Here is a 57,671-nt window from a genome sequence, read left to right on the forward strand (position 1 = left end):
GCCAAGTGGTATATCGAAGAGTATTACAATACAGTAAGACGTCATGGGACACTCGGTGGAGTCAGCCCCATGGCATTTGAAAAACAATAGTTTGCAACCCGTGTCTACTTTATTGGGGGCAGATCAGATTATCTGCCAGTTGTCAACGGATTAGCTTGTTATCGTCCCTTGTTACTCGTTACTTGTTACTTGTCACCTGTCCCTTGCTACCTGCCACTGCTCACTCCTCACCGGACATACGTCCGCGGCATGCGCTGATTGATGCGGGTCAGCAGTTCGTAGCCTATGGTATTGGCCGACGCAGCTACCTCTGAGACCAGAATATTTTCGCCCCAGATTTCCACTGTATCGCCAATGCGCACCTGTGGCAGGTGCGTTACCTCCACGGCCAGCATATCCATTGACACTGCGCCGACCACTCTTGCCCGTTGGCCATGCAGAAACACCTCGGTGCTGCTGTTGATCAGCCTGGGGTACCCGTCCGCATAGCCGATGGCCAGGGTGGCGATCAGGCTCTGGCCTTCCGCCTGCCAGTACGCCCCATAACCTACTGTTTCCCCTTTTTGCAGGGTATGCAGAGCCATCACCTGACTGGTTACTGTCATGGCCGGTTTAAGACCCAGTTCAGAGGGGGATTTGCCGGGCACGGATGAGCAGCCGTACAGCATGATACCGGGCCGGTTCCAACCATTGACGGCATCAGGCAGGCCAAGGAGGGCGGCGCTGTTGGCCAGGCTGAACTCACACCCGGTCCCGGCGACCAAATCCAGCAGTTGTTGTTGTTGCAGGAGGTTCATCTGTGACTGCTCCTGCTCGGCGCAGGCGAAATGGCTGCAGACAACGGGCTTTCCCCGCACCTGGGACATGGCGCTCAGCCTGGGCAACCAGGACTGCAACTGCTGCTGATCGAGTCCCAGCCTGTGCATGCCGGTGTCCAGTTTCAGCCAGCAGTTTACCGGCTTGTTCAGGCTGACCTTTTCCAGCATGCGTAATTGATGCTCAGAGTGAAACATCAGCCAGAAATTATGCTCTGCCGCCAAGGCCAACTCCCCGGGCTGAAAAATCCCTTCCAGCAACAAAATGGGCTTGCTTATGCCCTGCTCCCGCAGGGCAAGGGCCTCATCCATAAAGGCCACCGCAAAGGCAGGCACGTGGGGCTCGAGATAGCGCGCCACGTCCACTGCGCCATGGCCATAGGCATTCGCCTTGAGCACCGCCATGGCCTGCCCGTTGGGCGCAAGTTGCATAACCCGTTGATAATTATGCAGGATAGCCGGCAAATCGATTCGGGCGGACGTGGGACGATAATGCATGTTGCGCAAACCTTAGAGGAATTTCTTAACCTGACATCAAAGGAATATTAATTTACTAACAAAAACAAATTAAGCAATATTTTATTCCTATGCGGGAATGTTCTATTATCAGGCTAATCGAGCTTTGGGTTAAAGAGGTAATACTGATGAATCGCTGGAAATGCCGTTTTCTGGCCGCTCTGCTACTGACGGGCAGCCAGTCGCTTTTTGCCCAGTCTGAGGACTGGCAATTGCCTGGGGATGTCGAACAACTGGTAGTGGTGACCACGCCTGACTGGCAGGCCATCCAGGGACAGTTACGTACCTTTGAACGCACGGAAGCCGGCTGGCAGCAGGCCGGCATTCAGTCTCCGGTGACCATAGGCCGTACCGGCCTGGCCTGGGGATTAGGTCTGCACCCCATCCAGGAAGGCAGGCAGAAGCAGGAAGGTGACGGTAAGGCGCCAGCGGGCGTCTTTGCACTGACCCAGGCCTTCGGCTATGAGGCGCTGAAGGGCCTGGATATGCCCTATCAACAGATGCAGGCCAGTCATTATTGCATGGACGTCAAAGGCTCACCCTATTACAACCAGATAGTGGATGCCGACAAAGTCGGCAAAGAGGCGGTAGAAGGTTCATCAGAAGGCATGCGCCGGGATATCCACTACGGTGACAGCCTGTACAAGCAGGGGGTGGTGGTGGCCCACAACCCAGCCAATGTATCCGGCGCCGGCAGTTGCATTTTCTTGCACCACTGGCGCGGGCCGGATAAACCCACTGCCGGCTGTACCGCCATGCCTGAAGACATTATGACCCAACTGCTGAACTGGCTGGTCAGCGAAGAAGCACCCGCCATGGTCATTCTTCCACAGGATGAATATAAAAGATTGCAGGACCACTGGCGGTTACCGGCGCTGTAAGAGCGCCGGCAATATTGTTACTTCTCAGAACTGATCTGGCGGCTTCGTTGCAGCGCCAGGATCAGCAGGTCCACCAGATAAGACAGGTTGATGGCCTGGGGGGGCAGCAACAGTTGCGGTACGTGGTTGTCCACCAGCATCTGCAGGGTGATATCGCACAGGCTGGGCAGTTTAGTATCGCCGTACTTGCAGATGCCGATCACCTTATTGCGATGGCTGCGGTTCAGCCGAACCAGCTCCTGCAGATGTTCGTCGCATTCCTCCAGACTGATAATGACCAGCACTTTGCCTGGCTGGACCTGATCCGCCAGCAATAAGTCCAGGCGCGAGTCTGTCACGTGCTGGACCTGTTTTTTCATCTGGCACAGCCCCTGCGCCAGCCGGGTGGCCGGATAACGTCCCTCGCCCCGCCCCTGTACCTGTATCCACCTTGCTTCATTCAGTACGCTGACCGCATGTACAAAGGTGTCAGAGGCTTCCACCTCGGCCAGATAATCGATGGTCTTAAGGGATTCCTGGCGAATAAAGTCGGTAATGGATTCCTGCTGCTGTGAATTGTCGAACAGACTGGTGTGATTCTGCAGGCCGATGCCGCGGGCCAGGCTCTCATTGACCGCCAGTTTCAGGTCCGGGTAACCCCGGTAGCCCATTTTCTGGCTGAATTTAACCACACTGGACTGACTGACGCCCACGGCGTTGGCCAACTGCTGCGAAGAGTAATCCCGCAGCAGGTGGGTGTTATCCAGAATAAAGTCTGCCAGCTTCTTTTCGCTGGAGGACATATTGTCGCGCATGGCTTGCATCTTCAATAAACAGGTCAAAGTGACTCCCTACTAGCGCTGTTCTCGCTTCTGCCATTGTTATTGTTATGCCCCTTTTTGACGTTCAAAAGGGGGTAACTGCCTAGCATAACGCTTTTTCAATTCTGGTCACCCCACAAATTGCACTCTCCGGCGATTTTCCTTTGACAAAAGTGGAAGAAAAAATATCCAGTGTCGCCTTTTGCCTGACAGACGCAATCGCGCACAAACTGCGGGCTGTCTGACTTATTCATGCAGTACTGCCTCGTAGACCAGGCTGACAATACTGCCGTATCGACCCAATTCGTACTCATCACCGGCAAAAACCAGGTTTTTGTCTTCTTTCTCTGTAATGTGGCTGTGCTTGCGGTTGGTCAGCAACACAATGGCCAGGTCATAAGCCGGATCGACTACCGTCACCGTGCCGGTCCAGCCTGTGTGGCCGATGGCCTGGGGGCTGGCATAGGGGCCGAAATGCCAGCGCCGTTCACCATTGCCGGCCCGGCGCCAGCCGAGTCCCAGAGTGATATCGGCATCGGAGGCCTTGCTGAACTGGTCAAGCACAGAAGGGGAGAACAGTTGCGTGTCACCATAGCCGCCGCGATTGAGCAGCACCTGCATCAGCACGCCCATATCGCCGGCTCGGGAAAACAAACCCGCATGCCCCGATACGCCACCCATTGAGTAATAGGCTTTTTCGTCGTGGACCTCGCCCTGCAGTACATAGTTGCGCACATTGTCGAACTGCAACCGGCCGCCGCGGGTATTGCCCTGAATCTCAGTGGCGGCAAACTGGCCTTTCACAAAGCCCTTTTTGAGGGGATTGAACAGGGTATGACTGAGCCCCAACGGCTGATAGAGCTGGGTTTCCACATATTTATCCAGTGCCATGCCGGTAATGCGTTCAATCAGTATGCCCAGAATCATGTAATCCGTATCGCTGTAGACGGGTCGGATGTCCCTGCCCGTCTCGAACGGTACCCGGGTCAGTAACAGCTTTTCGGTGTGGCTCTTGGCCTGGGAGAAAAACGTTTCTCCCAGTTCATTGTCGCGGGTAAAGAATCTGACCTCCGGGCCGTAGCCGGCCGTATGGGTCAGCAGGTCTTTGACCTGCCTGGCGCCCCGGCCGCCGCCGGTATACTCGCCGATATAGGTGGAAATGGGCTGGTTAAGATCCAGCTTACCTTCGGTGACCAGTTTCATCAGGGCGAAGTTGGTGGCATACATCTTGGTATTGGAGGCCATGTCGAACAGGGTATCGACACGCATGGGCAGCGGGTTGGCAAGGCGCACTCCGCTTTGGTCAAAAAGTTGCTGATAGCCGTAGGCCGACTCCTTAACTATCTTGCCGTCTTTGACCACCAGCAACACGGCGCCTGGGAACCCCTGGGCAATCTCATCCCGGATCAGGTCATCCACGGCGGAAAAGTCGTAGGGTTTGCCGGATAGGGGCTCGAGTCGGGGATAGGGAATACGGATACGCAAACTGGCGCCCTCAGGCTGGACATTCTCCACCCTGAGGGTATTAAAACCTTCGCGGGTCCGCCTGGCCAGGGAATACTGGTATTGTTGGTTGAGGTCAAAGGGCTGGGTGATATTCAGCTTTTCGCCGTTGATATAAATGTCCGCCTGGGTGGCCTCCAGGCTGTCGATAATTATCTCCCCCCGGCCGGCATAGGCCTTAAAAAGGCGTCTGTCATTAACCCACTTTCGCTCACTTGGCTGCGGCTCAGGGAAAATCTCATCCACCTGGCCGAGCATGACCTGAGGGACTTTCTCGTCTGCGGGCACCAGCTCAAGCTCATAGCGGGCCATCAGGGCTGCCAGTTTATCCGGGAAATACTTGTCCAACAGGGCAAACAAAGTGGCGGCGGTTTTATCTGTGGCCTCCCCTGTCACATGCCAGGGCAGAAAATGCATCTGGAAGGCGGACAGGGTATCGATAGTCTGCCTGTCGATGCGGCCGGTTTCGCTGATGCCGTAGCCATAGCTGCGCAGGGCCCGTTGCATCAGGCCCAGGGAGGGCGGCGCCAGGCTGAATATCTGCCAGTAATGGTTAACGGTGTCGTTGTCATACCAGGCGCCGATGCCTTCTTTGTAGAGCTGGTACCAGGGAAAGCGTGGACCCGGGTCGTTTTTGCGGCTGGGGGTGATATCCGAATGGCCTATGACCTGGGTGGGGCCGATGTCCGGATGCCTGGCCAGGATCTCTTTGGACAGTTTGACCAAAAGCTTGATTTGTTCCGGATCGTAATCGGGGAAGAGACACAGGCGCCCATCGCCGTGCTCGGCGCTGGCTGCCGGATCCATAAAATGATGGCCCATGGGCCGCTCACAACGGGGCACATTGACGATTTCGATGCCGATGGACTGGTCGTTCAGATCCTGACGGCCCTGCCAGTAACTGCTGCCGGCGTGCCAGGCCCGGTCCTGTTCATCCACCAGTTGAAACACTTTAAGTTCATCGTGGGGATAGCTGGCATCGAAGCGCTCTGGAATCAGGTAGTGGGAGCTCACATGCCGGCCCTCCACCAGCGCCCCTACTGACGCTTGATAATCAATAGCGGTGAAGTGCATGACCAGAAATTGCACCCTGTGGTTGTAACTCTGCGAGGGCAACTGGGTGACATCGAAACTGGCACAACCTCCCAGCAGCACAAGGAACCCCACCACTACACTTCTGATCCGAACCACTCGCATTTGCCTCTCTCATACCTTTGACTGACGCTGGCAAGGGTCAGTCTATAACAAACTCTTGCAGCAGGGCTCAGCAGCCTCACTGCGGTGCAGAGTCGCCGGTGAATGCTCCCTGCAACACCGGCATACCATCCCTCCCTGGATACAAAAATCCCCGCCGGGGCGAGGATTCAGATTAAAGGGTTGGCAAAACCTCCCTGTTCTGCCTCAGGACACCCGGTTAGAACTCCACACCGACTGACAATTGCAGTCTGCGTGGGTTGTAGTAGCTGCGCGGCGTACCGAAAGTGTCATCGAAGAAATAAGGATCGATGTTGTAGCCGGTCTGGCGATCAAACACATTGAACAGGTCTGCACGAAACTTCATTGTGAAAGTATCGTTCAGCACCCAATCCTGGGTATAGTTCAGATCCAACTGCCAGTGGCTGGCGCTACGACGGCTACCGGCCGGTTCACCGAATCGGCTGGTGGCAGAGACGGTCTCAGCGTAACCATAATAGGTCGGATCCCACTTCTCCCATGGTTGACCTGATTGATACAGCAGGTACGCGCCGATATTGGCATTCCAGTCAGTGGTGTAATAGCCATAAACCTTAAGAATATGGGGCTTGTCACCGCTGAGTGTGCCGTATTTGTTATCCCAGGAATAACGCCCATTGCCATCGTTATACCAGCTTGAACCGATAAAGGTGTTGGCATCGTTGGTAGCGGTGGTGTTGTCCTGGTCGAAGTTACCGTAGTAATGGCTCCACACATAAGACGCATTCAGGTAGGTACGGTCACCATTCCATTCGGCTTCCAGGCTCAGCTCATAGTACTTGGTCTGGCCATCATCCACCTCGGCGATAACGTAGCTTGAACCGCCTATTTCAGCACGGATGTCAGCAAGATTCTCAACATAGAGACCTTTTTCGGCAATATGTGCCGGTACTGAGCCATTGCCATAGGTGCCGGACAGGCGGGCCGTATTGGGAACGTCCTCCCAGAAATGTGAGCCTTCACGATATCTGGCATGGGCACGCAGGAACCATTCGTTGGTCAACTGCTTGGTGGTACCTATGGTAAATTCCTCAACCTGGCGGGGCTTCATATCTTCCTGAAACGCCTTACCGGATGAGCCCTCACGTGGCGTGGCTTCAATGTATTCACCAGCTTCATTAAACCAGACTTCCATCTGCGGACGGGCGTTACGGTCCCAGGACGCTGCCCGGGGAATTGAGCTGGCCTCTGGATTATAAGCGGCATAATTGGCAAACACTGTGTCTTCGCCGTTGTAACGCCACTCCACACCCAAACGCGGCTGGATCATGTCCTGCCAGTCGACCGTGTACATCTTGTATTTATGACCCGGTGCCACTTCGTACCCGGATACGGTGCCGGCTTTTTCACGCAGGCCTTGGCCGTAGTAGATATCTTCACTGATCAGCACACCGATATTGTAGGTAAAGTCACCATGCTCGATGCTGTCGTTGATTTCTATGTTGTAGGACTCGGACGACGAAACAATCGCCGGCACTGAAGTCTCTACCCCTTCGAAGCCAACCTGGTAGGTGTAGGCACGATAATAGATAGGCGTGTCGTCGCTTGCAGCTTCCAGCCCACCGATATAGGAGATGGAGCCCCAACCGTTGGAGCTACGAATCAGCTCTTCCTCTCCCTCAGACCATTTGAAGCCGAAATGCAGATTATGGGTTGTATCCCCCATATACATTTCATGATCCAGGGCAAGCTCGAAGCTGTCACGGTAGAAGTTAATATTGTCGAACTGGGAGTAGGCACCGACACCGCCTCCACCCATGCGTACGCCGTTTTCTACATAGCCGTACTGATCGATCAGAGCCTGAGCGCCGGCATTATCAAAATCCGCGTCGTCACTTAGTTCGGGAACGTTGAAGTAACCCATCTGATCCAGATTGGCCAAATCCAGTGAGCCGCCAATAGAAGGCACGACACTGAGAATATTGTCGGGAATGGTCGCACCTTCCTGGGCAAATTCACTGTACTGGAAGCTTAAGGTGGTGTAGTCGTCGATAATCCATGAGCCGTCGAAAATCAGGATATCCTGATCTGTCGTTCCGCCTTCAGAAACGCTGTCTGCCTCAAATTCACCTATATTGTTGGATGTCAGCTCTTTCTCTGAAGTTCTGTAACTCAGATTAAGCAGTAACTCATAGGTTGGTGCCCAGGTCAGCTTACCGAAGTACTCATCCCTTACACTCTTAAAGGGTTTAACCTCTCCATATGCAGTAGTCTTGCTTTGACCATCTTCTTCCGGACGGTAGTAAGACGCATAGAAAAACAGTTCATCTTCGATCAGTGGACCGCTGAGACTACCGGTAATCCAACTTTTATCTTTTTCTTCATCGATGCCAGCGTCAGGACTGGCTGAGAAATTGGCATCCTCCAGTTTATATTCCAGGCTGCCATGGAATTCATTAGTACCGGACTTGGACTTGGTATCTATGGCAAAACCACCTGAACGGTTAAAGCCCACTGCCTTGGCACCGCCACGCTCCATGGAAACCATTTCGATATCGTGGGTGGAAGGCTCTGAGGCCAGGTTACCAAACAGCGGCAGTGACACATCAACGCCATCGAAGCCGTACTTGTTGTCCACACCTGAACCACCGGCAGAAGGGCCCAGGGTTTCATTTTCTGAATATTGAATACCAGGCACCAGCTTAAACAGATCCCGATAGTTCTGACCCACTGGCACCCCTTCAACTACATCATCACCAATGGAATTAGTCAGGGAGGAGTTGCCTGAACGCACTATTGCACTGCCGACGATTTCAATCACCTCGGTGTCACTGCCGGGCGCCGACATGACCAGGTCCACAGTGGAAGTCTGATCCAGCAAGACATTGGCGGTGGCCTTGCGTACTGTGCCGTCTGCGGCAGTAAAGGTCAGCTCATAGCGACCGGGAATCAACAGCGGTAAATTAAAATTACCATCTGCATTGGTAGTAGTGGTTCGGGGCTTAGGCATAACATTACTGGAAGCGGTTACCGTAACACCGGCAGCGCCTGTGCCGCCGGCCTCAGTAAGGACCTTACCCTTAATGCCACCCGCCTGTTGGGCGACCACGGGCGCACTGACCATGGCAGCGGCCATCATAACGGCCGTCATACCTGTTAAGGGGGCATTCAATGCTCCCCATGTTGCCAAGGCCAGACGCTTTTTCTTAAACGTTGTGTTGTGTGATTTCATCTTGTTATCCCTGGGTTCTACTTGTTTTTGATGCTTGTGCTTGTTGCTGGCTTTTTAGTCAAGCCTTACGTAAATCTAGCATTCTTTTCTGATATTTAAAATAAAATATTCCCGTCAAATTTAAACAAAGGAATAACTTCTTCATTACAAAATGTGTCATTGAAACCAAAAAGGCCCGCACGGGGCGGGCCTTATATTCGGGAGGTAGCCGGGTTAAAAACGAACCGAGGCACTCAGGCGCATAGATCGTTGTCCCTGCAACGAGGTGGCGACGCCAAAGTCCTCATTAGGAATGCCCACACTGTCGGCTTGAGTCAGGAAATGATCGATGCGTGTGACCGTCTGAGTATTGAATACATTGAATATATCCAATGCAAAACGTGTATCCAGACCGGCAATAGTGGTGTCGTAAGACACCCGGGCATCCATTGAGACCAGCCAATCGGTGCGTCCGTAGGAATCTCTTGGAATATAGTTGTACTGCCTTGAAGCGGAGTCGTCATCCCCTTCGCAGTTTTCCACACAGATCCAGTTCATGTAATAGTGCTCATCGTTGGTATAGGGGTTGCCTACACCACGCACATTGATAGGTCGGCCGGAAGAGATGCTCATCGTCGATGACAACGTCCATGCTTCTGTCAGCGCATAAGCGCCGCGTAGTTTGAACTGATGACGGGTATCATTGGGAAGATTACCGTACCCTCCGACCAGATACATGGGATCATCACCATACTCCAACCAACCGGCAATGTTGTTTGTCGTATCACTGTTCACCCCGCCCTCGTAGTTACCCCAGCTATGTGACCAGGTATACGAACCATAGAAGGACCAGTCATCATCCCAGGCCCGTTGCAGGACAAGTTCCAGAGCGCCGTACTTTCTGAAAGGAATGGGACTGCCAATGCCCTCGTCGGTCTTGTTCATCGGATGGCCGGCCTGGATTTGTTCCTTACCCAAATCCACCTCGACAAGCTGCGTCTGGCCGTTGCATTCAAGTTGCAGACTGATGACCTGACCCGGGTTTCCGATCAGCCAGGTACCGGGTGAATCACATTCCCCCCAGTCCCGGTAAACCTTCATATCCTCCACGGCATTCTCAAACTTGCGGTAGATAACACGACTGCCCAGCATCCAGTCATCGTTGAGCATGGTCTCCATACCCAGGATAAATTCATCCTGATAACTGGCTTCTATGTCATTGTCTATTCGATAACTCTGGTCTTCGGCTGCTTCCACGGCACCAAATTGGATCTCCTCGCCGATAATGGGTCCAAGATTAGGCGTCAGATTAAGCTGCCCCGTGGATATCGGGTTCTCGGTAAATCCGCCTGTCCAGACACCATCGGTCAGCTCCCCGCCATCAAGGTAGTAATAATTGGATACATCGACAGTGCCGCCCCCTTCACGGGCAACCAGAGAGTTGGGCAAAGGGTAGTAGTAACGACCGGCATTGGCGTACACCTTGGTTTCGCCATTTCCATTCACATCCCAGGCTACACCAAGTCTTGGCGAGATCATGTCATCGATTTTCATAAAGCCGGTGCCACCGGCTCCTGCGGTGTCAAACTCGTCGTAGCGCAAGCCCATGGTCAGGGTCACCCTGTCCGTAACCGACCAGACATCTTCTACATAGTATGCCGAGGTCTCAGTCTCGAAGTTACCCAGGGTCTTGCGGGTTCTTGCCCTGACATAGTAATCGTATTCGTCGGTCAGCGTTTCTCCATTCAGAGAGCCGCCTGGGGTCACATCATAGATCTGGTAACGGGTCGCATCCGGGCCGGGATAGGCACGGTCCATCTGCGTAATGCGCGACTCCTGGTCCATGCCAAAGCGTATTAAATGGTCATCCGTCAGGTTCCATTCGAAATCCAGCCGCAGCGATTCCCGCTTGTTAACCCGGTCGTCAGTCATACCCAGGGAGGTACAACCTATATCGAAGATTGGCCCAAGGGCGGTATAGTCCATCACCCTGTTGCATTCCAGGGCAGTACTGGCATTGCTCCTTAGCTGCCGCTCAAGCTCTCCGTACATCACTTTCATGACAAAATCATCGCCGAAGTGACCCGTGTAGGTACCGATATAATTCTTACCACCATCTGTACTGTGGATCACTGAGTCGACCGTTCCGTCAGTAATGATATCGGTGGTCGCATCTGATTCGTCCGAGAAGGCAATCAGCTCCAGCAGATGATCATCGGTAATATACCAATCCAGTTTGCCCCCCCAGAAGGCGGAGTCATCTTCGTATTTACTCAGCCGGGTATCCGAGCTGTCCCAGGTATCCGTCTCTACCAGCCTGGGTTCGTACAAGGCGAAGAAAAACAGCTTGTCTTTGATGATGGGGCCCGAGGCATAAACGGACGCTGTATAGCTGTCACGGGTATCGTTCTCACGATTAACCACCTTACGACCTAATCTGTCATAGGTATTTTTACCGTCGCCACGCAACGAATCGGGTGAGTAATAAAGATCTGCGCCAAATTCAAATTCATTGGAACCCGACTTCACTACTGCATTGACAACGCCACCTGTGGTGCGTCCGAATTCTGCGGAATACCCGCCGGTCTTAATCTGAAAATCCTTGTAGAAGGAGAAAGGTACGCTGGAATAGCTGGTGGGCACTTCAGGATCCGTGACATTCAATCCGTTGATAAAGACGGCATTTTCAGCAGCGGATGAACCTCCAAAGGACACGCCGCCATGACGCCCCCCTCCCGTTGTACCGGGGGCCAGCAAGGCCACCGAGTTGAGATCCCGGGACACGGGCAGCCGCTCCAGCTCTACTGCGCCTATATTCAACGCAGACTCTGTTGAGGTGGTATCGATCATCGATATTCTGGCCCCTGACACAGATATCACTTCAATGTCGCCGGACGTCATCGCCAGATCCAGGGTCGTCGCCTCGCCTATCACGACCGAAACATCAGGCAACTGCAACGTCTGATAGCCCTCTTTCTTCACGGTAACGGCATAATCGCCAATGGGCAGTCTGGCAAAACGAAAACGACCGTCGCTGTTGGCGGTAACGGATCGGGTAATCCCCGTTGCTTTATTGGTAATGGTGACTTCAGCGCCAGCCAGATGTTGTGCATTTTCGGTGGTCACCGCCCCCCGAATCGCACCATCATTATTAGCGGCGTAAGCCATACTGCCGAAACCCAGTAAGCCACTTATCGCAATGCTTAGCACAGAGCGTTTGAGTTGTTTGTTAACCATGTGCGTTCCCTTATGTTGTTAGAATGAATTTGACTGCAACAGGTTGTGGTTCTATTGATGCCACATGGATAAAATATCACCAATAAACAGCTTGTAAATAATTTATTATTATCATTAATCAATTTTGTAATAATATTCCTGGAGAATTTGACGCTTTTGAGTAAAAATCTGCAGCGGTAAGATGATCCTGAGAATGAGAGCCTGAAGTAAGCCGGGCAGGCAATATAAGGAATTGCCCAGGTGGTGATGATTCAGTCCTGTATTCGCTTTTGTAGCCTACCTGGGGGTATGCTGTGCCCAGACTGAGAGACCTTGAAGTACCAAAGATAATGAGAAATTTGAAATCCGTTTTTTGCCTGATTTTCGGGCTGGTTATGGGTCAGGTGCATGCGACCGGGCCTTATCCCAGCGATGTGATTGGTGTCCAGGAACAGCAACTGAGTGCCGACTACTGGATATCGCGCACCAGTGACGCGCACCAGATTCTATTGGATAGAAGTCAAATCCAGACCCTGAACGAAAAAACTTTTGAACAGCAGCCTGAGTTGATCCGGCTGGTGGATATTCCAGGCCAATTGACCAGTACACAGCTCAGAGAGCGGATTGAGCAGGTCAGCAGCATTCCAAGCGGTGACAGGTTCTATGCCGATGGACGCAAGCTGACCAAGGCGGACTACCAGAAGTACGTTCAGAACATGAATCTGGACGGCGTGAAAAAACTAAACCCGGTCAGGTTTGCCCTGGTGACCCAGCGCACTAATATGCGCCGATTTCCCTCTGCCGATAAAACCTATAATGAAGCGATGGATCTGGATATCGATCGTTTTATCGAGACAGGTCTGTTTCCCGGCGATGCGTTAGCGGTGTATCACGAAAGCCTCGATGGGCAGTGGGTACTGGCCCGGGCCTATCATTATCTGGCTTGGCTGCCCAAGGCCGATATCGCCATTGGAGACCGGGAAGCTGTATTGCACTATGGCAAGAAAGCCCCCTTTGCCGTTGTAACAGGCGCCAAGGTGTTTACCAACTTTAATCCCGAAGTCGCGCAACTGTCCGAAAAGCAACTGGATATGGGTGTCAGATTGCCGCTGTGGAGCAATGCGGCGGTGAAGCATGATCTCTACGGGCAAAATCCCTATGCCAGCCATGTGGTGGAACTGCCCTATCGGGAAGAGGACGGCAGCCTGTCGTTTAAGCCTGCCCTGATCAGTAAAAACCAGGACGTTCATCTAGGCTACCTGCCTTATACCCGCGCCAATATTATAAAACAGGGCTTCAAATTCCTCGGGGAACGCTATGGCTGGGGCCATGACTATAACGCCCGGGACTGTACCGGCTTTGTTTCGGAAATCTACCGCACTTTCGGCATCCTGATGCCCCGTAACTCCGGTCAGCAAGGCAAAGGCAGCTATGGGCAGAACCGTCGCTTCGATGCCAACAGCAGCGAAGAAGACAAACTCAGCGCCCTGCGCCAATTGGACGTGGGCGATCTTATCTATTTTCCCGGCCATGTGGTGATGTATCTGGGTGACGAACAGGGAGAGCCCTACGTTATCCATGATGTTCACGGCATGGCCTATCAGGACGCACAAGGCAATTATTACCAGGGAGGGCTGAATGGGGTATCGGTGACACCACTTCTGCCCATGAGATTATCCAGCAGCATCAGCTATCTGGACAGAATCTACACGATCAAATCTATTCGATAAGGGATCCACGATGAAAATCACTGATATCAAATTTGCCATGCTCCGGGTGCCGCTCAGAACGCCCTTTAAGACTGCACTCAGAACGGTAGAAAAAATCGAGGACGTGATCGTCATTGTTGAAACAGATACGGGCCATGTGGGTTATGGAGAAGCACCCGCCACCGCTGTGATCACCGGCGATACCCATGGCTCCATCATCGAAGCCATTAAGACCATGATCAAACCCAAGTTGGTAGGCGAGGAAATCGAAGATCTGAATCGCATTACCCATCTTATCCAGGGCAGCATAGTGAAGAACTACAGCGCCAAGGCGGCGGTTGAGATCGCGATCTACGACCTGTTTGCCCAGCGCTACAAGGCGCCCTTGTACAAGATTCTCGGCGGTGGCGAACCCACCCTGAGTACCGATATCACCATCAGCGTGGATTATATCGACAAGATGGTGCAGGACAGTATCAAGGCGGTGGACAGCGGCTTCGAGACTCTCAAAATCAAGGTGGGCAAGGATATCGGAGTGGACATCGAACGGGTCAAGGCCATCTACGCAGCCGTGGAAGGTAAGGCCCTGCTGCGCCTGGATGCCAACCAGGGCTGGACTGCCAAGGAAGCCGTCTACGCCCTGACCAAACTGGAAGATGCCGGCGTCAGGCTGGAGCTGGTGGAACAACCTGTCAAAGGTCATGATCTGGAAGGCATGAAATACATCACCGAGCGGGTGCACACACCCGTGATGGCGGATGAGAGCACCTTTGGCCCCAAAGAGGTTATTGAACTTATCAAGATGCGCGCCGCCGATATCATCAATATCAAGCTGATGAAGACCGGCGGGATTTCAAATGCCATCCGCATCGCCGATATTGCAGAGACTTTCGATGTACAATGCATGATTGGCTGCATGCTGGAAACCAGCATCAGCGTAGCTGCAGCGGCCCACCTTGCGGTGGCCAAGTCTCACGTCATTACCAAGATAGATCTTGACGGTCCCTCCCTGTGCGCCTTCGATCCGGTGATTGGTAACGTTAAATTTAAGGGTTCGGAAATCACCATTGAAAACACCCCTGGCCTGGGTATCGAAGAGATCAAGGGCCTGGAGATGTTGAAATAGAGAGGCGTGAGGCAGAAAAACCTGACTTAACCAATTGATTGGTAAAGATTTTCTGCCAACCTCACTATTTCACTGGGAAATCGAAGTAAGTATCAGGATAAGGCTGCGGCGACAGGGAATAGTGCCACCACTCCATGGGATAATTCTTAAAACCCTGTGCTTCCATCAGTGACTTCAATAACAGGCGATTGTGCTTCTGTTCGTCGCTAACAGCCGGGTTGTCAGTATTGGACAGGGGATCGAACATATCGAAGGCCGACCCCATATCCAGCTCCTGCCACTGCCCCTGCTGGTTTTTTTCGCTCAGGGTCAAATCCACAGTAGCGCCGCGACTGTGACCTGAGCGCTCGGCAATATATTCCCCCACCAGCTTATCCTTGCCCAGATTGGGATAGTAATCGGCCTTGGTGCGGATATCGGCCAGATCCTCAGCCCAGCGCATAAAATGCGCCACCGCCCGCTGCGGCCGGTAGCAGTCGAAGATCTTCAGTTTCAGCCCTTGTGTCTGGGCCTGTTCCGCCACCCGGATAAGCGCCCCGGCTGCCTTGTCCTGTAAGATACACTTAGGGGCCAGATACCCATCCACCGCTTCGCCGACAAAGTTATTGCTGCCAAAGTAACGAATCTCATAGATCGCGTGCGGTAAGGCCTGGGTCATATCGGTAAAGTCGTCCGGCACGGGTTGGGCGACAGCAGCGCTGGCCAGCAGGCCAAACAGGCTGACCAGGGCGCGTTTATCTTTCATATTAAACACCTATCCATATCATCCCGGCTACCAGATAGGCAACCAGGGTCAGGGCTCCGCTGAACAGTGCATAGGGAATTTGCGTACGAACATGTTCAAGCAGGTCACAACCCGAGGCAATACTACTGACCGCGGTGGTATCGGAAATCGGCGAGCAATGATCGCCAAAGACTCCCCCGCCCAGTATTGCGGCCAGCAACAGCTCCGGTGGCAGGCCAAGGTTCAGCACCATAGGCATGCCAATGGGAATCAGAATAGCAAAGGTGCCCCAGGACGTGCCGGTAGTGAAGGAAATCATGGCGCCGGCCAGAAACAGCAGGGCCGGGATCAGGAACAGCGGCAGGGATTCGGCAACGATGCCGGCAATGAAGTCACCGGTGCCCACGGTTTTGAGGCTCGCACCCAGAGCCAGTGACAACAGCACTATGGTCACCAGTGGCAGCAATTCACCCATGCCATGGAAGCCAATACTGACCAGTTGCTTATGACTGAACCTGCCTGAGCTGAGCATCAGGAAATAGGCCACCATACAGGCCAGAGTAGTGGAATAGAGTACCGACTTTGAACCGTCTCCCTGGGTGATTTGCCCATCACCGGTCCAGTACATAAAGCCCAGCATGCCCACCACCATGGTCAGCAGCGGCACTAGCATATAACGCGCCTTGGTTGGCTTGTAGTCGATCTCTGTATGGTCTTCTATATGACTGAGCTTACGCTCGGATTCGCGCATCGGCCCATAAATCTTGCCGGTAAAGATAGTGAATAACACCACCAGCAGGGTGATCAGGGCATAGAAGTTAAGCGGTATGGTGCCGATCAGTATCGCCGCTGCCGTCTGGTCGGTGGGATAGTTGCCAAGCAGGCCCAGGATATAGGCTCCCCAGCCGTTCAGCAGGATCAGAATACAGATGGGCGCACTAGTGCTGTCGATAATATAGGCCAGTCTGGCCCGGCTCATCTTGAATCGATCAAACAGGCCGCGGGACAGGATACCCGCCGTCAGCACGCTCAGGTTTGACTCGATAAAGACTACCACCCCGGTAAAGAAGGACAGTAATCCCACCTGCCGCTGCGATCTGGCCACCCCTTTATTGATCAGTTTTTCTACCAGCGCCGTGACTCCGCCTGATTGACGCATATAGGCCAGCAGCGCACCGACCATCAATGAAAAGATCAGAATCCGACTGTTACCCGGTGATTCGAAAACCGAAACCACCCGTTCCAGGGTCTGGAAGGGTCCCATAAGCGTCGAGACAATCAGGCCCTGCTCTGCCTGTAGCATCAGCAGTAACTCGGAACTGAACAGGGCGACAATCAGGGCGAGGATGACTTCTTTGCGCCAGAACACCACGACTATGGCGAGCAAGGGGGGAAGTACGGTTAACCAGTCAGACAAGGGACACCTTTAATGTTGTTATCGATCCCTTCTGCCTGTCGGCGCAAGAGACACTTTATCAATAGAGGACAAGGATTTTATATTCCACACTGACAGAAAGATTGCAATATATTATTCCAATTATCGGCTGCTGGCCTGCTTCTTATCCACCGGATTTGATATCCTCCATCCGGTATTTTTCAATCAATGAATACAGAGTCGGACGGGTGATACCCAGCAACTCGGCAGTGCGTGACATATTCTGTTCAGCTAGGTGCCAGGCTTGGCGAATAGCGCGGCTCTCAGCCTCTTCCCGTACTTCTCTGAGATTGATGGTTTGCATAGACGTGGGTTCACCTGTTGCCGACAACCCCAGGTCTTCGGGCTGAATTACTGTACCTTCAGCCATGATGACCGCTGACTTCAGTTTATTCTGCAACTCGCGGATATTACCCGGCCATTTGTGCTGCATCATGGCCTGTATGGCGGATTCGCTGAACCCCTTGACCTTGGAGCTGTATTCATCCTTGTAGCTGGTAAGAAAGGTTCTGGCCAGCAGTACCACATCGCTGCCACGCTCACGCAGGGGGGGGATACTGATAGTGATCTCGCTGACCCGATAGAACAGATCTTCCCGGAAACTTTGCTCGGCTACCATGGCAGACAGATCCCTGTGGGTGGCGCAGATAACCCGGATATCCACCGGGATTTCCTGGCGCCCGCCTATCCTTTCTATAACCCTTTCCTGCAGGAAACGCAGCATCTTGGCCTGCAGGCCGATGGGCATGTCGCCTATCTCATCGAGGAACAGGGTACCGCCCTGGGCACTTTCGATCTTGCCCGGAGTAGTCTTGTTTGCACCGGTAAAGGCGCCTTTCTCATAGCCGAACAGCTCGCTTTCCAGCAGGTTCTCCGGAATGGATGCACAGTTGATGGCAATGAAAGGCTTATTGCGTCTGGCGCTGTGCTCATGAATGGAGCGGGCAAACACTTCCTTGCCAGTGCCGCTCTCGCCCAGCAACAGCGTGCTGATATCGGTCTGGGCAATCCTCTCTGCCCGGCGGCTGGCCTGCTGAATGGACTCGCTGTTACCAATAATTTTACCCATGGCCGGATTGGACTGAGCAAGCAGCCTATTTTCCTGTTCCAGGTCAAACAGATTGATAGCGCGGCTGACCAGTATCTTGATGGTGTCAGAGTCGATGGGCTTTTGGTAGAAATCGTAGGCCCCGAGCTGAACCGCCTTGAGTGCATTCTCCTTGTCGTTGTTGCCGGTCACCACGATGACCTTGGTCTGGGGGGCCAGGTTGAGGATTTCCGCCAGGGTGGCCAGTCCCTCGGAGGCATTGGCCGGATCGGGCGGTAAACCCAAATCCAGCGTTACTACCTTGGGTTCATGGCGCCGCAGTTGTGCAATGGCCGATTGTCTGTCATCGGCAAAAATCACCTCATAATCACTGAAGCTCCACTTGAGCTGTTTCTGGATCCCCATGTCATCATCAACCACCAACAACTTTTCCATTAATGCACATTCCTGTTGTTTTTCTTTGAAGGACTTGTCCCATCATCCTGACGCACGTCAGGATCTCTATCAAGCCGCTGTGCTGTAATTCTGTTCCCCCGCCGTTAAAGATTCCGGCTAATCAGGTGGCCGTAGAACGGGAAAACCTTGTCCTGACTAACTCAGGGGTAAAAACAGACTAAAAGTCGTACCTTTGCCGACCTGGCTCTGCACTTCAATACGACCGCCGATTTTTTCAATATAGTTTTTTGCATCATAGGCGCCTATCCCCATACCGGCATTGCCCTTGGTGGTATCGAAAGGCGTAAACAGCCTGTTGACGATAAACTCCTGGCTCATACCGCAGCCCGTGTCTTCGATCTCAACCAGCACCTGATTTTCGTGGTTGGCCTGCCCCACTCTCACCCAGACCTGCCCCTCATCGTCCGTCGCCTGCTGAGCGTTACTGATCAGGTGATAGAGTACATTACTAAATTTGTCTTCATCCAGCGACAGATTTACCTCAGCCAATTCGATCAACTCAGGCAAAGGCCGAAGCTGTTGGCAACGTTCCGCAATCACCTGATGGAGCAGCTTGGACAGATTGACTGTTCGGCTCTTACTGGGTAGGGCCTCTTTTTTCTCCGTCAGTTGTTTGAGCATACGCTCCATACGCCCCTTGGTATGGGCCAGGGTCTCAAAGGTGTCCTCGATAAATTCCGGATTGTGCTTATGTTGCTGGGCGTTGCATAAGATGAGATCTATCTGGGCCAGCACGTTCTTCAAATCATGCAGTACAAAGGCTGACATACGATTAAAGGCGGCAAACTGAGCGTTCTCCGCCAGCTCCCTGGATGCCTCATAGTGGAATAGGTAGTTGGCCACCTGGGCACTGACGGCATTCAGATAATCTCTCAGTTCCCAGTCAAGACGGATTCGTTGTTCAGACGGTGCGTGTAACAACGCCATACCCCATAGTTGATTATCCTGATAAAAAGGCACGACCAACTGGAAGCGGCAGTCGTTGAGCATAGAATGGTTAATCTTGAGCCCTTCGTAGTTGAAAGGCTTGACTCTCAACTCTTCTATATCCACCAACCAATGCTTGCTCTGCAGGAAACCGACCAGTTGTGCCAGCACTTCCCTTTCCTTGGCTGACAGAGGCTCATGCTCGATAATGCTGACGACCTCCAGGTTCTGATTCTGGGATTTGAGGAGGACGCCGCTTTGGTAACTGATCGCCTGGATCAAGCAGTGAAGCCCCCTGTCATAAACCTGATGCAGTTTCTCTCCACTGTCATTCAGCGCATTGGAAAGTTTCAACCATTCCTCACGATAATCATACTGGTTGGCAAAAAAATGTTTGGTGATGAAAACCCGAATCTTGGCCCTGAAACTGTTGGACAGAAATAACGCCACCAGCAGAGTCAGTGATAAAAAAGCCAGGACCAGTTGCACAGCACCCGACCAGCTTCCCCCCACATAACGGATGGCAAAACCGGCTAGGGCCATGACAAACAGATACCCGCCGGCCAACACCAACAGGGAACTGTGCAGGACCACATCCCTGGAGATGAATATTTCGATGCCCCAGTGCCGTATCCGGCGAATGGCGATGACCAGGGCCGGCAGAAGCAAAGCGTAAATGTATCCCCGGGCACTCCAGAACAGCTCATCCAACTGGTTTACCATGGTTGCGTCGGCAAACATGACGAAATCAAACAGGCTGCTGGCCCCCAGATAAATAACCAAGGGCTTGTAGTGCCAGCGCTCCGCTCCGGCTTGCCGGTACAAGACTTCCAGCAATATCAGAGTTTCCAGGGCGATTATGGTCTGTAACAGGTAAAGCCACTTGAGATCGGACCAGAACAGAGGCAACACCGCCAGCACCAGTAAAATGCCCGGGAACAATGTGGCAAACCAGGTCACGGGTTGAGACAGCAAATCCCTGAAGCGGGAGAGATTGGTTTTCAGAACAGAGCAGACAAACAGCAGCCAGCAAAGGGATTTGAGCGCTTCCACCGCAAAGACCACAGGCATACTGATAGTGGCCAGATCAAAAGCCACAACCAAATGGATAGCTGACCACAACAGGTTACCGGCAACGGCGATCAGCAAAAGGCGTTTGGGCAACCCCGAGCGTCTGACGGTAAACAGCAGCAGCAGGAGCAGCAGATTACCCAACACAGCCAGGCCATAGCCAACCATTGCTTGCATTATCATTGCTACTCCCTATTACTGCGTCAGATCAGCAGCGGACTCTTTTAATTCTGTTTACTCAAACCTGCGCTCAGCCCCATCCAGCCTTTTCTGAGCAGATGGGGTATCAATAAGCGCAATGGCATGCGCAACCAGTGGCCACGCACATACATGGCAAAGTGTGCCAGTCGGATGGAAAGATTACCATCTGTCGGCGGCGGCGTGGTCAAAACTCTCAGGAACAGGCTATCGGCCAACCGAAGGACGATTGGGTTCGGGGCCCATTTGCGCTGGCTCTGTTCAGCAACGTCCTCAGGTATGGGGGTATTAAAGATCATCAATGTGTAGCGCAAAGCATAGAAACATAATCGCCCGACACCTAAATCATCGGCTCTTTCGAGTAGCCGGGTCCAGAACAGTGGGTCAGTCTCTGCATGCTGACGCAGCAGTAAATCCAGATCGGACAGATCCCGCAGCCCCTTGTCATACTCGCTCTCCATAAACAGGTGACAAATAGCATGCAAGATCCTGTCGGTGTTGCACAGGATCCGATGTCCCCCCATGGTAGATTCCATCATCAGTCGCTTGGCTGAAAATGCGTAACGGCAAGTCAGAGGCAATAAACTATGGTGCACATCCAGAGTAACCGCTCTTTCTGCGTGGACCAGGGGCGGGATTTCGTGCATCCATCTGCGGTAGTACTCGTTATCATAGTCAGATAATTTTTCAGAACGCCATCCGTGCAGCCCCAGAGCATGTTCCGCCGAAGGCAACTGTTCAACTGGAACATAGATATCCACATCAGCATACAACCGCCCCTTACCAGATCTGTCAGAGGCCAGATCATATGCGACCCCTTTCAGGAAGACCGGCACTATGCCAACCATCCGCAGGGCAGCTTCCACTTTTTCCACTTCGATATGCATATCCCGGGCATGGGACAGACTGAGTTCAAATGCAGAACTGAAATGCCACTTCAGCTCATCTGGGACATACCGGAACAGTTCTCGCTCGGTAAAGAGGCTGTATAGCCTGCCCAATAAGCGGGCAGAATACCCCTGAGACAGCAATGCCTGCCAATTGGGCAGATCAAACCCCTTAATCCTGTCCGGCTGCGTCAACACAGCACAGATAAGTGGCCTATCCAACATCGGCTAACAGCTCGTCCATGGCAGCCACCGCGGCATCCAGATTTCCGTCATATTCGAAGGCAAAACATTTTGCCTGGTCCAGATGCAAAGCAATGGCATTAAACCCTTTCTCAGCCAATACCGAATAATTGAAGGATTGATTGGCAATCTGCATGAACGCCACTCCCTTGTTCATCTCCTGCAACGTCCCCCCTTTAACGGCAGGGTTAAACCGGGGGAACACAACGGCTCCTGGCAGGGCCTCTTCCTGCCAGTCGCGTAAGCTGTTGGCTGGTGGTTTAAGCAGCCCCACAGAACCTTTCTGAGTGTCGTGAACAACCCGGCTTATTCTCGAATCCGGCACCAGTTCTCTGATTATCTCAATGGCCTTATTCTTAAGGCTTATGGGCCTTGGGTTGGGCAGGATCCTGCCACTTTGAAGATCCAGTAGTGTCAATTCATCCGACAGTAATCGAAACCCCCCAAGGGTCACGAGCGCTGCACATAAGGTGCTCTTACCCGCCCCAGGCTGGCCAGGCAGGATCAGAGCCTTACCGTATTTCTCTACCACTGCCGCATGGACAACAAGAGCTTGATGATAGTGGTTACTCACGCACCAATTGAGTGCCCATTCCATAAGCGGTAAAGATTGATCTTCCGGCAGAGGGAGAAAAGGAGTCTGGTCATGAAAGGAAAACACGACCTGTCGTTTAAACCAGCGGCGCAGCCCTGATGACCTTTGCAATGAGATAGTGAAATCTATATAGCTGTCTTCCAGTAGGTCAGCATCTGCGTACATGCTCCTGATATCCTGGCTGACCTGGGCGATAGCACTGGAAACTCTGGCTGTAAAACGGCCGACTCTGATGGGAAGCCCACCCTGGGATAAGCGTGCGATAAGTTGGGCATCTGAAAGACTGGAGACTTTGCTTAATGACACGACAGTATCCCAGCATTGACGAGTCTGGCCAGCAATTCCTCGGGCAGGTCCACATTCGTCGTATTCTGGTGAAAAAGCACTTCCAGGTTCTGTTTGGAGAGAGTCTGTGTTTCCGCCTGCCCGATCAGATCAATAATCAGCCTGGCATGGCGAGGAAACAAGAACGTTTTTTTGGAGGCAGGAACGAAAACCACCCAGGAGTCCTGGGTGGTGTATTCAATCAGCTCGCCAAACTGCGAACCAGGAAAATACTGCATTCTCAGCTGTGGTGATTATTAGAGGCCACTTTGCCAGTCGTCACTACCACCGCCGTCAGAAATGCTGACGAAAAAGTTGTTGTAATCATTAACTGTCATATTGTCAGAGCGCCCCACCAACAGACCACCGCGCTCCAACTGATAGGTTACGCCAGCCTGGGGATACATATGACTCATCTCATACATCAGATACAGTCCAATAATATCATCGGCAGTGGGATAATTGAGCATCCATGGGTCGGGGTTGCTACCGGCACCACCGCCCTGCAGGAACATCGCATTTAAGTAACAGGCTGCAGCATGCTGAGTGATGCTGTTGGTTTTTGTATTGCCCTGCAACTCCTGAATAAATGTCTGGTTAATCCGGCTTTGGTAGTCCACTACATTATTTTCTGGTGTCCCGCCAATTACTTTTCTGATTTGAGCGCCCCCCAGAGACCGGGTATCAAACACCGTTTTAAAGGGAGTGGAGGGAGACAATCCTGTCATATTCCAGGCAGCACTGGTTATCTGGCCGCGATCATTCTTCCAGTTACCCGGACTCCAGCCATTACAGGTGGCCCCTTCATGTACGGTCAGGGAGGTGCCCATATTCACAGACATGAACCCGGATATTGTACATCCGGCAGCCATGGCAGGACGATTAGCCAGCAGTAGCAACGCCGGAGATGCCATCCCTGCCTTTTTCAGCCAGCGGCGACGACTATCATTATGCTTACCTGCGCTATCGGCTACTTCGACTGAGTCAACTTGCTTGTTCTCGTCAACCATTTTTAATTCCTACAAAAGCCTATTGGTTAATATTCTAACCAACTAAGTATTGATAAAACATGACATTTAAATAATGCAAAATCCGATCCACAGTGCATGATGTTGATTTTAACCACTTTTTTCACAGGTTTATTTCTGTCTGTAAAAATACTCGACAGCTTTCTCAGTGCCTGTTCGTCACTATAGTTCGAGTAAGGTGCGCAAGTATTTCACCGGAATGGAATAGGTAATCCCACTGGGATCTGACAGGGCCGCCTCTTTACTACCTTTAACGAAGACCTGGTTGATAACCGCAACCACTTCTCCTGTGCGGCCATCATATACCGGGCTGCCGCTGCTACCCGGGTAGGCTGTGGCGTCCATCTGGTACACCATAAAAGGCTGCCTGAGCCTTTTCATCACATCCAGACTCAACTGTTGGGCATTGGCGCTGGCTCTAACAACAGGAGTTGTGGCTGCGATCATTCCCCGGTGAGAGGCCGGATAAAGGCCGAGCACCGCACCGATGGGGAAGCCGGTGAAAACCACTTCTCTTCCATCCGGGAGCATGGCTCCATCGGAGAGCTTCAACGGCGTCACTTGCCGGCCCTCAATTTTCAGCAAGGCCAGATCGTGTTCCGGGTCCGTTGCCAGAATGCTGGCTTCGACTATCTCAGGTTTTGCCCCACTGCCGATAAAAACCACCCTCTTCTGTAGACTGACCTCATCGAGTGGCCGTTCAACCACATGAAAATTGGTGGCTATGATTGAGCCATCGCCGACAGCAAAACCAGTACCCTGGAGTTCATGACGCGGAGCCCCCAGGGGATCAAACACACCGATACCGACAACAGAAGGTTTGACGGCTGCGATAGTCTGTTCGAGGTCGGCGGCTGACACACAAAAGCAGGCCAATATAAATAATCCTGCAGCGATAATTCTTTGCACCTATATTCCCCTGCGTATTGAGTAAGTGATATGCATCGCATTTAACTATCCAATAGTAACCATGCTTGTGACTGGTTGCCAGTACTTACTCCCAGCCCAGCCGGCCCCCGCCCGGCATCAGATGTCTGCCTGCGAAGATGACCTTTCCCGCCAGCTACGGGTCCGGATCCAACTTGGCTATTGACTTCTGAGCCCGTAGTAAATCCATAACGAAACCGGTGACAAGTTAAGTCTGTTTTCTGCGTCAGGTATAAGCGAGCATGTCAGGAATTTTAACAACCAGGTCAGCGCCCATTTAAAATATCCTTATATTACAAATAGTTGCATAATGGCACCTAAGTTGCTTTAAGGTATGCGTAGGGTAAGTTGATGTACCCATTGATTGGATCAAGCGTCAAATTTTTCGAGGAAGGAATATTATGAACAACTTAATTAAAAGCAGTATTGCAGCATCTACGCTGTTAATGTCTTCAATGGCTAGTGCAGCTCTTATCACTACGTGGGATTATGAAGTCGTCAACGAGTGGGATGCAGGAGCCTCCGTATTCAGTGCAGGTAATGGTACAACGGTTTCCAACGCCAGTGAACTTAGCTGGGGTGCCACAGGCGGCAGCTTCGACGGTGGTGCAAACAACCGCAGTGCGCTGGTTATCTCAGGTTCGCCTTCTACCGGCCAACTGGATACCAATGACCTGATTAACCTGGCCGAGTCTGCAACAATCACTCACTACAACAATTCCATCTCCAACACCTTTTCGTTTTTGGAGCAGGCAACCCTGATGAGTACGCTGACTCTGACACCTTTCGCACCGGTGCCAGGTCCAGCATTGCCTTCTTTCAGTCAGGATTTCGTTATCGATTTCGACGAAACCCCTAACTCTGCTCCTTGCGGCGACCCTGCCAGTGTCTCGGTATGTGATGATATTTTCAGTGTCGCCCTGGGCGATCTGTCTCAGAGCTTCATGTTTGACGGATACATTTACACAGTGACTATCAGCGCTGTTGGTCTTGGTCCGCTGACAAACGAGCAGTGTGCAATAGTTGGCAAGGCCCCTGGCTGTATCGGCTTTACTACTCAGGAAGGTCTGACTACTCCGGCCAACTTCGAGTTCAGCATCACCGCCAGGCAGGTTCCTGAGCCAGCGACACTGGGTGTACTGTCTCTGGGTTTGCTGCTGCTGGGCGCAAGACGCTTCAAGAAGTAATTAACAATAATTGTTTGAAAAAGTGCGGCAATATGCCGCACTTCTTTTTTGTGCTTTATCATTGCGATTTTTCAATCTATGACGTGGCTCATGGAACTATTTAATAGCCTCGGGCATTTCGCAGCTCACCCTCTGAATATATTCTTTACTCTCGTACTTTATGCCTTTCTGGCCCATCACATGTTTAAGCATTCCCGGCATGCAGTCAAAGTGGCGACTGGGGCGACACTTTTCCTTATCTGGTGCTCCTTACCCCTTTCCAGCAACTGGATGCTTTCCACGCTGGAATACCGACATCGGTCGCCAGAACCAGACAGTCCGCTCTGGAATGAGGTGGATGCTTTGGTTGTACTAGGCTGCCAGCATTACGAATTGCGGGGCCTTCCCTTTTCCGACCAATGGCACTCATGCAGCCTGAGAAGAAATCTTCAGGCTTTTTATCTATATCAACATAGTAAGAATGTGGAAATTTATCTGACAGGTGGCCTGATGGCAGGAAGACACCTTTCTGAAGCCAGCGCCAATCAACTGTTCTTTGAAAAGCTCCATGTCCCCCCTGCGAAGCTTCACCCCCTTAAGACAGGAAACAATACAGCCTTGGAGGCTGAGGCCATTGCCTTTTATCTAAAAGGGCAAACCATCGCTCTGGTTACTTCAGCCAGCCATCAGACAAGGGCCCTACGCTACCTACAGGGATATGATCTGAAGGTTATTCCGGTTCCCGTTGACCACCTCAGCCACCAGGAGTCAAAACTGGGATTTCCAGATTCGGCAAGTTTGGCCAGAAGTGAAAGGTTTTTTTATGAAATGCTGGCCATTACGAAACAAAATTTGGTAGCGCTGTATAATCAGCTCAAGGAGTAATTTTCTGCCTCCTCCTATAGTCGTCATATTCTGAGGGCAATTCAGCAGGGGTTCGCCCAGGGCAACCATAAAGGGAGTAATTTCATACCTGTCTAAAAGTTGACTTAAATGTTCTTTGCCAACTGAAGCTTTTCTACAAAAAGCCTGTTAAATTAAAGTATTACTTAATAACCCTTGACCCACAGCCAACCTGACTTAAGATTTGATAACCACTGCATGAAATTCGATTGACGATGTCATCATCTACACTCAGGAAGATTACCAAGCTTCCCATCATCGGGCCATTGGCGCGAACGTTGCTGAAATATGTAGCGGGTAGAGAAGCCGGAAATATTTCCTACCATTTTTCTCGCTACCTTCAGCCAAAATTCGCCGGCCAGTCAGCACTGAAGGAAGAGGTGTATCGCATCAGACATCAGGTCTATTGTGAAGAGCTCAAGTTTGAACCGGAAAATGCAGACAAACAAGAGCGTGATGACTTCGATCAACACGCCTATCACTGCGTCATCCAGCATAAACCATCGGGTAATTACGCTGGCACCGTGCGTGTGGTGTACTCCCACTCCCCCGAACAACTTTTGCCTATAGAAAAATACTGTTCAGAGGCCATCAGTGCTGAGGAAACCGCTCCCTGGGATTTTCCCAGAGAGAAAATTTGTGAAATTTCCCGCCTGGCCGTACCTGCACAATTCAGACGTCGTCAAATGGATAAATTCAAAGGAGCGGCAGTAGGTGTCATCAATGAATCCACCTATTCAGAAGCAGAATTACGCTGTTTTCCTTTTATTGCAGTCGGTCTGTATCTGGCCGGCGCATCCATCGCCTTGGAAGAAGGGATCGAACATTGCTTCGTCATGATGGAGCCAAGACTGGCACGGAGTCTGAAACTTGTTGGTATCCCCTTTAAGCAGATAGGCCCGGTAGTGGATTATCACGGCAAGCGAGCCCCTTACTATATAAGCAGGGAAGTCCTGTTAAACAGTCTGCCTTCGGGCTTTCAGAAGCTGCTGAACTACGTCCAGCATGAAATCTCGACGCAAATGCAGGATCTTCCCCCAAAAAGGGCAAGACAAAGCAGGCCTACAGACCTTCCCCATGCTGCCATCCGATGATCTGGCTCGAGCCGAGACGACCTTTTCTGATCCCGTATGAAAATTTATCAACTATTACTTGAGTCATTACCCTGTGCACTGCATCCCCGACTTCTGGATCCGGACGCCGCCACAGCTCAATTTGGTAAGACTACTTTCAGTGACCCCATTGCTATCGATGCCTCATTCAGGGCCATTAGCAGTTCTGAAATTCAACAGCTCGTCGCTTTGGCCAATGAGCTGGGTTTCCACATTTATCCTGTCAGTACCGGTAATAACTGGGGTTACGGTTCTGTTTCGGGGTTCACATCACCCACTGGGAAAGTTGTATTGGACCTGTCCCTCATGCGCCAAATCATCCCCACCAGCAAGGAGTTGGGGCTGATCACTATCGAACCCGGCGTCACCCAGCAACAATTGGCTGAATACCTTCAGCAACAGGGTTGGGACTTTATGACACCTGTAACTGGGGCCGGCCCCCATTGCAGCGTACTGGCCAATGCACTGGAGAGGGGGTATGGGATTACGCCCAGAACGGACCATTTCGAGGCTGTCACGGCGCTGAAAGCCGTATTGCCCCATCCTGAGCTTTGTCACACTGAATATTGTTCTGCCGTGTCTTCACTTGATCTGAGCGAAGAGGACTTTATCGACAAAACCTATAAGTGGGGTGTGGGACCTTACCTGGATGGCATGCTGACTCAAAGCAACCTTGGTATCGTTACCCAGATTTCCCTTCGTTTGGGCCGCAAACCTCCAGCTTTCAGTGCTTTCTATCTCCGCTGTACAGACAAAGACAAGTTTTTCGATTTGACCGCCACTATCCGCACCATTCTGAAAGACTATGAGGGAATCGTAGGCTCAATCAACCTGATGGACAGGCGCCGGCTTATCTCCATGGTTGCCGACAATCCCAATGGAACGGCGCACCAGGTCATGTCTGATCAACAACTAGAAGACTTGGCGGAGCGGCATGATGTACCGCAGTGGTTGGTCGTTGGCTCCATATATGGTGATAAAACCGTTGTGAGGTCTGTAAAACAGGCATTGAGAAAACAGTTCAAGGGCTTAGGACAACTGCTTTTCTCTGATGGCCTGCTGCTGTCGGCGGCCAGGTATTTGACTGGCCTGACCAATTTCGGCCCCCTGGCCTCAATCAAAAAGCAACTGATCTCACTGCAACAAGGTATTGAAATCATGCTGGGCGTGCCCAATCAGGTTGCGTTACCCCTGGCCTACTGGCGGACCAGGAAGGTCCAATCTGACAGTCAGCAGCCCCTGCTGCCAGATAAAGATGGATGCGGGCTGCTGTGGTATGCACCACTCATCCCCATGAAACCGGAAAAGATGCAGGAATTCGTTGAGTTCGTGCGCTCTACGGCACCCAGATATGGCGTGGAGCCCCTGATTACCTTCACCAATCTCAGGCATGACTGTGTGGATTCGACCGTCCCCATTGTATTCAACCTTGCAGATCCTGCATCGGTTCAATCTGCCAAGGATTGTCTGGAAGAGTTGGTCAACGAAGGAAGGAAGAAAGGATATGTGCCCTACAGGTTAAACACAGAACAACAACAGAAATTATTGAACCCTAGCTCTCCTCATTGGATGCTGGTCAGGAAGCTTAAGTCCTCTCTGGATCCAAACAATGTGCTGTCTCCCGGACGCTACAACCCTTGAGATACCTTTCCTCTACAGTGGCACTTAGGAAAATGTCGACCTAGTTCGGGGCGGATCACTGGACACAAAAAAGCCGGTGTTGAATAACACCGGCTTTTTTCCAGCTTTACAAAGCGACTCCAGGAAGCGGCCTTGTGGTCTGGTTAGATCTTATGAGCGACGGCGTGCCAGAGCACCCAGTCCCAGCAGACCCAGAGCAAATACCGCCAGGGTAGTTGGCTCAGGAACAGCAGAAACCTGACCATTGCTGCTGGTTGAATAACCATTTGCACCGATCTGTGAAGAAGCGGTATAGAAAAGGTCGTACCACTTCTCACCGAAGTTCAACGCATTAACCGCATCAGCGTTACCCACGCCTTCCACAATATTCAGGTAGGAAGAGACAAAACCGGCATTCAGATTGTCGCTATCCAAATCGAAAGTGGCAAATTCAAAAGAAGCCCACAAAGAACCATTCTGAGCCTGATTATAGCGCTGATAGGCAGTTGAGTTTGCCGGGCCGAAATCCATGCCGTTGTCAAAATAAACATTCAACCAGCTGTTAGACAGGTCCCATTGATTCTGACCAGTAGCAACGATACCACCGAAAGCGAAAGTCAGTTCACAGGTTCCAAATCCGCCCGTACAGAAAGTATTAAATACCTGATCACGACCATCATTAAACTGAGAGAAGCGTCCTACACCTGACAGAGAGGCACCAAATGCTGGCGCAGTAGATACAGAGCTGGCAGCAGTGATAGTAGACACACCACCGGCACTTCCATAGGCTCCGTTAGTGAACCACTGTTGGAATGACACATCTGCAATATAAGGGTTTGCCTGAGTTGGGGCATCCCAAGTAATACCACCTGCACTGATTTCGGTAGACAGAGCAGAGAAACTCATGGCTGCAAGGGAAAGGGCGCCAACGGCCTTAACGAACTTCTTCATAATTACATCCTAATAAATCGTTATAAAACTGGCTACCGGAGTAAAGCAGGTTACGTGCCAACTACAAAATAAAAGCATAAACACTTGTTAATAAAAGAGTTTACTCCACATCCTTCCAAGAAATCGAATCCCCGTCTTTGCCGGCGTGTAAAAAAAATTGACAACACATTGATCATGCACCAATCGTTTTCAAGGACTCAATCAACGTTCTCAGCCGTTGTTGCTGGCTTTCATTATCAGGTGACAATGAGGTAAGCAGACTTCTGGCCTCTGTTTTCTTACCTTGCGCAATAAGAACGGCCGCCAGGTTCATTTGTACGTCCGCATTGTTTCGCAGCCTGCTGGCTGCATGGGTCAGATACTCCTGCGCCTGATTAAGATCCCCGACCTTAAAATAAGCCCATCCCAGCGTATCCATCACCTGTGGCATCTGGGGCGCCAGAGAATGAGCTTTCCTGGCCAACTCCAGGGCTGTCGGGTAATCACTCTGCTTCAGTTTTACATGCGCAAGGTTATTGAGGGTCAAAAAGTGCTCTGGATTTTTTGCCAGGAATTGCCGGTATGTCTGAGCCGCCTTGTCATACATCTCATTGTGAGTATAGAACTCGGCCAGTGTGTGGTACTCCATGGAAGGATTCGTCAGTTTGGAGAACTCCAGCTCGAGCAGTTTCGCCGCCTCATCAGCCCGGTCATTCTTTTGCAGGGCCCTCGCCAAGAGCGTAGCTGATGCAAAACTCGGCTCCGCTTTGTAGTAGTCCCTAAGCAACCCCTCGGCCAGTCTGAAGTCTCCTGAGGCCAGCGCCAGCTCTCCGTCAAACCTTGTCAGTATCGCTCCGCCGGACATCTGCTGACGCATTTGGGTCAGTAACGTCCTGGCTTCATCCAGGCGGCCCAGGCGGGTGAGGTATCCTACTTCAAGCAGTCGCAGGCGCTGGGCATCCGGCAGGGTCTGCCGGCTGTCCTGAACAACCTTCAGGGCACCGTCCAGATTGCCACTCAACTCCTCGACCCCTGCACTGCGCAGCCATGCCTGCGCATCCCCAGGAAAACGAGTCCGCCAATGCTTTAAACTACTTCTGGCATTGGGCAAGTCCTTCAGTTGGACATAGGCATCGCTGAGAATCGACCATCCCTCAGGTGTCAGTTCATGACTGAGAGGTTCGAGTAACTCAACGGCCTTACCCGCTTCCTCTTGTGCCCTATAATACTCTGCCAGCACCAGTTTTGGATTGAGCAATCTCGGGTGACGACTGATATGAGCATTGAGCCTGGGCAGCACCTGGTCTTCTTCTGACAATGTCAGGGACAGCCGAACCAGATTCGTCAGAGCCAGCAAATTATCAGGATAGCTTTTCAGGAGGCTGTGAGTCTGCGCCAGGGCTTTGGAATACTGACCCAGCGAGACATACAGATTGGTAAGATACTGATTGGCTCCCAGGTGTTTAGGATCTTTCTCTGTGGCTTTTTTAAGCGCTTGTTCTGCCTCAGGCAAACGGTTCAGTTGCTGATAAATCACCCCTTCCAATGTCAGCCCGCTGGCAGGGTGGGATTGCTGCCATCTCCTGGCCACCTCCAGGGCTTTATCCGTTTCGCCCTCATTGAGATGAGCATTGGCCAGCACTACCCAACCCTTATCAAGTTCCGGATCATTCTCCAGCGCTTTTCTTATATCTTCCGTACCGGCGTAATCGCTGTCTGCCAGTTTGACAATACCTTCACGCATCAGATTTTCAGCATCTTCACTGTCGGCATTGTTGGCCCTGACCAGATAATCCTGGGCAGCATCCAGTTGTCCTTTGCTGGCCAACTGCATGGCGGTCTGTGCAAACAGATCGGCATCTTCTTTTTTCAGGATGTTGAGCTTGTCCAGATTTGAACGGGCTTCAGAGGTATAGCCAAGGGAAAGTTGTACCTGTGCCAGCAGCTTCTTTACCGCATGATCATGGGGTACGTCCTGTGCAGCCCGGGTCAAATAGCGATACGCCGTCTCGAGCTGTCCCTGCTTGTACGCGCTGATGCCGGCTACAATTTGCGCTACCTTGTTGTCCATGCCGTTCTGGATGGATTTCTCAGCCAGCCGCAATGATTCGTTATACTGCTTCTGATGAAATCTCAATTTGGCCTTAAGCAAATTGGCAAAGGCATTTTCTTTACTGATAGCAAGGATCCGGTCTACCTGCTGCTCAGCCTCTTCATAAGCACCTGAGTTAAGCAATGCTTCCACCAGTTGGAAACGCACCGGATGAAGATTTGGCATGGTCGCCAGCACGTTGTCATAGTGCCGGGCGGCCCTGGCAAAATCAGCCTGGCGAAATGCCAACAGTCCTGCGATAAACTCTTTCTCAACCGATAAGGCCTCCTCATCGGAAAATTGGCCTATAAAGTCTTCAGCCTTCTGCAACTGGTTGCTCAGCAATGCTTCATAAGCCCTGGCGATAAGCAGGCGATCTCCGCCCAGCCCTTCAGGCACCTCAGCTTCTTTTTGCTGCTCGGGCCCCAGCCGAATGGCCGACAGATAACCAAACAGACCGAGGATTTCCTTTGCCTCAGAGGCGGCTAAGTCCTCCTGCTGCTCTGACAACTTTACAGCCGATTCAAAATCTCCCTGGTAATAATAGGTTTGCACCAGATAGGGTAACACCTGCGAGGCAAGCTCATCCGACTCCAACGCCCGCAACAGTTCTTTTTCCGCGGCAACAAAATTGCGCTCTTGAAAGTAGGCCTGCCCCAGCAGCATTCTGATCTCAGCGGAGGTAGGAGCAGCGATAACGGCATTCTTCAGCTCGATGACGGCACCTTTGTTGTTGCCTTCGGCCATCATTTGTTTGGCACTTTGCAAATGATCCGATGCCGTTTTCTGCGTACATGCTGACAGACCCAGCAACAATAGCGTCACCTTCAATGCACCGGAAACCTTGCTTATATTTTTCATTTTTATCTCATTTCCCATACGTTATGAGTGCGCTCCAGGTGGAGCGCCAGGCATCCTGGCGTACTTCTAAAAACGGCTGAACAAGCCCCTCGTATCCACCACCACCTTGGTATTAATATCGTTACTGGAGAGGGCCTTAAACGGCTTGTGATCGACCAGTACGACCAGCACATTGGCTCTTTCCAATGCCTCGGGCAAGCTGACCAGTTGAATATTTTTGTTTTGCAGCTTTTCAGGCAGGCAGTCGATGTTGGGCTCCACCGCTAGTATTTGTCCCACATTGGCGTTGGCCAACTGAAGGGTAATATCCAGGGCCGGACTCTCCCGCAAGTCGTCAATATCAGCCTTGAACGCCAGCCCCATACAGGCGATGACAGGACGCTTGAACTGGTCGGCTGCCGCTTTGACCTTGCCGATAACATATTCCGGCTTGTGGTCATTGATTTCTCTGGCGGTGCGTATGATTCTCGCCGACTCCGGCGCTGAATCGACGATAAACCAGGGATCCACCGCAATGCAGTGGCCGCCCACGCCCGGGCCGGGCCGAAGTATATTCACCCGCGGGTGGCGGTTGGCCAGGGCAATCAATTCCCATACATCGATTTTCAGCTCGTCACAGATAATCGACAACTCGTTGGCGAAGGCAATGTTAACGTCCCGAAACGAATTCTCGGTCAATTTTGCCATCTCGGCAGTGCGGGCATTGGTCGGGATACACTCCCCCCTGACGAAATGCTTGTATAGCTGAATCGCCCGATCGCAACATTTCGGGGTGAGGCCGCCAATAATCCTGTCGTTGGAAACCAGCTCTTCGAGCACCCTTCCTGGAAGAACTCGCTCTGGACAATGGGCCACGTTGACATTTGGCTCTGCTGCGCCCTGGCCGGGAAAGTGCAAATCCGGCCGGTATTCCTGTAGCCAGGCTGCCAGTTTTTCAGTCGCTCCTACCGGAGAGGTCGATTCCAGAATGACCAGATTGCCTTTCTCCAACACAGGAGCAATGGCTTTGGCTGCTTTTTCTATATAGCTCAGATCCGGTTGATTTCCGTCCTTAAAGGGGGTGGGGACGGCGATCATAAAAGCATCGGCCGGCTCCGGCGTCATGGACGCCCGCAACTTACCCATGGTCACGGCAGCCTGAACCACCATGTCCAGATCAGGTTCGACAATATGAACCTTACCCTGATTGATGGTGTCCACCGCTTTTTGTGAAACATCCAGACCAATGACTTCGATGCCGCGAGAAGCAATCACGGCGGCAGTCGGCAGCCCGATATAACCCAAACCCACCACTGAGACTTTGTTAAACACCATATAAAACCCAACACCTGATAGTTAAATGACAAAATTTTATGAATGACTTCAGGCTATCTACACGCCATTGCCATTCTATCCACGAATATTTTCCACGTCCGGCTAGTGGTTCACACCACCGGGCTGCTCCTCTATCGCAAAGTTTAGGGTTCCTTGCAGGGTTTCCCACTTATAGGCTGTTCCCTGCAATCCTGCCCTATCCTCAGCCAGAATGGATTGAATGCTGTCGCCGTCCAGGGAACGGCCAAATTCAACCCTACCTGCCTCTTCACCGAGCATTTTCTGAAGCATGATATCGCCCAATTCTTTACGGTAGTGCGCTGGCTCCCAATACCACTGCATGGGCTCTGTCGATTTGCCTACCGGAAACGCTTCGGTTGTAAAGTCACTGAAGCCGCTGAAATCCCAGAAATAAACCCGTTCTGAACTGACACTTGTGGCCAGATCCGCCAGCATCAGTTTCCACTGATTAAAAGACTGCCAATATCCTAACTCCGCCAACAAATGCAGATAACTGTAATGGTAGGGGCTGGTAAATGCGTAGACCTGGATACCCTGGCCAGTGGCCTGCCCGATAAAGCCGCTCAGCCTGTTCATGTAAGGATTTTCCTGCTCGGTATTGAGCAGTTTAAATTGCCGGGAAGTCAAACCCTTTTGCAGTGAAATAAATTTTTGTCTGAACAACGGGGCAATACCTTCGTGCCTGATGATATCAATATATTCACCCGCCGTATTGAAACCCAGTGGCGTAATACTGTTCACCTCCTCACTCTGATTTAGCGTCGTCCTGATACTGGCGGTGGTCGCATCGAGTGAAAAGAACAGCGACGACTTTTCTTTCAGCCGGAATACGGACGCAGACAGGGTATCCTCGCCCAATCCCTCCAGTCTGCTCAGATACTCCGGCGGTACCTGGGAAATTGCGCCATCCTCAGGTAGCAGGAAATCCAGGAAGTCGATGCTGAGAAAGATCATCTCCACGCCGCCACAATGCATACTCTGCAGCACATTTTCAGCATAATCCAGTTGCATAGGGAGATCGGCGCCAGGCAGTGCCAGGTTATACACTGTCTTCCCCTCAAACAGGGGATGTGTCGGGTCCAGGCCCATCTCAGGTCTGGAATTTCCCACGATCAATACGTTTGGACAGACCTCAAGGCTCCGGTAAGCTTTCACCACTCTGGAACGCAGCTCCGCCTCAGGCTTTAACCTGTTAAACCCCGCATAGGTATCCGACCAATACATAGCGAAGGGATCCACCAGCCAATTAAAACTGCAGATCCCTACCAAGACCGCTATAAAGGCCGAGGTGAACCAGTACAGGAAATTCATCGATCCCCCTAAAACTGAAAGTACAGGAATTCACTGACCTGGAAGAGTGTCAGTACCGAGAGGGCGGCCAGCACCCCCACGAAGATAGCCCATCCCGTTGAGGGAATGAAAACCACCTTGCGCCCTAGCCTGAATATTGGCCAGAATGCATCTTTCCGTTCAAAGTGATTGGCGCTCAGGGAAGGCTGATGGGTGCCGAATATATCCTGGACATTGGGCATGACCAGGGCGATGGCCATCAGAGCAGCCACCCAACACCAATTCAGTACAAATTGACTCCCTCCCCCATGGCTTTGTGTCACGCCCATGTCTTTCAGGATGACACCTATCTCTCCCATCCGGCTGAGTATGCCCTGAGGCAGGGCTATGCCATTGCCCCCCACCATTGCTTGCAGCATGCCCATCGCCCCATCCAGCGTTGTGGCCCTGAAAAAGACCCAGCCGATTACAACAGCGAACATGGTCAGCAGCCAGGCCAGAAACAGATACAAGCGAGAGTGTGTTGCTCCCAACCCCAGCTTTTTCATCAAGTGGGCCCAGGCATGACTGACCGACAGATATGCACCATGCAGGGCACCCCAGATGACAAAATTCCAGCCGGCGCCATGCCAAAGCCCACCCAGCAACATAGTGATCATCAGGTTCGTATAACGTCTTGACGGCCCCACCCTATTGCCTCCCAGTGGAATATACAGATAGTCACGTAAAAAGCGGGATAGTGTCATATGCCAGCGGCGCCAGAATTCAGAGATATTGGCGGCCTTGTAAGGTGAGTAAAAATTCAGTGGCAATATAATCCCAAACATCCTCGCCAATCCCAGGGCCATGTCGGAGTAACCGGAAAAGTCGAAGTAGAGTTGAAAGGTATAGGCCAGGGCTCCCCCCCAGGCACTGAAAAAATCCAGGCTGGTACCGGTATCCGCCGCTGCGAAGACCGGATTGGCATAGAGTGCAATCCCGTCAGCCAGAACGGTTTTTTTGAACAACCCGATAGAGAAGATACTCAGGCCGATGATCAGGTTCTGCTTCGATAATGCGAAGGGGTGGCTGCTGGCAAACTGGGGCAGCATTTCCTTATGGTGAACGATTGGACCGGCTATGAGCTGAGGAAAAAAGGAGACGAATAATGCGTAATGCAGAAACCGGTATTCCTTCGTTTTTCCCTGGTAAGAATCGATCAGATAAGCAATTTGCTGGAAAGTATAAAATGAAATCGCCAGGGGAAGAATGATGTCACCCAGGCTGAAATGCGTATCGAACAGGTTGTTCAGATTAAAAAGAATGAAGCCCGCATATTTGTAATAGGCCAGCAATATCAGGTTGACTGAAATTCCAAAAACCAGGAAGGCTTTTCCCCCCACCTTGCCCAGATGCTTGCCCAGAAAGTAATTGAACAACATGGAAAGTAGCAGAAGCAGCAGGTAGGCTGGCTTCCACCAGGCATAAAAAAACAGTGAGCTGACAACCAGCACTGCAATAGCCGCCTGATTGCCAAAGTGCCGGGCAAAGTTGAAAAACAGTACCAGGCACAAGGGTAGAAACAGGAAGATAAACTCTGGGGAATTAAAGAGCATGACTTCGTCCTTGAGATTTCATCTCAACCTTCCTTACACAACTGTTCAGATAACGCTCTGCATGACGACATAACAGATCCCACCAGCACAGGCTTTGAGAAAACCAGCTTAAATCTGCACAATGACCTTGGCGATACGCTCGCAAGCTTTGCCGTCGCCATAGGGATTATGCGCGAACGCCATCTCCTCAAAGGCCGCCTCATCATCAAGGAGTTGATTGGCATTTGCCAGTATCACCTCTTTATCAGTCCCCACCAGTCTCACCGTACCCGCGGCAACTGCTTCGGGACGCTCAGTGGTATCCCGCATAACCAATACCGGCTTGCCCAGACTGGGGGCTTCTTCCTGTACCCCCCCGGAATCGGTCAGAATCAGGTGCGCCCGGTTCATCAGATAAACAAAAGGCAGGTAGTCCTGTGGATCGATCAAAAATACATCGGCCTGCTGGTTGAGGATTCGATTAACCGGTTCCTGCACATTTGGATTCAAATGAACCGGATAAAGAACCTGCACATCTCCCCGCTGGGCCAACGCCTTCAACGCCTGACAAATCTGTTCAAACCCGCCGCCAAAGCTCTCGCGACGATGGCCGGTCACCAGGATCAGCTTCTTGTTGGGATCAAGAAAATTGAAGCGCTCGGCCATGCTGCGATTAAGCGCCTGATCGGTCTGCACCCTGTCAACTACCGACAACAGGGCGTCGATCACGGTATTACCTGTGACATATATATTGTCCGGACTCACATTCTCTTTAAGAAGGTTGTCACGGGCCGTATCAGTGGGAGCAAAGTGATAACGGGTCAGGGACCCGGTCAGTTTACGGTTGGCTTCTTCAGGCCAGGGACTAAGCAAGTTGCCTGTCCGCAAGCCGGCTTCCACATGACCAACAGGAATTTTCTGATAAAAAGCGGCAAGCGAGGCGGTAAAGGTGGTGGTGGTATCCCCATGCACCAGGACCAAATCGGGTCTGGCCTGGGCAAATACATCCCGCAATCCTAATAATGCTTTGCTGGTAATGTCGTAAAGATCCTGGCCGGGCTGCATCAGATCAAGATCATAATCCGGACTCAGGTTAAACAGCGACAATACCTGATCCAGCATTTCCCGGTGCTGGGCAGTCACGCAGACCTGGCACTCAATCCCTTGCATGCTCTTTAGCTGTAACGCCAGTGGCGCCATTTTAATGGCTTCAGGACGGGTACCAAAAACCAACATGACTCGTTTCATTGCCAACTTCCTTTATTGGATATTTATTATTTGCGCTGCAATTGTTACGGGGTATTTACCTTGCAAAGGTCCGGCCTCGTCCTCGTTGGACGAAAAACAGAGCCCAGTGCCTGCTGAGTAAAAACCTTAGCCCATGTAAGTCTGCCCTTCCGCGTCTGGCAGATATCGGATCAGCCTGGATTCCTGACTCATCGAGCGGACTGTATTTGCCATCCGGCTTCGTATTTTAACTAGACAGCTATTACCGCAACATTCAAGATATCCATTCTTCCATCATTTTTTCAGCGAAGAAACCGATTTAGGCAGCAAACAAAGAGATTCAGTGAATAATGGATTGTTTTTTTCACCACCTCATCGCAAACAGCACCAGGCATTTCCCTGATCACCCAGCCTTGCTTTACAAGCAATCGCCCCTCAGTTATCAGCAACTGCACCAGGCAGTGGAGATCACTGCCAGCGGCCTCGCAAGCCTGGGGCTGGAGCGTTATGACAGGGTGGCCATATTTCTTCCCAAAACCCCCGAAAATATCATTAGTATGCTGGCAGCCAGCAGAGCTGGGGGAGTGTTTGTCCCCGTCAATCCGGTCCTGAAAGCCAGACAGGTTCAACATATACTCAATGACTGCCAGACCCGTATCCTGATTACCAGTAGCGATCGGCTCAAAGGTCTGGCGGAGATTCTGCCTGAAACCGGGGTGACACAGGTTATACTCACCGACAAGCCCCTTGAAGGCTTTGATCTGCTCCCGCAGCACCTTTTCGCTCACCTGCCGATGCAGACAATGCCCCGCTCCCCCGGGACTGACAATGATATGGCGGCAATACTGTACACCTCTGGCAGCACCGGGTTACCCAAAGGGGTGGTATTGTCCCACCGCAACCTGGTCTGTGGCGCCCATAGCGTCGCCAGCTACCTGAAAAACCACCAACAAGACGTGATTCTGGCTTTGCTGCCCCTTAGCTTCGATTACGGCTTGAGCCAGGTGACCACTGCTTTCGTGGTGGGAGCAAGTTGTGTGTTACTCGATTATCTTTTGCCCAATGATGTGATCAAAGCAGTACAGCATCATCAGGTCACCGGCTTAGCCGCTGTGCCGCCCCTGTGGCAACAACTGATGGCACTGAACTGGCAGGACGCAGGTCAGTCCGTCCGTTATTTTACCAACAGCGGCGGGGCCATGCCCGCGCCGACCCTGGCTAAGCTGCGTGCTACCTTCAGCAATGCCAGTCCCTATCTGATGTACGGACTGACCGAAGCCTTCAGAAGCACGTTTCTTCCCCCGGAAGAAGTCGACAAACGTCCGGGCTCCATGGGGAAGGCCATTCCCAATGCCGAAATTCTGGTGGTAAGAAAAGACGGCAGCGAGTGCGATCCGGAAGAGCCCGGCGAATTGGTGCATCGTGGACCACTGGTCAGCCTGGGATACTGGAATGCACCGGAAAAGACCGCAGAACGATTCAAACCGGCCCCGGCAAAACTGACGGGGCTGATGCTACCAGAACTCGCCGTCTGGTCAGGAGATCAGGTCAGGAAGGATGCCGACGGCTACCTTTATTTCGTCGGTCGTAATGACGAGATGATAAAGACCTCAGGCTATCGTGTCAGCCCAATGGAAGTGGAGGAAGCCTGCTACGAAGCATCGACCGATATCGCCGAAGCCCTGGCCTGCGGCGTCCCTGATCCTATGCTGGGACAGGCCATTGCCGTGCGCATTGTGCTCAAACCAGGTTGTGAGGAAGACAAGGATAGCATTCTGCGCCTGCTCAAACGTCAGCTACCCAACTTTATGCATCCCAAATGGTTGGAACTGGTTGCAGAGTTGCCCCGCAACCCTAATGGTAAGGTGGACAGAAGCGCCATCAGCAAAGAATTGAAGGAGACCTACGGCAATGCGTAACCACCTGCCCCAACACGCCGACATGCTGCAGTTCGAGGTGCAGGACCAGCAGTTACTGGTGGGAGGAAAATCCCTCGAACAGATTGCCTGCATGCTCGACAAAGAAGTCTTTTATGCCTACGACAGACGAGTCGTCAAAGCCCAGATAGATAAATTTCATCAGCATATTCCCAGCGCGATCAAGCTGCATTACGCCATCAAGGCCAACCCCTATCCGCCATTGGTGCAGGCCATGCGTCCCTGGGTGGAAGGTTTCGATGTGGCCTCGCAAAAAGAAATGCTGATTGCCCTGCAAAGCGGTATGCCGGTCAGGGATATCAGCTTTGCCGGTCCCAGCAAGCAAGCACCGGAAATCCGTGCCGCCATTGCTTCAGGGGTGACGCTGCATGTGGAGTCTGAGACAGAACTGGCAAGGGCCATAGAGCTTGGCAGGCAACTGGGCACCAAGCCGGTCATCGCCTTTCGGGTCAATCCGGCCTTCGAGCTAAAGGCGTCGGGCATGAAAATGGGCGGCGGTCCTAAACAATTCGGTATCGATGAGGAACGGCTGTTTGAGCTGCTCCCCACCCTGGATTATTCGGAGTTTGAGTTCAGGGGGTTTCATATCTTCTGGGGTTCGCAGAACCTCCGCAGCGACGCCATTGTCGATGCGCACAACAACACCTTTGCCCTGGCCAGACAGTTGCTGAAACTGACCCCGGTGCCTGTGCAGACCATTAACCTGGGCGGCGGCCTGGGCATTCCGTATTTTCCGGGCGAATCCAGACTCGATCTGGCGCCGGTAGGGGAGAACCTGCAGCGTTTGCTGGAAGACTATCCTGATCTGGCTGCCCTGGAGCTGGTGATAGAGCTGGGACGTTTCCTGGTGGCCGAAGGCGGTATCTACGCCAGTCGCATTACCGATATTAAACTATCCAGGGGCCAGACATTTCTGATGACCAATGGCGGACTGCACCATCATCTGTCCAATTCCGGAAATTTTGGGCAGGTTATCCGCAAAAACTACCCCGTTGCCCTGGGTAATAAGATGGGACAGCCTGCCAGCGAAGAGAAGGTAACAGCCGTCGGCCCCCTGTGCACCCCGCTGGACACCCTTGCCGACAAGATGGCGCTGCCCCAAGCCGAAATCGGTGACTGGCTGGTGGTATTTCAATCCGGCGCCTACGGACCGACTGCCAGCCCACAGGATTTTCTCGGCCATCCTCATGTTGCTGAAATATTGCTGTGACCTATGGGCGCCCGCAAAACCAAATGGTTGGCTAGCTGCGTCCTGCTATTTGGCGCAGCAGTCTTTTCCCTTTTCTGTGTGCTGAACAGCAATTTCGGTTATGAGTGGGGCCTAAAAGCGCAACAGTATATTGAAATGAACCTGACAGCACAGTGGGGGGTACGTAAGAGCTTATTCAACACGGCACAGGCCATCATCCGGCAGTTTCCAAGCCCCTCCCCGGTTCAGTTTGACAGAGACCTCTCCGAGGTAGGCGCGCGGACAGACTACAACCCGTTGCCAGTTGCTGATCTGGCGATGCATGAAATTGTTCACATAGAGTCAGAATCTGAGCTGCTGTCAGCATTGCGCAAGGCACGACCCGGACAATTGTTGTTGCTTCGCAGGGGCACCTATCGCCTCAATCAACACAGAATAGAGACAGGCGCTGCTGGCACGGCATCCCAACCCATCATCCTGGCAGCCGGCAAACTGGGAGACGTTGAAATTCATCTGCAGTCCACAGAAGGCTTCTACATTGACAAGTCGTACTGGAAAATTGTTAATCTGACCCTCCGTGGGACCTGCCATGAACAGACCCAATGCGACCACGCAGTGCACCTGGCAGGAAACGCCGACTACGTCGCACTGGAGAATAACCGTTTTATCGATTTCAATGCCCACCTGAAAAGCAACGGGAAGCCAGTCGGCCAGACCCTGCAATTCCCGGACAATGTGCTGATACGCCACAATGATTTTCTCAACCAGAGCATCCGCCAAGGTGGAAGTCCCGCCTCCCCCATTGACGTGGTGGGTGGGGACAACTGGCATATCAGCGATAACTTTGTTGCCGATTTCAGTCGTATGGTTCATGGCCGCCCCAGTACCGTGTACGGCATCTACCTCAAAGGTGGCGGCAGAAATGGCCGGCTTGAAAACAACTTAATCAACTGCGCTTGGCGGCTTCCTCACCAATCATCCCTGGATAGCCGCATAGGCCTTTCTCTTGGTAACGGCGGTACGGACCCGGCATTTTGCCAGAGCCCTGAATGTGCCTATGAACACAGCGGTGGCGTCATCAGCAACAATCTGATCCTTAATTGCAGCAATGACGTGGCTATCTACTTGAATAAGGCTGAGGATACCCTGGTCAGCAACAACGTGCTGCTCAATACACTGGGTTTAGATGCGAGGTTTTCTGCCACTACAGTTGTCGCCGAGTACAACCAGATGCATGGGAGAATCAAGACCCGGGACGGGGCAACCATCGACGCGCAAAATAATCGCTACCTGCCCCTTAATGGAAGCCTTGAGTAGTATCTGCCAGCCCCTGCTGATGGCAAACGCGAACTCCTGGGGAAATCATGCCATGATAAGCGTCAGATACGCTGACAACGATGCGGCTGATGAATAAGCAATCGAATAAAACCATGTTTTTCCTGTCTCTGCTGCTGGTCATGGTCAGCGGACAAGGCTATGCCCTGAATATGGATGAATCGGCCAGTTACACTTATGCCAGCGATGATGCGCGTATTTACTGGCCTGCTGAGGATTTTGGCCAGTGGCTGGCCTTCGCAGAGCACAAACCACTCATTCACTTCAAAGTAGAGGACCGGAACCGGGAGAGGCCCATGCTGCTGAAACTCCCGGAGTTACATCTCACACAGCGACAACTGTTACTGGCAATGCGTGCCAACAAGCCAAAAGGGGTCAGCCTGTTTTTCAGTAAGGAAGCCCCTGACCTCAAGGCACCGACATTGCTTCTTTATACCGATAGCGATGAATACTATGTGCAGGCCGGCATCGACACCTATGTCAAACCTAACCTTCGCAAAGTGCAGGGCACGGCCGAAACCCTGAGAGTCGGTGAAGGCCGCATTGCTCTCCTGCATTTTTCGCTTCCCGGAAAATTGGCCTTGGAGCAGATCCACCGGGCAGAATTGTTGCTGCACCTGAGAGCCGAGCAGGAGGGTGAGAATGAAATAGAACTGTTGCAGCTATCAGTTGGCGAAGAATCCGCCGGAGCACAATCCGGATTGGCCGCAAGCTACCCCCAGGATAAATTAATAGGTCAGCACCAGGCCGTTTACTATGCTGAGAATTTCGACTCCCAGAGTTGGATGGACAGCCTTTCAGAGAAACTAGGCACCCAGGAAAGTACCTGGTCCAACGCTGCCACTCTCAAATACCTGACACATCAGCAGGCCGGTTACTTTCTGCCAAGCGAAGGGCGCAGTGCTGTTGCCCGGTTCACACCGGACAAAAACCTCGCCCTGAATCTGGATTACTATTTCGCCAAGCACCATGGCAACGAGCCCGAAGAGGCGTATGTCCGTTACTATCTTAAGCTGGCCGAGGGTGCCGATATCAGCGGGGGTGGCAAACTGCCAGGCTTTGGCGGTACCTATAATAAGGCCGGCTGGGGAGGACGGCCCAACGACGGATATCAGGGCTGGTCCGCTCGTGGCGCCTTTATGGGAACAATAGACAACCCCCAAAGTCCTTTTCATGGCCATATGCCAATAGGCAGCTACCTTTATGAAGCCATTGATGAGCGAAAATATGGCAGGGTGCTCCCCTGGGGTCATCCGTTAGCTGCCCTGGCGCCCGGCCGCTGGGTGTGTATAGAGCAACATTTAAAGCTCAATACCCCGGGACAGAATGACGGGTTACTGGAGGTCTGGATTGATGGGGTAAAGATCCTCATCAGAGACCAACTGATTTTTCGTCATACCACCGAGCTGAAAATAGAAAAAATCTGGTTCAATTTCTATTTTGGCGGGGTTGAGAAACCCAAGCGGGCGTTTGATATGTATCTGGATAATATTGTCATTGCATCCCAATACATCGGGCCGATGCAAAAATAAAAGAGGCAGTGCGACGCCAGTTGAGCGCGTCTATGCGGATCCACCCGCAAAGACGCGCAGCACCGGTTAGTGATGATGATGCTTATCAGGCAGCGACTGGATATAGATAACCAGATGATCGATCTCCTCTGGCTTGAGGAAGCCCCCCCAGGGTGGCATCATCGGGCTCAGCCCCTCAGCGGCACCACCTTTGTCAATCACAGCATGAATCTCTTCGGCAGAGCGTTTGAAGTGAAACATGGGAGACGTCAGATCCGGCAACTCGACTCCCAACATTGATGAATCTGGCCCCTTGCCGTCTCCCTTAACGCCATGGCATCTGGCACAGTTAACCGCAAACAGGGCAGCAGTGGCCTCTTCATTGTAATCCTTTGGCACGCTGTCTTTTTCCTCTTCCGGTTCGACCACATCCGCTTCTTCGGCCCGCACCAGCATCAGCACCTCACCACTGGGATCGGACGCCGCACCAAGGGTGGTGACCAGCAGTTCACCGCTTGCCAGTTGTACCACAGAGCTGACACCACGTTGCGCATATTGATTGGCCCGGGCTATCAGTTTCACCTCCTCAACCTGGGGTTGGTCGCCATCCATCACAAATATCTTGGCCGAATAATTATCGGCAAACACATACTTGTCTTTCAAGGAAGGATATTTGTCTCCCCGGTACAGGGCGCCACCGATGACCGCCCTGTCATAAGCGCTGTGCTGGTAGGTATAAACCGGTCCCTGCTCAGGCAGGTTCAGTTGTTCCCAGCCTTTGCTTCCGGTTTCGTTCCGCCCTTCCACCACAGGAAACTGGTAGTGCTTGCCCTTCTCAACTTTATTCACTTCCTCCCAGATGGTCGAGCCCACATCCCCCAGCCAGAGATCGCCGGTTTGTGGATCAAAGGTAAACCTAAACGGGTTGCGTAGCCCCAGCGCCCAGTATTCATTGCGAATTTCCGGATTATCCAGAAAAGGATTGTCATCCGGCACATGAAATCCCGCCAACTGGCCAAAGCCGAAAGGTGCTGGAGGCGGATTTTTCGCCTGCATATCCACATCCAGGCGTAATATTCCGGCCCGCAATACTTCGGCAGAGGTGCGTCCTTCTTTGGGGTGTACGCCCTCGCCCAGTCCGATATACAGGTAACCATCCAAACCAAACTCCACAGAGCCACCGTTGTGGAACCCATCGGCAGAGCGCGGAAGAGACAGTAAAACAAACTCGGAAGCCTTGCGTTCCCCCGGCTCCCCGGAAGCCAAATCAAAGCGGGACAACTTGTTCAATTGTCCTTCTTCGGGGCGCGTATCGGTATAGTACAGATACATCAGGCGCTTACTCGGGTCCTGACTGAATTGTGGGTGGAACGCCATACCCACTGCGCCATTCTCGACTTCAACCTCACCGAGTTGATCGCTGATATCCAGCACCAGTTGCTTTTCTCCCCCCTCTGGAAACGGCACTTTGTACACACGGCCAACCCGTTCAAGAATATACAGGCTGTCGGTCTCTCCCGGCGCCTGCCGAACCAGCACAGGTTGTTCAAACACCAGGCCCGGATACAGATTTTTCAGGCCCCACTCTGATTCGGGTACAGGATTAAAGAAAATACGAATTTGTGTAATACGGTTAGCTATATCGCGGTCGGCGGTGAAAGCGACCCCCAGTGCCAGAGGCAAGAGGAAATACACCAGAGCCAGCACCCCAGGGATACTGGCCAGGCATTTTAATAACGCCCAGATTGGCTGGCCTATGGCAGCGCCTATGGAAGCCCTGTCTCGCCACAGTAGCACCGCTGCCATAGCCAGCAGATAAAAGAGCGTGGACAGCAAACCGATAGCAGCAATCAGTTGGGGATCATAATTGATGGTGGTTGCTAAAAAGCTGTACAGCGAGGCAGTGGTGTATGCAAACAGATAACAGAGATATTCGTTGCCAAAACGTTTGAGTGAACTAAATGCCTGTGACTTAAACAGTAAGTTGCTCAGGAAAATCTGGATAAGAAACGTCAGGACGAAAATGCTTGTTAGTCTGCCCATATCCGCGACACTGACATAGACCTCGGGCAGGCGCATAACAAACCTGGGAATCAGGTTAACTTCGCGAGATATCCAGTAGCCAAGTATCGACGCCAGGGCAACAAAACCCAGTTGTGCTAAGGCTACGACTACCTGCTGCCATTTATTGTTTTTCATCACCAACTTTGTCCCTCATTTGATTGCTTGTTTTCCGTTGCTGGCTGACAGCCGCGAACTTCGCGTTCGAAGTGACTCTCATGACAGTTGACTCCCTATATTGCCAAGTACCCGTTATCCAATACAAGTGAATCTTACAGCTAGCCATCCAGCGGGGTGACTACCCGACTATGACTTTGGCAACCCCAGATCAGGCGAGGCCAACAATCGTGTGACATCAGTGGGCAAAGAAAGATCAACAGAGCAGTTAGTCCCAGAATTGAGCAGATAGCAGATATACAAATACTTTTGCATGCCTTAATCTTGCCCAGAATTCTTATTGAGTGACAGGCCCAACAGCATGGAAAAAAACTGGCGAAACAAATACCGGGTAATGGTACCGCAAGCGGATGCAATGGGTGCCATTGCCGCCATCCGTTCCCTGGGGGAGCATGGTTACGACGTTTACGCCGTTTCAGCTAATCCCAACGCCTTAGGGTTGGCTTCCCGTTTTGCCAGTCATGCGGTGGTCTCACCGGATTATGACGAGCAATACGTCCCCTGGCTCAGAGAGTTTATCGCCAGGGAAAACATCCGGGCCATCGTCCACAGTGAAGGATTCCTGATTGCCATTCAGGAACACTATGAGGAGTTTTGCCACCTTATACCCGGTGCGGGCAGCCGCGAGGACGTTTACCGTTGTATGAGCAAGACGGCGACATTTGGCGATTTTCTCAGCCAGGATCACAGTCCTGCGGTGAAATCACACATTCCCCCCACCCTGGTGATCAAATCAGATGATGAAATAGACTGGCAGGCCATCGGCCAATGGCCATTACCTTTGTTTATCAAGGGGGATGCTTACTTTGCCAGGACGGGTGACGAGAGTCTGGTCAAGCGGGTGGAAACCCTGGAAGAGGCCAAAACCCTGGTCGAGCAACTTCGACCTGAGTATGAAGAGCTGCTGATTCAGGGTTGTGTTAAAGGCGCCAAGGCCACAGTCAACATTCTGGCAATGGACGGAAAGATCCTGGCCGAATCCATGGTGATTGCCAGCCACCATAACCCACATACCGGCGGTCTGACCTCACTTCGCAAGAGTTGGTGGCAGGAAGACATGTATCAGGACGCGCTGCAACGACTGGCGTTTCTCAACTGGCAGGGAGCTGCCATGGTGGAGTATAGCTGGGACGATACTACACAAAGCTTCAATTTCATTGAATTGAATGCCAGGTATTGGGCAGCCCTGAACCTGGACATTCTCGCCGGCATTCATTTCCCCTGTTACCAGATGGACTATTTCTTTGAAAAACTGGCTCCCGAACAAGCTATCCGCCTTACCCAATCTATCTGCGCCCGTCACGCCCTGCCGGCGGATTTCGGCTATGCCTTGTCGCTGATAAAGGATAAAAACGTCGGCTTGGGGAAAAAGCTCTATTGTCTGGTGGAGTTCTTCGCGCTGTTTTTGCACCCGGGTATCAAGGCCGACTTGCTCTATCCGGGTGATCGAAAACTCTATTTCATTAACCTGGGGCGTTTTTGTAAGGAATTCATCCGTTCAGCGCTAAGCAGGCTGAACCTTTGATTTCAGGGACCGTCGGCGAAAATCCTACCTGATATTGGTCTGGGTCATGGTGACGCGCCAGCTCACCCATTCTGTACCTCGCCATTTATGTACCAGGCGTTTGAATATTGAGTGAGTCAACAGATTAAACAGCGCCTCCCAATGCATGCGAATATTGAACCGCCGTACTTTGTTCTCCAGTGCCGATGCCAGTTCTTCCTGTCCCTGTCGCCTGGCCAGGTAAGCCAGGTCCAGGGCGAACGGCACTGCGGCATGGCTCTTCACCGCCATACTCTTGGCCTGCTGCAAACTTTGCAGAGGGGGTAAACTGGCGGCATGCATATTCAACAGCTTCAGAGCAATCATGGTGCGCATACACTTCGAACATTCCCCGCAGTTGCTGTCCACATGCCGCCAGCAGACCTGCAGGTTGTCCAGCAGCGCCTGGTGGGCAGCCAGGTACTCGGTTTTATCGGTTCTGGACACGTCCATGCCGTCATGAATGACCTTCCGTGTGGCATCCCCCCATAAGGGATCGGTGAGCGGATGACTGCCCCAGGGAAACAAATCGTCACAGGTGAAACTGGACGGGATATAGGTGGCCGGAAAGCCCAGGATGGCCGCCACCGCTCCCAGTTCAAGGCCATGCTGGAAGTTGTGGGATATCTTGCGATTCTCTGCGTACTGGCGGTAATTACCCAGCACATCGATCAGGCGTTTTCCCTGGCTCTGGGCAAAGCGAATCTGACGGTTCAGAAACACCTCCCACTGCTCTTCCTTATCCCATCCCTCGAAGCCGTTCATCGTTATCAGGTGCGTGATGGCATCAAAGTGCCGGGCCAGGGAATAACTGCCGTCGATGCCGCCAGAGTAAAAACTGGCCGCACCTGGCGTTGCCACACCGGCTTCCTGAGCCTCGCCCAAGACTTCAACGCGCTTTAAACCGCGATTCCACATGCTGTAAAGCGGCTGCAATTCTGCCACGGTGTTCTGTATAGATGTGCTGAAAGGCACTGTTTCGTCCAGCACAATATTCCGGCCGGTGGCCATAGCATCCAGCAGACAGATACCAATAAAGGCGTCTCCGGGCGTACGCAACGACACCCAGTCCGGGAAGGAGAAAAACACCTCATCACCGTCAACCAGCGCAGAAATGATTCTTCTGTCGGCTTGTGTGAACTCTCGAAAGTCGCTAATCCGTAATGACACATCAATTTCCTTATGCCGGGTGGATAATCTCTGCGCAGTTTAAGCTAATTCGGCAGCCGCTTGCACCAGCTTTATGGACGGAATATTGGCATGAGCAGCCCCGTCCTTATCCGGTGAGACATTGGTTTCCACCAGCACCGGCCCCTGCTCACTCAGGGTGATATCCAGGCCGGCGAAGCGGGTATTTGGCAGCTTGGCCAAAACCTCGCAGGCAAACTGGCAGATGGCTGACCATTCCATTAGCTGTACGCCGGACAATTGCGCACCGTGATCGGGGTGATGGGTCAATTGTCCCCGATGGGGATTATATTTGGTCAGTCCGGCCTCGGTCACCCCGGTGGCCAGATTGACGGGGCACATAATTCCCCCTGCGGAGGCATTGTCCACGGCTGCACCCTGCCGTCCCACCCGGAGGTAGGCGCCTATAACTTGTGGCGCTTGCCCCCTGGCCTCCAACACCCAGAGCCGCAGGGTATTGACGCTGGAGGGGTTGAAGGCGGCAAACTGGGGTGTCTGCTCAATGAAATCTTCGATAATGAATTCACTGACCCCTTCGGGATCTTTCAGCGTGTCCATAAGAGCAGACACACTGAGTTCTTTGCCACTGACTGTCTCCTGCAAAATCACATGATCGGCTGTTCCCGCTACCAGCAGGACTTTAATTCCCTGCCCTCCCCAACCTTCAATGGGCTTGACACAAATCTTCTGGCCCTCCAGCCCGGCCAGCAGTTGTTGCAGGGTCTCCTCAGTCTTTAAGGGGTTACCCTGCCTGTCAATGCCACGTCGGGGGTGGAAATAACCCAGCATTTGTGCGCTGCGTATATGTAAAAAGGCATAGATGGCCTTTTCGGAAAGCTTGCTCTGAGTCAGCTTCCGGTAGGGCTTGGGATTAAGTGTCTCCAATGCCTGGTAATATTCCCTGGCGGACACATGCAGCCACATTTTTTCAGCGGGAAAGTCTTTCCTGGCCATACCGGCAACGACGAAGTAACGGGGTCCCAGTTTCGTTTTCAGGCAAAAGCGACAGCAATCCAGCAATACCGATGCAAAGGGTACCCCGGCCAGTCTGGCTTCTGTCCTGAGCATGGACAGGGTGGTGCGTAATTTACTGACAATTGATGCCATATTTATCCCAGCCTCTTCCTGGTACTGCGCAACAGCGTCATAAAGCCGCTGAGCTCTGCCTCAAACTCCAGATTTGACACTCGGTTTGCATCCATAATGCGCGGCAATTCAAATAATGAGCGGTCACGATCGGCCAGTTCATTCTCTGTCGTGGTAGCCGTGTCGATTCCCAACTGCTTCAACAATTCAAACTGACTGGCTGCGTATTCACCGCTGGGGTAACAGAAATGCCGGGTCTGCTCTTCCAGGTTCTTTGCTATCCATTGACGGTTTTCCTCCACTTCACGGCGAGCCCGCTCAGGATCCTGTTGAGGGAAGGTATGCCTATGGGTGTGCAACTCCATGCTGATACCTTGGGTCTGGATCCTTTTCAACGCTTGAATATCCAGGTACATAAACTTGCCGCTGTTCAGCCAGCCCTGGTAATCCACTCCCACCTCCAGACAGACCTCCTGCAAGACCTGGCATCGCTGCTCTGCATCGAGGCGCTCCTCCAGCACCGCTATCGATTGCTGCGACAAGGTCGTGCTGCCCAGGGTTTGGGCTGTCAGGCTGTCCTGGGCAACTTGCAGGCTTCCTCCCCCTTTCCACAGCAGGTACGCCACCGCCACATTGAACACCGGAATTTGTTTCTGCGCATAGTAAGACGACAGATACAGGGTGGCCGGATAACCGGCCTGATGCAAAGGGTCAGCCATGCCTTGTTCGATCCCGGCCCAACCATCGTCAATGGTAATGGTCAGCAGATCCCTGACGTTCCCGGCGCCGGCCAGTTTGGCATGCAGATCATCCAGGCTGACCACCTTGAAACGCCACTTTTTAATAAGCGCAAGACGCTGCCTGAACAGCCCGCTTTGCATAAACAGGCCCGGCCTGAACTGGTGTTCATCCTCAATGGCGATACCGTGATAACAGAGAATTCTCGCCTTGTCAGCCGTCATCCGCCTGGCCAGGTGAAAAAGCCCCACCCCCTTGCAGACCCTAAGAAACAGTTGTTTCACACTTCCTCCCTTTAGCATCCGGATCCTCCCGTTCAAAGGGAAGATATCCCGGTGCAGCCTGTTATTGCTGTGCCTTAACCAGATTCTGAATTAACCGGAAATGAAATTTGAGGGGGGTTTTATCCCAGGGTGTAAAGCGGCGTAGTCGCCAAACCGAAGTCTGCTTATCCGATATCCCCTTTTCAGTGGCCACCGCACTGCTGAATCCCGCCTGTCTGACCAGGGATTCTGTCAACTGATCGAAGTCTTTATCCGGCACGCCATTGGGATAAGCGAAGTGCTCTATGTCTCTGCCGATCCAGTCAGCCAGTTGCGCCCGACTCTGCCGGATCTCGTCGGCTTGCTCCTGTTCTGAGCAGATCTTTAAGATTGGATGGTTCACAGTGTGGGCGCCGATAGTCACGCCTTTATCAGACAATTCCCGGATCTGCTCCGGTGTCATCATCAATGCAGCCTGCTCCTGGATATTATTGTCCCGGTAGAGCTGCGCAATTTGTTCGAGCCGTTGTTCAACCGGCAGATACTTAAGCTTATTGATCAGACCGTATCCCAGCGCACGGCGACGTTGCCAGTCGCTTAACTGCAGTTTCTCTGCACCAACCTGCAGAGTCAGCCGGTCAGGGTCGCTGAACAAATACAGCACCCGGTCATTCCACATGTTCTGGCCCTGACTGAAGGCGGTGGCTACATAGACAGTGGCCGGAACCTGATACCTGGCGAGAATGGGCTGGGCAACCGTAAGATTATTCTTGTATCCGTCATCGAAGGTAATACAGATGGGATTGGCCGGCAGGCACTCATGTTGCAGGCCATCTAAGGCCTGATTCAGGGACAAAGGCGTGAAATAGCGGCTGACCAACTGCATCTGCCAGTCAAACGTCTCGGCGGTCACTTCCAGGCGGCGCAGTGGGTCAGGCTTTTCCAGCACCTGATGGTAGTTGAGGATGCTCAGCTTGCCCCGACCAAGCACCCTGCCAGCTCCGGCCAGCAGCCGGTGAAGCACATTATTCATCTTCATGCTTTTGTAACCAGAGTTCCAACACCACGATAATCCAGATTAGTTCACCGTAGTAACTGGCATGGACCGTCTTGTGTGCTTCTAGCACTTGGTCAATCAGGCTGTCGCTTAGAATATGGCGCTCCCTGAAGCGCTGCAGCATCTCCAGGCTGAGTGTCCTGAGTTGTTCGTTCTCCCGCATCCATACGCCAAAGGGCAAGCCAAAACCATGCTTCTCCTTATCCAGGGTCTCATCGGCCAGAAATCCCCTGCACGCCTGCCGGTAGAAATGTCGCAGTTTCTGTCCGGGCAACTTGGCCGAGTCAGGGACGGTGCAACTGAAATCCACCATTTCCTTGTCCAGGAAAGGATAAGCCACTTCGACCCCGGCCATCTCACACATTTTACTGACCTTGACCAGGTCATTGTCGGCAAGGGTAAACTTCCAGTCCAAAAACAACATGGCATCTATGGGCCGGTCGCTGCTGCACTCATGGTAACGCTTGCTGAACTGCCGTTCAGGCAACGTCTGGTCAACCTTGGCCAGAAAGTCGGCAGAAAAAATCCCTCCAGCGCCCAGTTGCTTGATAAAGTTATAGGTTTGCAGGCGGCCTGGCAGTCTGACTTCGGCTTGCCGGATATAGCTGGCCACCTTCTTAAATCCGGGCAGGCCACTGAGTGGCGAGCCGACAAAAATCCCTCGCAACGGCGCACGTAACCAGGCCGGAAGCGCCAAATAGGGTTCAAAGACCTTTTGCTTGGCATACCTGGCATTACCGGCAAAAATTTCGTCGCCCCCATCTCCTGCCAGCAGTTTATTCACCCCGTGGGATTTGGCGAAACTGGCACAGAAATAGGCGGCCATAGCCGATGAATTGCCAAAAGGCTCATCAAAATATTGCGCCACCTTCACAAAGGCATCGGCCACCTGGGCAGGCTTTAAATACAGCACCTCATGCTGGGTATTGAAATGCTTCGCCGTGATCAGGGCAAACTCGGTTTCATCGTATCCCTTGGCTTCAAAGCCGACAGAGAAGGTTCTAGCTGCAGTGTGCCTGGACAGCATGCCGGCAACACTGGAACTGTCCAGGCCTCCGCTGAGAAAGGCGCCGCATTCAGGCGTGATGGCTTTTTCAACCGCCCCATCCAGGGTCGACAGGCATTGCTGATAGCCCCGGGCATCGTCATTGACTTCATGGGTAAACCGGGGGCAGTAGCAAAGCAGGCTGCTGAATTCTGCCTGGCTGTTCCAATGCACAGCTTTGGCGGGTTCCAGTTTTTCAACCTGCTTATAAATAGTGGTCGGCGCAGGGATACAGTGAAAATAGAAGTAGTTGAAGATGGCTTGTTCCGAGAGGGTCAGGGTGACCTCAGGCAAGCCTTTGAGATGCATCAGGGAAGAGGCTACGTACAGGCACTGGCCCTGCCGGCTGTAATAGCAGGGCTGAATACCCATGTGGTCGTTCAGCAACCAGACGCTACCCTTACCGTCGGCGTAGGCCACCCAGAACGTCCCTGAGACATGGCGGAACGAGTCCGGCCCGATTCCTGAAGCCTGCAGAAACGCCAGCAACGCCGCGGCGTCAACCGGGTTGCCATCCAACTCAAGCTGGCCTTTTATGCTGACAAAGGCCTGACCATCAAAAGCCTTGTCCAGCGTTCCGTACTCGGGCAACACCAATTGTAGATTGGTATTGATAGTCAATGGGTTAACCTGCAATTCCTTCTCTCCACTTCCGCGTTATTCAATCTTTGACCTGGCCGTGACAACTTACCTGGCTGGCATCAGTTTCCTTATCAGGAAGGCTTCCAGACTGTCAGAGGGCATGCCACGTAACAGGTAAAACACCGCCACACAGACACCATAACAAAGTGCGCCAGCCAGTACCTTGACTATCAACATGATGGCCATCGGCCATTCCGGCCAGGGCAGCCACCTAATCAACATCCACATGGCAAGTGCCGAGAGTACAGGAGGAATCCATTGCAGCAACAGTTGCGCCAGATTAAATGCCAGCACCCGGGTAACCACTAACAGGACGATGGGCAGCGCCACACAGGCAGACAGAAACAGACTGCGAGGCAGCGCATGATAGTCGCTGAGGTACAAGGTAAGGAAAATTGTCGAAAATAAAATGACGGAGCGCATCCACACCAGTCGGTTGGACAACTTTTCCCTCCCCATTACGATCAAAAACTGACCGCCCAGAAACATCATGATTCCCGTCATCATGGTATACAGACTGAACCAGGCCAGAATAGGGGTAACGGACAACCATTTATCTCCCAGCAGGGTCGCCACAAACTCAGGCGCTACGGCGTTCAATCCGACCCCAAGCGGCACAAACACATACACGGCACCGGTAATGGCGAATGCCAGAAACTTCTTACCCTCGGCTGTCTCTTTGACGATGGCGAAGTTGGGCAACAAGCCTCTGACGACAGGCATCATCAGTTCACGGGTAAACATGCCGGCCAGGTTCAGGCCCATCTGGTATTTACCTAGGAAATCTGCTGTGGCCATCCGGCCAACGATGATCACATCCGCCTGCCCGTTAATGAAACCGCCGATACTGAAAGGCAGGGTGGAGGCAGAATAACGCAGGATATCCCGCCATTTATAAAGGGAAAGGGCAGGCCGGTAGGAGAACATGGTATAACTGAGCACCAGTCCGACTATGGCTGACAAGACCTGTCCCCACACCAGTGCCCAATAGCTTCTCAACCAGAATCCCAGGGCAACGGTCACGATCACCGAACTGATTTTGGTGTAGAAGCTGAGCTTGAAATCCAACCGAAAGTTAAGTTGTTTCTGGGCGATAAAAATACCGATATTTTTAGCGCCTTCCAGCAGCCTCACCAGCGCCAGGCAGTAGATAATCTCAACCAGGGCCTGTTGATTAAAAAAGTCAGCCACATAGGGAGCCAGCAGAAGCATTAACAACGCAACCACCAGCGCCTGGATCAGATTGGCGGTCCAGGCTGAGTTATATATACGGTTGTCATCTTCCTTGTGGCGGATAACATACAGGTGGATGCCGGCTTCCGTCATCGCCATCAGCATATTGATAAAAATGCTTGCCATGGCGACGATACCGAAGTCTTCGGGCGACAACAGCCTGGCCAATATCAGCGTATTGACCATTCCTATAAGTTTTGAGCTGTATCTGGTCAGGAATGACCAGCCAACACTGGAAGCAACGCGTGTCTTGGGTGAATTCATTGGGTCCCGGCTTTACTGTGCTGCTTGCTCAGCAATAAGCTGATCTATCTTGTTCTTCAATCCCGGCAGGGGATAGCCTGCATCGTAAGCTAGCTTTGCAAACTCCTGCGCTTTTTCCAGGTTGCCCAACTGGGCATAGGTCAGACCAAGGTTGTACTGTACTTCCACATCATCCGGCGCCAGGGCGTTGGCAGCCAGCAGCCTGTCCAGGGCATTCACGTAATCGTCATTACGGAAGAAGTGCAGTCCCCATACGAGCAGGGTTTGTGCGTTGCCGGGAAAAACCTGGTGGGCTCGTTTAAAGAAGCAATCGGCACTGAATTCCGGCTTACGTACATAGTTGTCGTTGCGAAAAGACTCCGATTCCCTGTAGCGTTTTTCGAATCGCGAATAGGTATCCAGCGCCAGAGGATGGTTGGGAATGATCTTCAGAATAAACATCATATCGCCGGGCAGCGGGCTGGTCTGCCCCCGTTGCAAGGTCCTTACGGACTGGGCAAAGTGGTGTTTCTCCACCAGATTAATCAGGCCCTGAGGCGTGTTTCCATCTGGCATCCTGGCTTCATTGGAATAGTAGTCCCAGGGCTTATCATGGCGTGACCAGGGTAGCTGAAAACAATCGGCTACTGCCAGGGGCACCGGCAAGGCCAATATCAGCAGCAACAAAACTTGCAGCCTGTGCTTTGTCATCATGGCGTTGTAACAGATTTGCTTACTCATTGACGGGTATTCTTACCTTTCTTATTCTGGCATGCTGCACGGATGGAAACCTAATAAAGGAGACTGCCGCAGGCAGCAGTGCCCCTCCAGGAAGTAGACTATACTCCGAAAGAAAAAAACCTCAAAGGCAAGCGCCCAACTCGGGGTTATTTCCTGAAAAATCAATCTGTCAGTTTGACTTGAGTCATTTAGGGTATGGTCCACTTCTTATACCTATATGCTGGCATACGTATTTTTGTCACTCAAATTAGACCAATTGTGTTACATTTCGCCTGCTTTCCCAGAAACTAATAATACTACTTGTTGGTGTAGAGCACTTAATTGGTTGGTCCCGGTTGGGGGGCGACCTCAAGGCTTTCTGCTTGAAGAGGATTATTTAGTGATACGAAAAATTTGGCCGGCCACCGCCTCCATCCTGATTTCTGTTGTTGCAGCAGGGTTTGTTTCGGCTGCCTCCGCTGCAGGTTGGAGTGAGTTACCTGGTACCAGGCTCAAAGATGTCTGCCCGGAGAATAACTTCGGCGATTACGGGTACGACTTTTCGAACCATTGCGGATCCATACTGGGTGCCTGGAGTGGAGGCACCTTAGATGCTGACAACCAGATCATGTACATCTGGGGTGGCGGTCATAACGATTATTATGGCAATGAAATCTATGCCCTGGATGCCACCACGGGCAAACTGAAGCGCCTGACCGATCCCGCGCCTCCGTCCAACAAAGACATTTCTCCTCCGCAGTCAGAGCTGGCACCTTTTGA

General features: G+C 52.3%; 41 protein-coding genes (1 of these 41 running past the window's edge). 13 read left to right on the plus strand and 28 right to left on the minus strand.

The window, feature by feature from the left end; genetic code table 11:
• Nucleotides 1-227 precede the first annotated feature (227 nt).
• A complete protein-coding gene (alr, locus tag J0A66_RS18745; protein ID WP_206575391.1) occupies nucleotides 228-1,313 on the minus strand; it encodes an alanine racemase in 1,086 nt (361 codons plus the stop codon).
• A 146-nt stretch (nucleotides 1,314-1,459) separates the two neighbouring features.
• Between alr and J0A66_RS18750 the strand changes: the two genes are divergently transcribed.
• Complete coding sequence (locus J0A66_RS18750; RefSeq protein ID WP_206575392.1) at nucleotides 1,460-2,212, plus strand: L,D-transpeptidase family protein; 753 nt, start codon at nucleotides 1,460-1,462, stop codon at nucleotides 2,210-2,212.
• A gap of 17 nt (nucleotides 2,213-2,229) precedes the next feature.
• Here the strand turns inward: J0A66_RS18750 and J0A66_RS18755 are convergent, their stop codons facing one another.
• From J0A66_RS18755 to J0A66_RS18770, 4 genes are all read right to left on the minus strand, one after another.
• Entirely contained in the window at nucleotides 2,230-3,033 is an 804-nt protein-coding gene (locus J0A66_RS18755) for a MurR/RpiR family transcriptional regulator (RefSeq protein ID WP_206575393.1), read from the minus strand.
• A gap of 225 nt (nucleotides 3,034-3,258) precedes the next feature.
• Nucleotides 3,259-5,712 carry a penicillin binding protein PBP4B gene (pbp4b, locus tag J0A66_RS18760; protein ID WP_206575394.1) on the minus strand — a complete coding sequence of 818 codons (2,454 nt, stop codon included), beginning with the start codon at nucleotides 5,710-5,712 and terminating at the stop codon, nucleotides 3,259-3,261.
• A 217-nt stretch (nucleotides 5,713-5,929) separates the two neighbouring features.
• On the minus strand, nucleotides 5,930-8,920 hold the full coding sequence (locus J0A66_RS18765; protein WP_206575395.1) for a TonB-dependent receptor: 2,991 nt from the start codon (nucleotides 8,918-8,920) through the stop codon (nucleotides 5,930-5,932).
• A 213-nt stretch (nucleotides 8,921-9,133) separates the two neighbouring features.
• The gene (locus tag J0A66_RS18770; RefSeq protein WP_206575396.1) at nucleotides 9,134-12,136 is read right to left on the minus strand and encodes a TonB-dependent receptor; all 3,003 of its coding nucleotides are present in this window, start codon (nucleotides 12,134-12,136) and stop codon (nucleotides 9,134-9,136) included.
• Between the two features lie 338 nt (nucleotides 12,137-12,474).
• Between J0A66_RS18770 and J0A66_RS18775 the strand changes: the two genes are divergently transcribed.
• Both J0A66_RS18775 and J0A66_RS18780 read left to right on the plus strand, forming a co-directional pair.
• Nucleotides 12,475-13,845 (plus strand): NlpC/P60 family protein, encoded by a 1,371-nt coding sequence (locus J0A66_RS18775; RefSeq protein WP_206575397.1) that lies wholly within the window; start codon nucleotides 12,475-12,477, stop codon nucleotides 13,843-13,845.
• 10 nt (nucleotides 13,846-13,855) lie between these two features.
• Complete coding sequence (locus J0A66_RS18780; RefSeq protein WP_206575398.1) at nucleotides 13,856-14,950, plus strand: dipeptide epimerase; 1,095 nt, start codon at nucleotides 13,856-13,858, stop codon at nucleotides 14,948-14,950.
• 64 nt (nucleotides 14,951-15,014) lie between these two features.
• On the opposite strand, the gene J0A66_RS18785 is transcribed toward J0A66_RS18780, so the two are convergent.
• The 9 genes from J0A66_RS18785 to J0A66_RS18825 form a co-directional block, all read right to left on the minus strand.
• The gene (locus tag J0A66_RS18785) at nucleotides 15,015-15,695 is read right to left on the minus strand and encodes a M15 family metallopeptidase (RefSeq protein WP_206575399.1); all 681 of its coding nucleotides are present in this window, start codon (nucleotides 15,693-15,695) and stop codon (nucleotides 15,015-15,017) included.
• A 1-nt stretch (nucleotide 15,696) separates the two neighbouring features.
• Nucleotides 15,697-17,091 (minus strand): Na+/H+ antiporter NhaC family protein, encoded by a 1,395-nt coding sequence (locus J0A66_RS18790; protein WP_206575400.1) that lies wholly within the window; start codon nucleotides 17,089-17,091, stop codon nucleotides 15,697-15,699.
• A 142-nt stretch (nucleotides 17,092-17,233) separates the two neighbouring features.
• Nucleotides 17,234-18,592, minus strand: coding sequence for a PEP-CTERM-box response regulator transcription factor (gene prsR, locus J0A66_RS18795; RefSeq protein ID WP_206575401.1), 1,359 nt, complete (start codon nucleotides 18,590-18,592; stop codon nucleotides 17,234-17,236).
• A 156-nt stretch (nucleotides 18,593-18,748) separates the two neighbouring features.
• The gene (prsK, locus tag J0A66_RS18800; RefSeq protein ID WP_206575446.1) at nucleotides 18,749-20,788 is read right to left on the minus strand and encodes an XrtA/PEP-CTERM system histidine kinase PrsK; all 2,040 of its coding nucleotides are present in this window, start codon (nucleotides 20,786-20,788) and stop codon (nucleotides 18,749-18,751) included.
• Between the two features lie 47 nt (nucleotides 20,789-20,835).
• Entirely contained in the window at nucleotides 20,836-21,921 is a 1,086-nt protein-coding gene (locus J0A66_RS18805) for a nucleotidyltransferase family protein (protein WP_206575402.1), read from the minus strand.
• Nucleotides 21,911-22,840, minus strand: coding sequence for an HprK-related kinase A (locus J0A66_RS18810; RefSeq protein ID WP_206575403.1), 930 nt, complete (start codon nucleotides 22,838-22,840; stop codon nucleotides 21,911-21,913). The genes J0A66_RS18805 and J0A66_RS18810 overlap by 11 nt, the downstream gene beginning before the upstream one ends.
• Nucleotides 22,831-23,097: a hypothetical protein gene (locus J0A66_RS18815; protein WP_206575404.1), complete on the minus strand. Its 267-nt coding sequence runs from the start codon at nucleotides 23,095-23,097 to the stop codon at nucleotides 22,831-22,833. The genes J0A66_RS18810 and J0A66_RS18815 overlap by 10 nt, the downstream gene beginning before the upstream one ends.
• Nucleotides 23,098-23,115: 18 nt before the next feature.
• Nucleotides 23,116-23,868, minus strand: a complete 753-nt coding sequence (locus J0A66_RS18820; RefSeq protein WP_206575405.1) for a hypothetical protein — start codon at nucleotides 23,866-23,868, stop codon at nucleotides 23,116-23,118.
• Between the two features lie 180 nt (nucleotides 23,869-24,048).
• Complete coding sequence (locus J0A66_RS18825; RefSeq protein ID WP_206575406.1) at nucleotides 24,049-24,795, minus strand: trypsin-like peptidase domain-containing protein; 747 nt, start codon at nucleotides 24,793-24,795, stop codon at nucleotides 24,049-24,051.
• A 419-nt stretch (nucleotides 24,796-25,214) separates the two neighbouring features.
• Between J0A66_RS18825 and J0A66_RS18830 the strand changes: the two genes are divergently transcribed.
• The 4 genes from J0A66_RS18830 to J0A66_RS18845 all read left to right on the plus strand — a co-directional run bounded on the left by J0A66_RS18830 (nucleotide 25,215) and on the right by J0A66_RS18845 (nucleotide 29,635).
• The gene (locus J0A66_RS18830; protein WP_206575407.1) at nucleotides 25,215-26,000 is read left to right on the plus strand and encodes a THxN family PEP-CTERM protein; all 786 of its coding nucleotides are present in this window, start codon (nucleotides 25,215-25,217) and stop codon (nucleotides 25,998-26,000) included.
• A 90-nt stretch (nucleotides 26,001-26,090) separates the two neighbouring features.
• Nucleotides 26,091-26,864 (plus strand): YdcF family protein, encoded by a 774-nt coding sequence (locus J0A66_RS18835; protein WP_206575408.1) that lies wholly within the window; start codon nucleotides 26,091-26,093, stop codon nucleotides 26,862-26,864.
• A 233-nt stretch (nucleotides 26,865-27,097) separates the two neighbouring features.
• Nucleotides 27,098-27,976, plus strand: coding sequence for a PEP-CTERM/exosortase system-associated acyltransferase (locus J0A66_RS18840; RefSeq protein ID WP_206575409.1), 879 nt, complete (start codon nucleotides 27,098-27,100; stop codon nucleotides 27,974-27,976).
• A gap of 36 nt (nucleotides 27,977-28,012) precedes the next feature.
• On the plus strand, nucleotides 28,013-29,635 hold the full coding sequence (locus J0A66_RS18845) for an FAD-binding oxidoreductase (RefSeq protein WP_206575410.1): 1,623 nt from the start codon (nucleotides 28,013-28,015) through the stop codon (nucleotides 29,633-29,635).
• Between the two features lie 150 nt (nucleotides 29,636-29,785).
• Here the strand turns inward: J0A66_RS18845 and J0A66_RS18850 are convergent, their stop codons facing one another.
• From J0A66_RS18850 to wecB, 6 genes are all read right to left on the minus strand, one after another.
• Nucleotides 29,786-30,565, minus strand: a complete 780-nt coding sequence (locus tag J0A66_RS18850; protein WP_206575411.1) for a PEP-CTERM sorting domain-containing protein — start codon at nucleotides 30,563-30,565, stop codon at nucleotides 29,786-29,788.
• A gap of 172 nt (nucleotides 30,566-30,737) precedes the next feature.
• Complete coding sequence (gene prsT, locus J0A66_RS18855) at nucleotides 30,738-33,497, minus strand: XrtA/PEP-CTERM system TPR-repeat protein PrsT (protein ID WP_206575412.1); 2,760 nt, start codon at nucleotides 33,495-33,497, stop codon at nucleotides 30,738-30,740.
• A 66-nt stretch (nucleotides 33,498-33,563) separates the two neighbouring features.
• Nucleotides 33,564-34,811 (minus strand): UDP-N-acetyl-D-mannosamine dehydrogenase, encoded by a 1,248-nt coding sequence (gene wecC, locus J0A66_RS18860; protein ID WP_241264307.1) that lies wholly within the window; start codon nucleotides 34,809-34,811, stop codon nucleotides 33,564-33,566.
• A 102-nt stretch (nucleotides 34,812-34,913) separates the two neighbouring features.
• On the minus strand, nucleotides 34,914-36,143 hold the full coding sequence (locus J0A66_RS18865) for a hypothetical protein (RefSeq protein WP_206575413.1): 1,230 nt from the start codon (nucleotides 36,141-36,143) through the stop codon (nucleotides 34,914-34,916).
• 8 nt (nucleotides 36,144-36,151) lie between these two features.
• A complete protein-coding gene (locus J0A66_RS18870) occupies nucleotides 36,152-37,717 on the minus strand; it encodes an MBOAT family O-acyltransferase (RefSeq protein ID WP_206575414.1) in 1,566 nt (521 codons plus the stop codon).
• A gap of 108 nt (nucleotides 37,718-37,825) precedes the next feature.
• On the minus strand, nucleotides 37,826-38,944 hold the full coding sequence (gene wecB / locus J0A66_RS18875) for a non-hydrolyzing UDP-N-acetylglucosamine 2-epimerase (protein ID WP_206575415.1): 1,119 nt from the start codon (nucleotides 38,942-38,944) through the stop codon (nucleotides 37,826-37,828).
• A 329-nt stretch (nucleotides 38,945-39,273) separates the two neighbouring features.
• On the opposite strand from wecB, the gene J0A66_RS18880 reads away from it, so the two are divergent.
• From J0A66_RS18880 to J0A66_RS18895, 4 genes are all read left to right on the plus strand, one after another.
• Nucleotides 39,274-40,842, plus strand: a complete 1,569-nt coding sequence (locus tag J0A66_RS18880; protein WP_206575416.1) for an acyl-CoA ligase (AMP-forming), exosortase A system-associated — start codon at nucleotides 39,274-39,276, stop codon at nucleotides 40,840-40,842.
• A complete protein-coding gene (locus J0A66_RS18885; protein ID WP_206575417.1) occupies nucleotides 40,835-42,070 on the plus strand; it encodes a pyridoxal-dependent decarboxylase, exosortase A system-associated in 1,236 nt (411 codons plus the stop codon). Before J0A66_RS18880 ends, J0A66_RS18885 begins: the two co-directional genes overlap by 8 nt.
• A 135-nt stretch (nucleotides 42,071-42,205) precedes the next feature.
• Nucleotides 42,206-43,366: a chondroitinase-B domain-containing protein gene (locus J0A66_RS18890; RefSeq protein ID WP_206575418.1), complete on the plus strand. Its 1,161-nt coding sequence runs from the start codon at nucleotides 42,206-42,208 to the stop codon at nucleotides 43,364-43,366.
• An 89-nt stretch (nucleotides 43,367-43,455) separates the two neighbouring features.
• Nucleotides 43,456-44,916 carry a polysaccharide lyase gene (locus J0A66_RS18895; RefSeq protein WP_206575419.1) on the plus strand — a complete coding sequence of 487 codons (1,461 nt, stop codon included), beginning with the start codon at nucleotides 43,456-43,458 and terminating at the stop codon, nucleotides 44,914-44,916.
• A 66-nt stretch (nucleotides 44,917-44,982) separates the two neighbouring features.
• Here the strand turns inward: J0A66_RS18895 and J0A66_RS18900 are convergent, their stop codons facing one another.
• On the minus strand, nucleotides 44,983-47,094 hold the full coding sequence (locus tag J0A66_RS18900) for a PQQ-dependent sugar dehydrogenase (RefSeq protein ID WP_206575420.1): 2,112 nt from the start codon (nucleotides 47,092-47,094) through the stop codon (nucleotides 44,983-44,985).
• Between the two features lie 319 nt (nucleotides 47,095-47,413).
• On the opposite strand from J0A66_RS18900, the gene J0A66_RS18905 reads away from it, so the two are divergent.
• The gene (locus tag J0A66_RS18905) at nucleotides 47,414-48,658 is read left to right on the plus strand and encodes an ATP-grasp domain-containing protein (RefSeq protein WP_206575421.1); all 1,245 of its coding nucleotides are present in this window, start codon (nucleotides 47,414-47,416) and stop codon (nucleotides 48,656-48,658) included.
• Nucleotides 48,659-48,682: 24 nt separating this feature from the next.
• Here J0A66_RS18905 and J0A66_RS18910 read toward each other — a convergent pair whose 3' ends face one another.
• From J0A66_RS18910 to J0A66_RS18940, 7 genes are all read right to left on the minus strand, one after another.
• Nucleotides 48,683-49,846, minus strand: coding sequence for a hypothetical protein (locus J0A66_RS18910; protein ID WP_206575422.1), 1,164 nt, complete (start codon nucleotides 49,844-49,846; stop codon nucleotides 48,683-48,685).
• 39 nt (nucleotides 49,847-49,885) lie between these two features.
• Complete coding sequence (locus J0A66_RS18915; RefSeq protein ID WP_206575423.1) at nucleotides 49,886-50,971, minus strand: sugar-transfer associated ATP-grasp domain-containing protein; 1,086 nt, start codon at nucleotides 50,969-50,971, stop codon at nucleotides 49,886-49,888.
• 2 nt (nucleotides 50,972-50,973) lie between these two features.
• Nucleotides 50,974-51,972: a polysaccharide deacetylase family protein gene (locus J0A66_RS18920; protein ID WP_206575424.1), complete on the minus strand. Its 999-nt coding sequence runs from the start codon at nucleotides 51,970-51,972 to the stop codon at nucleotides 50,974-50,976.
• Between the two features lie 61 nt (nucleotides 51,973-52,033).
• Nucleotides 52,034-52,984, minus strand: coding sequence for a polysaccharide deacetylase family protein (locus J0A66_RS18925; protein WP_206575425.1), 951 nt, complete (start codon nucleotides 52,982-52,984; stop codon nucleotides 52,034-52,036).
• Entirely contained in the window at nucleotides 52,977-54,674 is a 1,698-nt protein-coding gene (locus tag J0A66_RS18930) for an asparagine synthetase B family protein (RefSeq protein WP_241264309.1), read from the minus strand. The genes J0A66_RS18925 and J0A66_RS18930 overlap by 8 nt, the downstream gene beginning before the upstream one ends.
• Before the next feature lie 66 nt (nucleotides 54,675-54,740).
• Nucleotides 54,741-56,192 (minus strand): oligosaccharide flippase family protein, encoded by a 1,452-nt coding sequence (locus J0A66_RS18935; protein ID WP_206575426.1) that lies wholly within the window; start codon nucleotides 56,190-56,192, stop codon nucleotides 54,741-54,743.
• 12 nt (nucleotides 56,193-56,204) lie between these two features.
• Nucleotides 56,205-56,912 carry a tetratricopeptide repeat protein gene (locus J0A66_RS18940; RefSeq protein WP_206575427.1) on the minus strand — a complete coding sequence of 236 codons (708 nt, stop codon included), beginning with the start codon at nucleotides 56,910-56,912 and terminating at the stop codon, nucleotides 56,205-56,207.
• Nucleotides 56,913-57,291: 379 nt separating this feature from the next.
• On the opposite strand from J0A66_RS18940, the gene J0A66_RS23735 reads away from it, so the two are divergent.
• Nucleotides 57,292-57,671: the beginning of a DNRLRE domain-containing protein gene (locus J0A66_RS23735; protein ID WP_206575428.1), read on the plus strand. Its footprint extends 3,073 nt past the window's final position; the window shows 380 of its 3,453 coding nt (coding positions 1-380); its start codon is at nucleotides 57,292-57,294; the stop codon falls past the right edge of the window.

This window comes from Bowmanella dokdonensis, from assembly GCF_017254865.1.
Classification (GTDB): Bacteria; Pseudomonadota; Gammaproteobacteria; order Enterobacterales; family Alteromonadaceae; genus Bowmanella; species Bowmanella dokdonensis.

What these genes read in the sequence shown, in the direction of transcription:
- alr (WP_206575391.1), bottom strand. Translation starts at nt 1,313, where the DNA reads ATGCATTATCGTCCCACGTCCGCCCGAATCGATTTGCCGGCTATCCTG.
- J0A66_RS18750 (WP_206575392.1), top strand. Translation starts at nt 1,460, where the DNA reads ATGAATCGCTGGAAATGCCGTTTTCTGGCCGCTCTGCTACTGACGGGC.
- pbp4b (WP_206575394.1), bottom strand. Translation starts at nt 5,712, where the DNA reads ATGCGAGTGGTTCGGATCAGAAGTGTAGTGGTGGGGTTCCTTGTGCTG.
- J0A66_RS18765 (WP_206575395.1), bottom strand. Translation starts at nt 8,920, where the DNA reads ATGAAATCACACAACACAACGTTTAAGAAAAAGCGTCTGGCCTTGGCA.
- J0A66_RS18770 (WP_206575396.1), bottom strand. Translation starts at nt 12,136, where the DNA reads ATGGTTAACAAACAACTCAAACGCTCTGTGCTAAGCATTGCGATAAGT.
- J0A66_RS18780 (WP_206575398.1), top strand. Translation starts at nt 13,856, where the DNA reads ATGAAAATCACTGATATCAAATTTGCCATGCTCCGGGTGCCGCTCAGA.
- J0A66_RS18785 (WP_206575399.1), bottom strand. Translation starts at nt 15,695, where the DNA reads ATGAAAGATAAACGCGCCCTGGTCAGCCTGTTTGGCCTGCTGGCCAGC.
- prsR (WP_206575401.1), bottom strand. Translation starts at nt 18,592, where the DNA reads ATGGAAAAGTTGTTGGTGGTTGATGATGACATGGGGATCCAGAAACAG.
- prsK (WP_206575446.1), bottom strand. Translation starts at nt 20,788, where the DNA reads ATGCAAGCAATGGTTGGCTATGGCCTGGCTGTGTTGGGTAATCTGCTG.
- J0A66_RS18805 (WP_206575402.1), bottom strand. Translation starts at nt 21,921, where the DNA reads ATGTTGGATAGGCCACTTATCTGTGCTGTGTTGACGCAGCCGGACAGG.
- J0A66_RS18815 (WP_206575404.1), bottom strand. Translation starts at nt 23,097, where the DNA reads ATGCAGTATTTTCCTGGTTCGCAGTTTGGCGAGCTGATTGAATACACC.
- J0A66_RS18820 (WP_206575405.1), bottom strand. Translation starts at nt 23,868, where the DNA reads ATGGTTGACGAGAACAAGCAAGTTGACTCAGTCGAAGTAGCCGATAGC.
- J0A66_RS18830 (WP_206575407.1), top strand. Translation starts at nt 25,215, where the DNA reads ATGAACAACTTAATTAAAAGCAGTATTGCAGCATCTACGCTGTTAATG.
- J0A66_RS18835 (WP_206575408.1), top strand. Translation starts at nt 26,091, where the DNA reads ATGGAACTATTTAATAGCCTCGGGCATTTCGCAGCTCACCCTCTGAAT.
- J0A66_RS18840 (WP_206575409.1), top strand. Translation starts at nt 27,098, where the DNA reads ATGTCATCATCTACACTCAGGAAGATTACCAAGCTTCCCATCATCGGG.
- J0A66_RS18845 (WP_206575410.1), top strand. Translation starts at nt 28,013, where the DNA reads ATGAAAATTTATCAACTATTACTTGAGTCATTACCCTGTGCACTGCAT.
- J0A66_RS18850 (WP_206575411.1), bottom strand. Translation starts at nt 30,565, where the DNA reads ATGAAGAAGTTCGTTAAGGCCGTTGGCGCCCTTTCCCTTGCAGCCATG.
- prsT (WP_206575412.1), bottom strand. Translation starts at nt 33,497, where the DNA reads ATGAAAAATATAAGCAAGGTTTCCGGTGCATTGAAGGTGACGCTATTG.
- wecC (WP_241264307.1), bottom strand. Translation starts at nt 34,811, where the DNA reads ATGGTGTTTAACAAAGTCTCAGTGGTGGGTTTGGGTTATATCGGGCTG.
- J0A66_RS18865 (WP_206575413.1), bottom strand. Translation starts at nt 36,143, where the DNA reads ATGAATTTCCTGTACTGGTTCACCTCGGCCTTTATAGCGGTCTTGGTA.
- J0A66_RS18870 (WP_206575414.1), bottom strand. Translation starts at nt 37,717, where the DNA reads ATGCTCTTTAATTCCCCAGAGTTTATCTTCCTGTTTCTACCCTTGTGC.
- wecB (WP_206575415.1), bottom strand. Translation starts at nt 38,944, where the DNA reads ATGAAACGAGTCATGTTGGTTTTTGGTACCCGTCCTGAAGCCATTAAA.
- J0A66_RS18880 (WP_206575416.1), top strand. Translation starts at nt 39,274, where the DNA reads ATGGATTGTTTTTTTCACCACCTCATCGCAAACAGCACCAGGCATTTC.
- J0A66_RS18885 (WP_206575417.1), top strand. Translation starts at nt 40,835, where the DNA reads ATGCGTAACCACCTGCCCCAACACGCCGACATGCTGCAGTTCGAGGTG.
- J0A66_RS18890 (WP_206575418.1), top strand. Translation starts at nt 42,206, where the DNA reads ATGAACCTGACAGCACAGTGGGGGGTACGTAAGAGCTTATTCAACACG.
- J0A66_RS18895 (WP_206575419.1), top strand. Translation starts at nt 43,456, where the DNA reads ATGAATAAGCAATCGAATAAAACCATGTTTTTCCTGTCTCTGCTGCTG.
- J0A66_RS18900 (WP_206575420.1), bottom strand. Translation starts at nt 47,094, where the DNA reads ATGAAAAACAATAAATGGCAGCAGGTAGTCGTAGCCTTAGCACAACTG.
- J0A66_RS18915 (WP_206575423.1), bottom strand. Translation starts at nt 50,971, where the DNA reads ATGGCATCAATTGTCAGTAAATTACGCACCACCCTGTCCATGCTCAGG.
- J0A66_RS18925 (WP_206575425.1), bottom strand. Translation starts at nt 52,984, where the DNA reads ATGAATAATGTGCTTCACCGGCTGCTGGCCGGAGCTGGCAGGGTGCTT.
- J0A66_RS18935 (WP_206575426.1), bottom strand. Translation starts at nt 56,192, where the DNA reads ATGAATTCACCCAAGACACGCGTTGCTTCCAGTGTTGGCTGGTCATTC.
- J0A66_RS18940 (WP_206575427.1), bottom strand. Translation starts at nt 56,912, where the DNA reads ATGAGTAAGCAAATCTGTTACAACGCCATGATGACAAAGCACAGGCTG.